This window comes from Paraburkholderia sp. MM5384-R2 (assembly GCF_014201025.1).
GTDB classification, from domain to species: Bacteria; Pseudomonadota; Gammaproteobacteria; order Burkholderiales; family Burkholderiaceae; genus Paraburkholderia; species Paraburkholderia tuberum.
Window position 1 is genome coordinate 1 of the sequence record NZ_JACHDI010000024.1, and the last position, 57,671, is coordinate 57,671.

A 57,671-nucleotide genomic window follows, 5' to 3' on the forward strand; every position below is an offset into this window, starting at 1 on the left:
AGCCTGTTCCACTACCGCAACCAGGGCGCGGACTACAGCTCGATTCTGGTCGGCATTCAGGTGCCCGGGAGCGACCACGCGGCGTTCGAGCGCTTCATCGAAACGCTCGGCTATCCGTGCTGGGAAGAGACGAAAAACCCGGTCTATCGTCTCTTCCTCGCCTGATCTCTTCGAACCGGAACGCAACGATGGCGCTTTCGCTCGTCGACAAACTGGTGGTCGCAATCTCGTCGCGCGCACTGTTCGACTTCGAGGAAGAGAACCGTGTCTACGAGGCCGGCGACCTGAAGGCTTACGAAGCGTTGCAGCGCGAGCGTCTGAACGTGCCCGCGAAACCGGGCGTGGCGTTTCCGCTGATCCGCAAGCTGCTTGCGCTGAACGCCGGCGGTCATCGCGTCGAAGTGGTGATCCTGTCGCGCAGCGATCCGATCAGCGGTCTGCGCGCGTTTCATTCCTGCCGCGAACACGGGCTCGCGATCGAGCGCGGCGTGTTCACGCGCGGCCGCGCGCCGTTCGGTTATCTGAAACCGCTGAACGCTTCGCTGTTTTTGTCGGCGAATCAGCACGACGTGCGCGATGCGCTCGCCGCGGGCTTCCCAGCCGCACGCGTGTTGCCGGAATCGGCGAAAATGGCGAGCAAGTACCCGGACGAAATCCGCATTGCGTTCGACGGCGACGCGGTCTTGTTTTCCGACGAAGCGGAACGCATCTTTCAGAATGACGGCCTGCGCGCGTTCGTCGGTCACGAGATCGACAACAAGCATCTGCCGCTCGCGGACGGTCCGCTCAAGCCGCTGCTCGAAGCACTGCACCGGTTGCAAATACTTGCAGACGCGGCCGCGCCGATGCGCATTCGCACGGCGCTGGTGACGGCGCGCTCGGCGCCCGCGCATGAGCGCGCAATCCGCACACTGATGGCATGGAACATCGAAATCGACGAAGCGATGTTCCTCGGCGGCCTCGACAAAAGCGCATTTCTGCGCGAGTTCGAGCCCGACTTTTTCTTCGACGACCAGATCGGCCACTGCGAATCGGCCCGCGTCGTAACGGCGACGGGGCACGTGCTGAGTGGCATCGTGAACGCATCATGACACCCGAACAATCCCCGCTCGGCAAGTCCTCGACTTACACCGAACAATACGATCCGACGCTGCTATTTCCGATTGCGCGCAGCCATGCGCGCGAGGCGATCGGCATTACCGCGCGACTGCCGTTTTTCGGCACCGACATCTGGAACGCCTACGAGCTGTCGTGGCTGAATGCGCGCGGCAAGCCGCAGATCGCCGTCGCGACGTTCTTCGTGCCGGCCGACTCGCCGAACATCGTCGAATCGAAATCGTTCAAGCTGTATCTGGGCTCGTTCGCGCAGACTGCGTTCGACTCAGCCGAGAGCGTGCGCGACACGATCAGGCGCGACGTGTCCGCGTCGTGCGGCGCGACCGTGTCGGTACATCTGAGCACACCGCACGAATTCGGCAAGCTGAAAATGGAAGAATTCGCCGGTCTGTCGCTCGACCGGCTCGAACTCGAGGCGAGCGTCTATCAGCCGGACGCGTCACTTTTGAGCGCGGCGCGCGACGAAGCGCCGGTCGAGGAAACGCTGTTCTCGAACCTGCTGAAGTCGAACTGCCCGGTGACCGGTCAGCCGGACTGGGGCAGCGTGCAGATCCACTACGCCGGCCCGCAGATCGATCACGCGGGCCTCTTGCGATACATCATCTCGTACCGCAATCACACCGGGTTTCATGAGCAATGCGTCGAGCGAATCTTCGTCGACATCATGAAGATGTGCAAACCGCTGAAGCTCGCCGTGTATGCGCGCTACACGCGCCGCGGCGGGCTCGACATCAACCCGTTCCGCACCAACTACAACCTGCCGATGCCGGACAACATGCGGCTCGCGCGGCAGTAACTCCAACACAAAAAACAGCGGTAAACGCGACGAGGGCGCCGCAGGCCATCACGACCTGCGGCGCCCTCGTCACATGAAAGCCATCAAAGCGATCAGGCCGCGGGCTTCTTATAAGCGACGCAATCCACCTCGACCTTGCAGTCGATCACCATCGACGACACCACGCACGCGCGCGCCGGCGGATTCTCGCCAAAATACTCGCGAAACACCTTGTTGAACGACGCGAAGTCGCGCGGATCGTCGAGCCACACGCCGCAACGCACGACGTGCTCGGCGCCATAGCCCGCTTCCTTCAGGATCGCGAACACATTCTGGATCGCCTTGTGCGATTGCTCGACGATGCCGCCGTTGATCACTTCGCCGTTTTCCATCGGCGTCTGGCCCGACACGAACAGCCAGCCGTCCGCCTCGACCGCGCGCGCGAACGGCATCACCTGACCGCCCGTTCCCTTTCCGCCTTCCACGCCATATCGCTTCATCGTCACACTCCTTAAAAAGTCGGGCACGCGCGGCGCCCTCGCCGCGCGTGCCGCCATCAATCGATAAAAATCAGAACGCGCCCTGCGCATCGCCCTTCGACGGCGCGCCGCGCGTGACGAACCGGCCAGCCCGCTCGCCCGTCACCGCGCCATCGCGATACGACAGCACGCCGTTGACCCACACCGCGTCGATGCCGGCAGCGGGCTGCTGGGGCTTGTCGAACGTCGCCACGTCATGCACTTTCGCCGGATCGAACAGCACGAGGTCGGCGTGATAGCCGATATGCACTTCGCCGCGTTGCGCGAGTCCGAAGCGGCGCGCGGACAGGCTCGTCATCTTGCGCACCGCTTCCTCGAGCGGCAGCAAAGCGGCATCGCGCGCATAGTGACCGAGCACGCGCGGAAACGCGCCCCACAGCCGCGGATGCGGCAGCGGATCGTTCGGCAGGCCGTCGGAACCAACCATCGTCGCCGGATGCGACAGGATGCGCCGCACGTCGTCTTCGGACATGTTGTGATAGACCGCGCCGGCCGGCTGCAGGCGCTTGCCCGCCTCCTGCTGCGAGACGCCCCATTCGGCCGCGACTTCCTTGATCAGCTTGCCCGCCATTTCCGGATGCGGTTCGGACCACGTGATCGTGATGTCGATGTCGCCTGTCACCTGCTTCAGATCGAGCGTCGACGAGCTGCGGTTGTACGGATAGCAGTCGCAACCGACCGGCTGCCCGCCGCGCGCGCCTTCGAGCGACTTCAGCACCTCGACGCTGCGCCCCCAGTTCGACGGCCCCGCGCACTTCAGATGCGAGATCACGACCGGCACACGCGCATGACGACCGACGCGGTAGGCCTCGTCCATCGCATCGAGAATCGCGTCGAACTCGGTGCGCATATGGGTCGTGTACAGCGCGCCCGCGGCCGCGAGCGGCTCGGCGAGCGCCATCACTTCCTCGGTCGGCGCGGCGAACGCCGAACCGTATGCGAGCCCCGAGCTGAGACCGAGCGCGCCGTGCGCGAGCGCTTCCTCGAGCTGCGCGCACATGCGCTCGATTTCCTCGGCAGTCGCCGCGCGATCGAGCCGGTCCATCTGGTTGTTGCGCAACGCCGTGTGGCCGATCAGCGCGCCGACGTTCACCGCCGGCCGCGCGGCGTTCACCGCGTTCACATAGTCGGCGAAGGTCGGGTACTGGAACGCGTCGCGCTCGCCGAGCAGGTTCATCGGATCGGGCGGATCGCCCTTCAGCGATACCGGCGACGCGCTGATCCCGCAATTGCCGACGATCACCGTCGTCACGCCCTGGGTGATCTTCGGCAGCATCTGCGGCGAGCGGATCACATGCGTGTCGTCGTGCGTGTGTACGTCGATGAAGCCCGGCGCGAGCGCGCGCCCCTCGGCCTCGATCACCTCTTCGGCGAGCCAGTTCGACAGATTGCCGATCGCGACGATGCGCCCGTCGCGGATCGCCACGTCGCGCTCGACGGGCGGCGCGCCCGTGCCGTCGTACAGTTGCGCGCCGACGATCAGCGTGTCGGCGGCTTCGGGATGCGAATGCATGGATCAGTCTCCTAACGGTTGTCGATCGCCGCCGCCGCGGTGCGCGTCGAGCGCGTGCTTCATGCGGCGCAGCAATTCGCGGCTTTCGTCGCCCTGACTGACGGCAAGTTCGGTGACGAGCACATCGAGCGCCATCATCATGGCGTAACGGGACGACGACGGCTTGTAAATGAAATCGGTTTCGAACGCGACGATCGGGATCAGCCAGTTGGCGAGCCTCGCCAGCGGCGACGCGGGCGCCGTCAGCGCGACCACCGTCGCACCGTAGCTGCGCGCGATCTTGCAGTTCTCGACCATCTCGGGCACGCGCCCCGTGGTGGACAGCGCGATCACGACGCACTCGCGCGACACCGTGCTCGCCACCATGCGCTGCAACAGCCCGTCCTGATAGGTCGCGACCGGGCGGCCGAGGCGCACGAGCCTGAAACGCATTTCGTCAGCGAGCGCGGTCGAGCCGCCGCCCATGCCGAACACGTAGATCATGCGCGCATCGCGCAGCGCGGCCGCCGCTTCGGCGAGCGGCGCCTGGCGCAGCAGTTGATGATTGTGCGCGAGCGCCGTTTGCAGCTCGTCGAAGACGCGCGTGGCGATCGGCTCGGGTGCGTCGCTTGCTGTGTCGCGCTCGAGAAACCGCTGACCGACCGCGGCCGCCTGCGCGAGCCGCAGCTTGAGTTCGCGCACGTCGCGGCAGCCGACCGCCTTCGCGAAGCGCGTGACGGTCGCGATGCTGACCTCGGCCTGCTGTGCCAGCGCGCCGATGCTCGCGCGCGACGCGCCGGTCAGATCGTCGAGGATCAGCGCGGCGACCTTGCGTTCGGCCGAGCGCAACTCCGGCGCGCACTCGGCAATGCGCGCGACGATGTCGAAAGCGAGCGGTTCGGCGCTACGGTTCATGGCAGGCGGTGGGGTTCGCGGCACGGCTTTCGCGGCCCTTTCCGGCGGCCTTCGAAACCCATGGTACTAAATAACATTCTTTCAGACATCGTACTTTCGGTACCATGGTAAAGTCAAATCCAACTCAATTTACCCGGACGATGGAGCACGGAGAAATGAAAGTTACAAACTATCAGGGCGCGACGATTGATCCTTATAGCAAGGGCTTGGGCATGGTTCCGGGCACGAGCGTCCAGCTGAAGGACGCCGCGCGCCTCGAGTGGAACCTGCTCGCCGAGGACGTCAGCCTGCCGGCTGCCGTACTGTACGAGGATCGCGTCGAGCACAACCTGAAATGGATGCAGGCGTTCGTTGCCAAATACGGCGTCAAGCTCGCGCCTCACGGCAAGACCACGATGGCGCCACAACTGTTTCGCCGTCAGCTCGAAACCGGTGCGTGGGGCATCACGCTCGCCACCGCTCATCAGGTGCGCGCTGCGTACCACGGCGGCGTCTCGCGCATCCTGATGGCGAATCAGCTGGTCGGCCGTCACAACATGATGATGATCGCCGAATTGCTCAGCGATCCGGATTTCGAATTCTTCTGCCTCGTCGATTCGGCTGAAGGCGTCGAGCAACTCGGCGAATTCTTCACCTCGGTGAAGAAGCCGCTGCAGGTGCTGCTCGAACTCGGCGTGCCGGGTGGACGCACCGGCGTGCGCGACGAAGCGCAGCGCAACGCGGTGCTCGACGCGATCGCGCGCTATCCGGAGGTGCTGAAGCTCGCGGGGGTCGAACTGTATGAAGGCGTGCTGAAGGAAGAACCCGAAGTGCGCGCGTTCCTGCAAGGCGCGGTTGCGGTCACTCGCGAACTTGTCGAGCAGGGGCGTTTCGCGCGCTCGCCGGCGGTGCTATCGGGCGCGGGATCGGCGTGGTACGACGTGGTCGCCGAAGAGTTCGCGCAGGCGACGCAATCCGGCAAGGTCGAGGTCGTGCTGCGTCCCGGCTGCTATCTGACGCATGACGTCGGCATCTATCGCAAGGCGCAGACCGACATCTTCAAGCGCAATCCTGTCGCGAAGAAAATGGGCGAAGGCTTGCTGCCGGCGCTGCAATTGTGGGCCTACGTGCAGTCCATTCCCGAGCCGGATCGCGCGATCATCGGCCTCGGCAAACGCGACTCCGCGTTCGACGCAGGCATGCCGGAGCCGGCGCGCCACTATCGCCCGGGCCAGCAAGCGCCGCGCGACATCGCCGCGAGCGAGGGCTGGGAGATCTTCGGCCTGATGGATCAGCACGCTTATCTGCGGATTCCCGCCGGCGCCGATCTGAAAGTGGGCGACATGATCGCGTTCGACATCTCGCATCCGTGCCTGACATTCGACAAGTGGAAGCAGGTGCTGGTCGTCGATCCGCAGTATCGCGTGAAGGAAGTGATCGAGACGTTCTTCTGATCGGACCACGCCGCGCTGACTGAAGCGCGATCTGTTCCGCTCAAGAAAAAGGCTGTGCGCCCTTGGGCTCACAGCCTTTTTTATCGCCACGCGCGGACTAATAATTACATGCGCTGCGCCGCCTCGTCGCCAGCGGTCTCCTGCGGCGCGGCGGCCACGGTCGCGGCGCCGGCGTTGGCCGTCACCTCGCCGATGCGCGTCTCCAACATTTTCAGCGCGCTCGACAACGCCGCGAGCGCCTCATCCGGCAACCCGGCCATCGTGTCGTGCAAGAACGCGTTGCGACGCGGCAGGCTCGCTTCGGTCGCGGCGTGGCCCGCTTCGGTCAGGCGCACGTTGGTCACGCGGTTATCGCGCGTATCCATGCTGCGCGCGATCCAGCCCAACCCTTCGAGCGCCTTCAGCTGTCGCGTGAGCGCGCCAGGATCGACGCGCAACCGCTCGACGAGCCGCTTCTGCGACGACTCGCCGGCCTGCTCGCGCAGCGCGAGCAGAATGCGCCAGCGTGGCAACGGATGCCCCACCTGCGCCTCGAATGCCGACATGAACGCCCGATACGTGCGACCAAATTGCTGCATGACGCCGACGCGGTCCTGTTCTTCCATAGTCTGCCTGTCCAACACCAAGTTCAAAAATCAGTCTGCGTGAATCACCGGCTCGAGCTTGCGCTGCAGCTTGATCGGCGGCACGCGGCGGGTTTGCCACACCGACACGACGGCGATCACCGCGGCCATCGCGAGACCCAGATGAATCGCCCCGACCAGCGCCTCGCGCGCACTTTCGAGCAACATCGCGCCGTTGTGGCCAGCGTGGGTCAACTGGTCGACGAGCGTGGTCTGCGCATCGCGGTTGATCAGGATCTGCGGATCGCCGAGATCGGCGAACCAGTGCGACGCGCCCGCGCCTTCGAGCGCATTGCGCACGCCGCTCTTGTACATGTGGGTCACGAGCGTGCCGGTCAGCGCCGTGCCGATCATGCCACCGATCATCCGCAGCGACTGCAGCAGCGCGGTCGCGATGCCGAGGTGTTCGCGGCCCGCGGTCTGCTGCGCGAAGATCGTCAGGTTCGGCATCACGAAGCCGAGCCCGAGGCCGCCGACGACCATGAACGACATCAGCACCCATTGCTGCATCGAACGGGTCGCGACGACGATGCCAAGGCATGACAGCGCGACCATCGCAAAGCCGATGTACAGCATCAGGTTCGGATTCTTCACCCGCGACACGACGCGCCCGTTCGCGATACTGCCGATCGTGATGAACACGACGAGCGGCGTGATCACGAGGCCCGCCTCTTTCGGCGACATGCCGAAGCCGCCCTGGAACAGCAGCGGTGCGTAGAACAGCAGCGAGAACATCGTGAAGCCGCCGAGCACGGCCAGCGTGAACAGCGCGGCCAGACTGCGGTTGCGGAACATGTCGACGGGCAGGATCGCGGTCGGGCAGCGCTGTTCCCATTTCCACAGCGTGACGGCCGACGCGACGGCGAGCCCGAGCAGCGCGAACGCGCTCAGCGTGATGCCGTGCTTCGGCAGCAATTCGACGGACAGCTGCAGTGAGCCGAGCGCGATCGCGATCAGCAGCGCGCCGGGCCAGTCGAGCCGCATTTTGCCGGTATGTTCGACGTGCCGCAGATGCGGCAGGAAACGCCAGACGAAAAACAGCGACAGTAGCCCGACCGGCAAATTCACATAGAACACCGAGCGCCAGCCGTAGTACTGCGTGAGAAAACCGCCGAGCGACGGGCCGACCGCATTGGCGATGCCGAACGCCGAGCTCATCAGCACCTGCCAGCGCAGCCGCACGACGGAATCGGGGAACAGATCGGGAATGCATGCGAACGCGGTGCCGACGAGCATGCCGCCGCCAATGCCCTGCAACCCGCGCGCGAGCACGAGAAACAGCATGCTGTTGGCCGCGCCGCACAGCACCGAGGCGCCGGTAAACACGACGATCGACGCAATCACGAACGGCTTGCGCCCGTAATAATCGCCAAGCCGCCCGAAAATCGGCACGGTGATCACCGAGGTCAGCAGATACGAGGTTGCGACCCATGCGTACAACTCGAAGCCTCGGAGTTCGGACACGATGGTGGGCAGCGCGGTGCCGACCACGGTCTGGTCGAGCGCGACCAGCATCGTGACGAACGAGATGCCGAGCATGGCCAGCAGGGATTCGCGGAACGGTAAGACTTGCCCACTCGAATGGTGGGCGGCGGTATGGACAGCCATTTTTGATGGAGCAAAAGTTGACGTGTCAAAAGATTGGGGATCATACCATGGTGCGACGCTTCAAGCGGGACGGAACGCGTCTTGCAACGCGGTAGACTGACTCCAAGTAGCCAAGACACGACATGCCAGGGAGGCCCATGCAGCCGAGTTCGCTCGCAGCACCATCCTTATCGGAGCAGGATCTCGCCGCGCTGCGGCGCGCGAAACACCAGCTCGAAAGCCCCGCGCTCACGATGAAGCTCGCGAGCGTCGTCGGCGCGCCGATCGAGAAGCTGCTATCGCGCATCCCGGCATTCGCCAACCAAAAAGTGTCCGATGCGACGCAGGCCGCGTTGCGCAAATGTCTGTCGATCGCGTTACGCACGCTCGGCCGGCGCGACGACGCCAGGCTTCTCGCGCCCGACAAGCCGAACAACCTGCTGCACAAGTTCGCGGTCGCGACCACCGGCGCGGCCGGCGGGGCGTTTGGATTGATCGCGCTGCCAGTCGAGCTGCCGGTCACGACTACGCTGATGTTCCGCTCGATCTGCGACATCGCGCGCAGCGAGGGCGAGGACCTGACCTCGGTCGACACACAGCTGCAATGCCTGACCGTGCTCGGCATGGGCGGTACATCGAGCGAGGACGACGACGCCAACCTCGGCTACTTCTTCATGCGCGGCGCGCTAGCGCAGGCGGTGTCGAAGGCGTCGTCCGAGGTGGCCAGCAAGGGCTTCACGACCCACGGCTCGGCGGCGCTGCTGCGGCTGCTCAACGCGATCGCCGCGCGCTTTTCGGTGCAGGTCAGCGAACAGATCGCTGCCAAATCGATTCCCGCGATCGGCGCGGTGCTCGGCGCGATGGTCAACACCGTGTTTATCGATCACTTCCAGCAGGTCGCGCACGGGCACTTCACCGTGCGGCGGCTCGAGCGGCAATACGGCCAGCAAACGATCGAAGCCGTCTATCGGACGCTCGACGTCACGCTCGACGCCTGAGCCCTGTTCGCGGCGCGGCTCGTCGCGCGTCGCACGAACGCGGCCGCGCGATCGAGCGCGCGGTTCGCCTCCGGCATGAACGGCGCGAACATCGGCCACACGTGCGGCAGGTTTTTCCACACCTCGCATTCGCAATCGACTCCTGCCGCGTGCGCGTTGTCGGCGACGCGGCGCGCGTCGTCGAGCAGCACCTCGGTGCTGCCCGCCTGCAAGAACAGCGGCGGCAAACCGCGCAGGTCCGCGTAGACCGGCGACGCGTACGGATGCGTGGCCGGCGCGTCGCCGAGATAGACCTTGGCCGCGCGCTCGATCGAGGCGCCACAGAACATCGGATCGACGCTGTCGTTGGTGCGCAGGCTCGCGCCGGTCGTCGCCAGATCGGTCCACGGCGAGAACAGCAGGCCGCCGGCGGGCATCGGTGCGCCGGCGTCGCGCAGCGCGACCAGCGTCGCGAGCGCGAGGCCGCCGCCGGCCGAGTCGCCGGCGACCACGATCGAGCTCGGTGCGATGCCCATCGCGAGCAGCTGTCGATAGGCGGCGGTGGCGTCGTCAAGCGCGGCCGGAAAGCGATGCTCGGGCGCGAGGCGGTAGTCGAGGGAGAAGAGCCGCGCGTCTGCGCGGGTAGCGAGAGCGAACGTTAGCGACCGATGCGTGCGCGGCGAGCAGAAGTAGTAGCCTCCGCCGTGGCAATACAGCACCGTCGGCTCCGCGCCGCCGGCCGTGCCACCGTCCACGCGTTCCAGCCATTCGCCGACGAGCGGCGCCTCGCCCGCGCCATACGTTTCGCGAAGATGCCAGCCGCGCGGCACGCGTGGCGACCACACCCGCTTCGAGGTCAGCGCGCGCGCCCGCTCGACGTTGATCGACGGTTTGAGGGTTTCGGGCCGGAACTGCTTGCGCAAATACCAGCAAGCGAGCGCGCTTTGCCAGCTCATCGGGACATGCTCCTTCGTTGAAGTCCCGTCATGGTACGGGCGGTGGCGGGGGCGCCGTTGGTTGGCGGGTTCTAACGGTGTGAAGCTGCTTTTGGCCGCGGCACGCGCGCTCGGCCCACGCGAGGCCCACGCCTAGTTCGCCGGCAACACCTGCCCGCGAATTTCGCCCGTCGGATTCTGCACGGTATGAACATTGAAGTACCACTGCCCCGCCATCAGATCCGTGACCTGCTGCTCGGTCAGCTTCGCCGTGCCTTTGATCGGACTCGCGAGGCCATTCTTCCCGATCGGCACCTGGACCTTCGCGTTCTGGCCAACCGGCGCGGGACCGTGGAAATGCGCGGCGGTGACCGGACTGCTCAAGCCTTCGTAAGTAACAGTCCACTGCAGCGATTGGGTGGACGTGTCGAAGGTCGCATTCAGCATGCCGTGCCCGTGACTCACGCGCGGCGGCACTTCGCTCGACGGCTGGAGATTCGCCTTCAGCGCAACCGTATCCGCGAACGCAGCGCCCGACGCAAGCGCCCACACCACCACGGCCAGATTCAATTTTCGCAGCGAAATCATGGTCTTCTCCGGACATTGACGCGCCGCCGCGGCACCCGTGTCGGCCGTGCGGAGCTTCCACATACTAGTGCAAATCATTTGGAGCCGGTAAGGTTGGGATGGTGGCTTGCGCGGGCCGCTTTAATTCGAACCGGACTGTGATTAAAACCGAAGGTCTGATGGGCAAGGTGCGCAATGCGCACAGGCGTTCGTCACGATATGCCTAAAATACCGGCAAAAACGTAGTGCGAAATCGTTTTAATCGATTTAATCGAAAAGTTAATTGCGCGATTTGTAATGAATAAATGACGCTGTTCCTGGTATGCTTCGAATTGCGAGAAGTGACTCCTTCATCGAAGGATGTCTCCAAATCTTTAACGCGGCTTCGGCCGCGTTTTTTTTCGTCCCGATTTTGGTCGCGGCCGTTTGAATCGGCCGCGTATTCGCGCGAGGTCACCGCCCGCCGCCCGCTAGGCGAGCAATGCGGCCTGCTGTTCGATGCTATCGAGCATCGCCTCGCATTGGCGGATTAGCGCATGCCCCTCGTTACGCAACTGCTCGGGCGACTTCGCGACAATGTCGCGACGATAGGCTTCGAGCGCGTGTACGAGTGGCTGATACTGCAGCACGCTGGCCGCCCCCATCACCCGATGCAGCCACTCGGGCACCCGCCCCGTGTCCGCGCGTTCGAGTAACGTCGCAAGCGCGTTGAAGTCTTCGCGCATCGACGAGATGAATGAACCGAGCAACGCCTTGACCGTCGACTCGCTTCCCCATAACTGCGTCATGTGCGTTAGGTCGACGGGCACGTACGGTTCGACACCGACGCGCTGCGTGATCTGCCGCTCGCCGGCCGGCGCCGACGATTCGCGACCGCAGGTTTCTGCCGGCGCGGGGTGCCGAACGGTGTCGGTGCCAAACCAGCGGCTCAGGTAGTCGCGCAACGTGGCGAGCCGAGTCGGCTTGATCAGACTGTCGTCCATGCCGGCTTCGCGGCACAGCCTCAGGTCGTCGGGCGCGGTGTTGGCCGTGATGCCGAGTATCGGCAGACGCTGCGCGCCGCCGCGCAGGGCCTCCGCTTCGCGGATACGGCGCGTCAGTTCGTAACCGGACAGGTTCGGCATGTGACAGTCCGTGATCAGGCAGCCATAGCTCGTGCGCTCGAGCGCGAGAAGCGCTTCGGCGCCGTCGTTCGCGACCTCGCACGCGAACCCCAGCAGGGCGAGTTGATGGCGGATCAACTCCTGATTGACTGGGTGATCTTCCGCGACAAGAATCAGTCGCCCGCTCGCGATCGCGCGTTCACGATCCGGCGGCGGCGCGACGCCATCGGTCGAGAACCGCACGCCTGGCGCTCGCGGTACCATCGGGGACATCGACGACAGGCCCGTCATCGCGGCCGCGCATGCGGCGCCGAGGCCGCGCCACGAAAACGGATTGATGCTCACGCGCACCTTGTCGTCGAGGATGCGGTAACCCGTCGGCATCGGCTTTTCGGTCAGCGTGACGACACGCGCATTTGCGCCGATCTGTACGGGCAACGTGACGTCCTCGCCGACGAACAGCAGATCCGCGCGGCTCAGCAGGTCGCTCTTGCCCTGCGTCGCCGCAGCGGCCGAGAGGCTGCGCAGTTCGAGCCCGAGCGCCTCGCCGAAGTGTGCGAGAGCGCGGCCGATGCGAGGATCTCGCGTGATCACGACGGCGCGTTTGCCGCGCAGACCGTTGATCGAATAACGCTGCTCGACGATCGGCATCGTCAGCCGCACGATCATCCTCGTGCCATGGCCCGGTTCGCTGCGCAGCGCGAGCGTGCCGTTCATCAGGTCGATCAGCTTGCGGCAGATCGTCAGCCCAAGGCCCGTGCCGCCGAAGCGCCGCGTGGTGGACGACTCAGCCTGCACGAACGGCTCGAACAGGCCCGCCTGCACATCCGGCGCGATGCCGATGCCGGTGTCCTCAACGATCAGCTCCAATGTCTGCGAGTCCGCGCGATCCTGGACGACCGCCACGCTCACACCCACCTCGCCCTTCGGCGTGAACTTGATCGCATTGCCAAGCAGATTGAACAGAATCTGGCGCAGACGCACGCTGTCGCCGCGGAGCGTCGCGGCGGCGTCGGTCGCGATGTCGACGCGCACTTTCAGCCCTTTTTCGTGGGCGCGCCCCGCGAGCAGGCCGACCGCGTTATCGACGAGTTCGCGCAGATCGATCGGCTCGGCTTCGAGCGTGAGCCGCCCCGCCTCGATCTTCGAATAATCGAGCAAATCATCGAGAATCTGCAGCAGCGCGCCCGCCGACTCATTGATCATGCCGAGCATTTCGCTCTGATCGGTACTGAGCGGCGTGCGCTCGAGCACTTCGACGAGACCGAGCACACCGTTCATCGGGGTGCGGATTTCGTGGCTCATCATCGCGAAGAAGTCGTCCTTCGCGCGCGAGGCCGCCTCGGCCACATCGCGTGCCCGCGCGAGTTCCTCCGAACGCGCGCGCTCGACGCTCGCATCGATCCAATAGCCGCTCCAAACGACGCTGCCATCGGCTTCTCGCCTCGGCACCAGCTCGGCCCGCACCCACTTTGGTTGACCGGCGTTTTCCAGGCGGAACTCCATATGCACTGGGCAGGCCCAGCTCGCGGAACGCTCGAGCTCGGCGAGAACGCGCGGCCGATCCAGCTCCGACACTCGTTGGAAATCGACTCGTGCCCCCCCCTGCCAATCACCCTCGCCGAGCAGATGCCGCGTGTCGCCGCCGATGTACGGGAAGGAATACGCGCCGGACGGCGAGCGCCGCAACTGGAACACGACGGCGGGCAACGAGCGCGTGACGTCGAACAGGCGCCGTTCGGTTTCGCTCGCGCGCATTTCAGCGCGCCGGATGTCGGTGATGTCGACCATCGTGCCAAGCACGTACGCCGGCTGTCCATCGCTGGCCTCGCAGACGCTCGTCCAGAAAATCCCATGCCGCGTCTCGCCAGCGCCGTCCTCGAACTGGAGTTCGACTTTCGCGATGCCGCCGCCGCGCAGGATCTCGCCCGTGATGTCGTCGAGCACGCGGCTGTTTGCGTCGCCCCATGTGCCGACCTCGGTCGTCGTGCGCCCGAGCACGTCCTTGCGCTCCAGCCCGCACGCTTTCTCATAGGCCTCGTTGATCGCGATGTACCGTCCGTCCAGGCCTTTCGCGATGAGCGGATACGGCACCGTCTTCATCATCGTTTCCTGGAAGTTCAATTGCAGTGCGAGTTCGCGCTCGGTCTGCTTGCGTAGCCGGACTTCGCGTTGCAGCAGCACGTACGCGCGCAACGTGACCAGCAGCACGACGCCGATGCCGATCAGCACCGGCAGCAGCCGCACCGCAGTTACGCTCCATACGGCGTTGTCAGGCGCGGCGGGACTCACCCACTTGCGCCGGATGCGCTGCTTTTCGGCTGCCGGCATCGCCTGCAACGCGCGATCGATCAGCTTGACGAGCGGGCTCAGATCCTCGCGCACAGCAAAATACAACGAGTCGGATTCGCCGAGCGAGTCGAGCACCCTGAGCGCGCCGACGTAGTGCTGCCGCAGTTGCACGTTGATCGCGGCCGCGTTGCCGACCAGCACGTCGGCCTCGCCGCTCGCGACCATGCGCATCGCCTCGCCCAGGCTCGCCGCGACGACGATGTGATCGACCGGCACCGCTTCCAACGCGAGCGGCACCGAGCCGGCCACATGCGGCGACATCACGACGCGGCACGACGTGATGTCGTCGAACGAGCACGGGAGCGGCGCGCCGCTCCGCCCGACGATCACCAGCGGATCGCTCTCGTACACCCGGCTATGGTCGGCGCCTACCAGAAGCGCGGCGCGGCTCGATGTGGAGGACAGCATCGCGAGGTCGCCACGCTGGAACGCCTCGACGGCGGCGGCCCAGTCGGCCATGCGCGCGCGGTTGAACACGACACCGAGCGTGCTGCTCAGGTACGTGAGGTAATCGGCGGTCAGACCGACGGGGCGGCCTGCGGAATCAACATAGCTGAACGGCGCCCAGTCGTTGTCGAAGCCGACCTGCAACGGCGGCAGCGAACGCAGCCAGTTCTTCTCTTCCGGCGTCAACGTGAAGCGCGGTGTATGCGGCGCGGGCGCCGCGTTGAAGTTGCCGGACAGCCAGCGCGCGCGTATCGCGGCGGCCTCGGCGGGATTCATCGACACGAGCGCGCGGTTCAGCTGATCGCGCAAAGCAGGCTGGCGAGGCGATACAGCAAAGCGCAGGTCGAGCGCTTTGCCGCCTTGCTCGAACGCTACGCGCAGATTGCGATACGCGTCGGTCGCCAGTTCGTATTGCACGACCGGCGTGAAGCCGAAGTAGACGTCTGCATCGCCATGCAGTAGCGCACTCAGCGCTTCGTGCGTGCTCGCGAACGAGACGATACTCGCGCGAGGAAAACCTGCGCGCAACAAACGCTCACGCGCAAAACCGCGCTCGATCGCGATACGCGCGCCAGCGAGGTCGGTGGGGTTCACATGCCGGGCGTCGTCGCGACGCACGACGGCCGAGGCGAACGAGTGGAAGTAAGGAGCCGTAAAGCTGAGGCACCGCTCGCGCTCCGGCGTGCGCGCTATGCTCGTCAGCAGGTCGACCTCGCCGGCGCAAGCCGCGGCGACCAGCTTGGCCATGTCGGGAAAGCTCTTCGTCTCGATGACGACGTTCGGCCCCACGAGCGCGCGCAACAGGTCGCCGCTGACGCCGGCGAGCCGGCCGCCCAGCGGGATGTCGAACGGCGCCCAGCCTCCTTCGAGAATGCCGACCGCCAATCTGGCAGGAAATGCAATGGATGACGACGCGGAAGAACCCGCTCCCACTGCGGAAATTACGGGTGGCTGTGACGCAGCGCCGGCAGGTCCGGCCATGCAGACCGCATCCGTAACCGCCAGCAGAAAAAACGCGAGCCAATGCGTCATCGAGTGGCGCGGCGAGCGCGGCCAAAGACACCGCAACAAACGCCGCAGCCCCAATGTCAGCACCGCATCGACCGGAAGTGGTGAGTACCGTCCCTCGCTCACGAAACGTCACCCTGCCCGTCCACCAACGACACCGAAGACGAATCGGCTCCGCCGTCCAGAAACGAAAACAGCACGCCAGCCGCGATTGCTCCGGCCAACGGCGCGGCCCAGAACAGCCACAACTGATCCAGCGCCCAGTTGCCGACGAACAGCGCCTGCGCGGTCGAGCGTGCGGGATTGACCGCTCCATTGGTGATCGGAATGGACACCAGGTAGACGAGCATCAGACATGCGCCGGTGATGAATGGCGCAATCGTTGCCACCTCTTTTCGAACGACGACCAGCAGGCATGCTCCGACAAACACGAACGACAGCACGCATTCCACGACGAGCGCCGCATGCAATGGATAGTCGGCGGGCGAATGAGCGCCGAAGCCGTTCGCCGCGAATTCACTCGCGGAGAGTTCGAAACCTGGCCGGCCGCTGGCGAGGTAGGCGAGCAGCGCCGCGGCGACTATTGCGCCCCAGATTTGCGCAGCGATATAGGGCAAGACATCACGCACGGGAAAGCGCTGCGCGATCGTCAGGCCGATGGTGACGGCAGGATTGAAATGCGCGCCGGAAATCTTGCCGAAGGCATAGCGGCCGGTAGCAAGCGCAAGACCGAACGCCAACGACATTTGCAACGCGCCGGTGCCCTGCAGCACGCCTGTGGTGTCCAGCACCGTACTGCCGCAGCCGACGAACACGAGCCAAGCCGTACCCAGACCCTCGCTCCACAATCGCTTGCCTAGCGCAACCATCTCTATCCCGTCCATCAAGTATGAGGCACAGACGCCAAACGATCGCGCGAAGAGGTCTGCACCGGATTCCCCTGATCCATTGGTAATCGGATCACGAACCAGCCGCTTGGCAGTTGCGGCGCAAGGCGCGCAATGACAGGCGGCCAAGATTATTGGGTGCCCCCCACGCCACGGCAATCAGATAAGTCTGATAAGGGCTACCTCAAATCCATCGAGAACAAGAATTTGTGGCCGTTGCTGCGCCTCATATCAGCCCAATCTGAGTGGCGTAGTTGATCAGGTCGGCTTCTGTTTCCAGTCCGAGCTTGCGCATCGCGCTGCGTTTTTGCGTGCTGATGGTTTTGTCGCTACGTCGCAGACGTGTGGCGATCTCGTGCACCGCGAGGCCTCGCACATAGAGTTGAAACACCTCCCACTCGCGTGCGCTCATCACACCGCCGCGCCGGGGCGGCGCAGGCTCCGCGGTCGCGAGTGCGGCCCGAACCTGTTCCGATAGATGGGTGCCCCCGGCGGCAACGGCTTCGATTGCGTCGATCAATGCGTCCACCGCGTCGCGCTTGTCGACGATTCCAGTCACGCCGATATTGCGCAAGCCGGCCAACACATGCGCGCGCCCAATCATGGTCAGCACGACCACGTGGGGATGCGGCGTGCGCCGTAGCAGCCGGCGCAATAGCGGCACCGCGCTGGTGTCTCCGTCGAGTCCCGGCATGCCGATGTCCGACACGACGACGTCGCATGCGCAGGCATCGAGCAGCTTCGCGAGACCACGGGTGTCGGCAGCTTCGCCGACAATTTCGATATTCGGCTTGTCGCGCAGCAGAGACCGGACGCCCGCGCGAATGGAGTCGTGATCGTCCGCCACGACGACGTGAATCTTGTTTGGCATTCTTTTCCGTGACTTTTTTATGGTGTCGATCGGGCATACCGCACGAAATGTGTCCCTCGGTTATGCCGATATATTCGCCGCGCGCCTGCGCAGTGTGTTGCCGCCCGCTTAACGGCTTTGACCAAGCCCTTCTGGCACTACGCCATACTCGACTGCGAAGCGAAACAGTTCGGCGTTGCTATTCAGCGACAGCTTGCGCATGGCCATGCACTTCTGCGCGCTGATCGTCTTCACACTACGTCCCAGCCGCGTGGCGATTTCCGTGACGCCGAGTCCTGACGCGTACTGCGTAAAAACCTCGAACTCTCGGCGAGACAGGGTGGCGCGCACGAAGTCCAGACGTTTCGTCAGCGTGACATCGGCCAGCATGGCGCGCACCGCCGGACCGACAAAACATTCGCGCGCCAGCGCCATGACCACCGCCACATGGATCAGATCGATACGATCACGTTTGCTCAGCAGCCCATCCACGCCGAGCGACATCACTTTGCGCAGCGTCGCCGCCTCCGTTTCCATTGTCAGAATGACGAGCGCCACGTTGGGATAGCGCGCCTTCAACTGCCTGACGACGTCGAACCGGTTGTCGTTGTGCCCTCCTGGCATGTAAAGGTCCATCAGCACGATATCGCAAGGACTGCGATCGACTTCGATGAACAGTTCGGCGACATCCGCCGCACGGCCAACCACCTTCAGATCCGGATAGTTGCCAATCAGATTTTCTATAGCCAGCAGAACCAGCGGATGATCATCCGCAATGATCGTTCGAACAGGCGAGCCTGATGCAGCCATGAGGTTCATCGTCTGGCGCTCCTCGATACTTTCATTTCTCGACACCTTGTTATGTGTGACCGGCGCTCACGCAATGGTCGAGCATTTCTATTGCGACAAACATCAGAGCGCTCTGAAATGGAACGAACAACTGTATGCCTGATGCTTAGTCTTCCGATTCGAGGAGGACCGTGCCGCAGGCGCGCACACAGGAAAAAAGCGCGGGGTCGTCGTTGACGCCAAGCCGCGCCATCGCTTCGCGCTTGTGCCGGCTCACCGTGCGGCGATGGCAGCCGAGCGCCGCCGCGATCTGCACGATGGACTCGCCGCTCACGAGCCTGCGCAGGATGTCGGTCTGCCGCTTCGACAGCAGCAGGGCCGACACGAACCGACCGTTGTCCGGCTGCAAACGCGCGAGCGTTTCGACTACCGAGCGGCCCAGGTAGCGCGCGCCGCGCGCACTGTCGCAGACCGCTTGCGGCAGTTCCTCGAGCGAATCGGCTTTGCCGATCACACTGACCGCGGCATCGGCGACGACGACACGCAACATCGCGGCATTCGTCTGCCCGGTCACGACGACGACGCGCAATGACGGCCACTCGCCACGAATGCGCCGGATCAGGCCGAGTCCGTCGCCAATCTCGCCGGCGGGCTCCGGCATGGAAAGATCGACGACGAGCACGTCGCACGGTGTGTGTTGCAGCAATGCGATCAACGCAGTGGGCATCTGCGCCTGACCGACGACGGACAGACCTTCGTGCGCCTCCAGTGTCGATTTCAGGCCAAGCAGGACGAACGGGTGATCGTCCGCCAGAATGATTCGAAGATTTGTCACGATTAGTCTCGCTCGTTATAAGAATGGTCGAAATGCGCGCGGCAGCGGCTGTGCAGGCGGCAGGCGTCGACCTGCGTCGCGGCACTCAAGCGACGTGCCGGAAAAGCCATCTGATCACCCTCGCAAATTCACGACAATCGGAGCGTTCCTAATCCAGATCAATAATCGGGATAATTTATAGTTCGACCAGGCAATATGCGCACCGTGATTCGAATCGAATCAAAATCAATTCGGCAACGCAAAGCGCGCTGTTCGCCCCATGTCTCACGCCGCATCGCAAGCACGCGTCGCGCGCATCGCACGCGTCGACGCGGCGCGCGGAAACACCGGCAATGCGAGCAACGCGCAAGCGCTCGCCACCGTCCACACCAGCGGCCATGCTCCGACAGACAGCAGCGCCGGAATCGCGAGCGGCGTCACGAACAGCGTGAGGAACACGCAGGTGTTGCCCATCGCGAGCGCGGTGCCCGCGCGGCGAGTACCGGCGAGCGTCGCGAGTTCGGTGAACGCGACGCCGTGCCACGCCGACGCGCTAACTCCGCCGAGTACGATCATCAGCGCGAACGGCGCGACCGCCCCGGCGCGACGCAGCCCGATGAGCCCGGTCGCGAGCGCGAGCAGCACGAACAGCACGGCGGTCACCAGACTGCATGCCCGCATATACGCGCGGCGGTTGCCGCGCCGGTCGGTCCACGCGCCGCTCCAGACCCGCGCGATCGCGGCGCCAGTCTGCACCGCGGCCATCGTCGCGCTGATCGCGAACACGCCGGCACGCCCGAAGTCGTGCAGGAACACCGTGCCGAATGTGATCACGGCAATCTGCGGCATGCACAGCGCGCCCGCGCCGAGCGCGACGCGCCAGATCGCGATGTCGCGCAATGGGGAGATCATCGGCGGCGGTGCGCTGACGTTCGAGGAGTCCAACCTCCGACCGTTGGCCGCCGCAGCACGGGCCGTCGCAGCCGCGCGCGCCCCTTTGGGCGCCGGCGTATCGTCCGCGTGTGCGGGCTCGTGCAGCCAGCGCCACGCGAACCATGCGGTGATCGCGCACGCCAAGGCCAGCACCGCATAGGCGCTCGCAAAACCAAAGTGCGAGGCGAGCACCGGCAGGACCACTGCGCCGAGTCCACCGCCCGCCGGCACGGCGGTTTGGCGGATGCTCATCGCGAGGCCGCGCTCGCCTTCGCGAAACCACGCCATCACCGCCCGGCCGCTCGATCCGTTGACGCTGCCGCCCAGCAGTCCGACCAACAGCAGCCCGAGCGCGAGCGGGACGATGCCGGGCACATGCGCGCCGCCCGGCGACACGAACAGCGCGAGACCGGCGAGCGCGACCGCGGTCGACAGCAAGCCGAGCAGCAGCACCCGGCGATCGCCCCAGCGGTCGGTCAGCAGCCCCCACGGCAACTCGCTGACCGCAATGCCCAGGCCGAGCATGCCGAGCACGAGGCCGAGCCCGTGGTTGCCCAGGTGATAGTCCGAGCGCAGGAACACCGCTGTCGTCGGAATCCCCGAAAATGCCGACGAAAAGCTCGCATTCGCGGCAAAACCAACGCCCAGCACCTTCCAGCGATGCCGCGCGCCGCGCTCGCCGGTGCCGCCCGACGCTGTCATCGATCCGTTTTCCATCACACCCTCCGTGTCTCATTCGAGGGTATGCTACGGCTTGGCATTCCATCGGCAAAGCCGGAAATTTAGATCGCCACCATCGGAAAAACCGAATCATGAGCCAGCGTGGTTTCGACCTTGCGCAGTTGCGGACCTTTGTCGCCGTCGCCGAATCGGGCGGGGTGTCGGCAGGCGCGCAGCGCGTGTTCCTGTCGCAGTCGTCGGTAAGCGAGCAGTTGAAGAAGCTCGAGGAGCGCGCCGGCCAGCCGCTCCTCGTGCGCAGCCGGCAGGGTGTGAGTCCGACGTCCGCGGGCGAGCGCCTGCTCGAGCATGCGCGCCGCATCATCGCGATGAGCGAAGCGGCCTTCGACGACCTGCAAGGACGCTCGCTCGACGGCGAGCTGCGCATCGCGATCACCGATTACTACCGGCCGCACGATATCGCGCGCATCCTCAAGACGTTTTCGGAACAGCATCCGCGGCTGAAGCTGCACGTGACGGTGCTGCCGAGCGCGGTGATCGACAGCGGCGCGGACGATCACGCGTCGTTCGACATCGGTTTGTCGGCGCGGCTCGTCACAGTCCAGCTGCGTGCACGCGGTGCCGGTGCCGGTGCCGGTGCCGCGAGCATCGTCGTGCGGCGCGAAAGGCTGCTATGGGCCAGTTGCGCCGATGCCGCCACCCGCCCCATCGCGCCGTATCAACTGGTGCTGCTGCCGTCGACGTGTCAGTTGCAGCGCTTCGTCGTCAAGCTGCTCGACCAACACAAGGTACCGTATGTGGTGTCGCATTCGGCGTCGGGCGTCGCGGGCCTGCAGCTCGCCTTGAAGGCGGGGCTCGGGATTTCCTGTCTGAACGAGTCGTCGCTCGGCGGCGGCGTGGTGGCGTGTGCCGCGAACTTCGGCTTGCCACCGCTGCCCGCCATCGAGTTTCATCTGCTGCCGCGGCGTCCGGGCGAAAGCGAGTTAGTCAGCAATGCACGTGATGCGCTCGTGCGGCTCTTCGCATGACTCACAAATGAAATTCGCAGCAAAATTTATCGATCGATATCAGCTAATCACATTTACCTGATGCATTGCGATCGATAAGCCGCGGCGCCACAAAGTCCGGCGCGCTGGGGCCTGCATCCATGCTGGTCCGCGATTATCGGAACACCTGTTTTCCTTTGTGTTCTCAATTGACGCGTCCGATAAATTGTTGCACGCTGCTGCTGGCTACCGGGCGTTTTTAGCGCCTCACGCGTCGCTCTTTGCAGCCAGAATGCCGCCGTCCCAGGCGCATCCAGCGCGAATCATTGTCGCAGATCAAGATTTTGGCCGGACAATTGCATCATCATTGCGCTTCCGTATTTCGCGGTCCCGAACAAGCCCGTTCCGAATAGCGGTTAATAGCAACTCAATTAAAAGCAGCTACAACGAGGCCCGGTGTGTATCACAAAACTATCGGCTCTGCGGTCCTGTTCGTGCTGTGCGCGCTTCACGCGCTATGGAGCGGCGCGGCGTTCGCGGCCGCCGACGCGGCCGGCGCGATGCCCCCGTCGATGGACCAGCGCATACGCGCCTGCACGTCGTGTCACGGCGAGCAGGGCCAAGGCCGCAAAAACGACTACTTCCCGCGCATCGCCGGCAAACCGGCCGAGTACCTGTTCAACCAGCTGATCGCATTTCGCGACGGCGGCCGCACCTATCCGCCGATGGGCTATCTGCTCGCGTTCCTGCCCGACGACTACCTGCGTCAGATCAGCGAGTATTTCGCGGCCTTGCAGCCGCCCTATCCCGAATCCGACCACGCTGCCCTGCCGCCGAAGCTGCTCGCCGCCGGCGAAAAGCTCGTGATGCATGGCGACCCGGCGCGCGGCATACCGGCGTGCATCGCCTGTCATGGCGCGCGCATGACCGGCACGCAGCCGGGCATTCCGGGTCTGCTCGGCTTGCACGCGAGCTATATCGCCGGACAGATGGGCACCTGGCGCTCAGGCACCCGCCACGCGCTCGCGCCGGACTGCATGCACACGATCGCGCTCAAGCTGAACGACAACGACATCACCGCGGTATCGAACTGGCTCGCGCGCCAGCCGCGTCCCGCTGATCCCCGGCCCGCACCGGCATCCGCCGAGCGACTGCCCCTCGCTTGCGGGAGCCAACCGCAATGAAGCCGACACTTCGCCCGCCCGGTTGGCTGCGCCCGGCAAGCATGGCTAGCGTCCTTGCGATCGGCAGCCTGGCGCTCGCGTTGCTGGTCTACGCACCGCTCGCGACGACGGCGCATGCCGCGACCACCGCCGCACCTCAAGGGGCGGAAGCGACCGCCACGGCAGCCACCGCTGGAGCCAGCCCCGACACCCGCCCAGAGATCGTCAGACGTGGCGAATACCTTGCCCGCGCCGGCGACTGCATCGCGTGTCACACCGCGCCGCGCGGCCGGCTGTTCGCCGGCGGCCTCGCGATGGAAACGCCGTTCGGCACGCTGTACTCGCCGAACATCACGCCAGACCCGCAGTACGGCATCGGCACGTGGAGCGAGGAAGCGTTCTTCAAGATGATGCGCACCGGCCGCAAGCCGGATGGCGCGCCGATCTATCCGGCGATGCCGATCGCCCAGTACACGAAGGTCACGCGCGACGACTCGAATGCGATCTTCGCGTTCCTGAAGACGGTCGAGCCGGTGCGTCAGCCGAATCGCCCGCACACGCTGCGCTTCCCGTTCAATCAGCGCGATCTGCTGTACGGCTGGCGCACGCTGTATTTCCACGAGGGTGAGTTCCAGCCCGACCCGACCAAATCGGTCGAATGGAATCGCGGCGCGTATCTGGTCGAAGGGCTCGGGCACTGCACGATGTGCCACACGCGCATCAATATGCTCGGCGGCTCGTCGCCGCGCGAGCAGTTCGCGGGCGGACTGATTCCGGTGCAGAACTGGTACGCGCCGTCGCTGACCTCCGACAAGGACGGCGGCCTCGGCGACTGGAGCATCAAGGACATCGTCGATCTGCTGCAGACGGGCATCTCCGCACGCGGCGCCGTCTACGGTCCGATGGCCGAGGTCACCTATCACAGCCTGCAGCACCTGAGCGACGAAGACATCCGCGCGATGGCCGTCTATCTGAAGTCGCTGCCCGACCAGGGCGGCCGCAAGACCGGGCCCAGCGCGACGCCGGACCCGACGGTGTTCGCGCTCGGCAAGCGGATTTACGCTGAGAAATGCGCGATCTGCCACGGCGACAATGGCGAAGGGCAGGTGCCGCATTACCCGCCGCTCGCGGGCAACCAGTCGATCGAAATGGACTCGAACGTCAATCCGATCCGCATCGTGCTGAACGGCGGCTTCCCGCCCGGCACCAAACAGAATCCGCAGCCGTTCGGCATGCCGCCGTTCGGCCAGGAGCTGAACGACACCGAGGCGGCCGCCGTCGTCACCTTCATCCGCACGGCGTGGGGCAATCACGGCCTGCCGGTCACGGCCCACGAGGTCAACGAGTTGCGCAAGGCGCCGCTGCACTGAGGCGCCGCACCGAAGGGCCGTACCGAAGCGCCGCATAGGAGAACCATCGACATGAAAGCGAACGACCCGCCCAGCGCCGCCCCGCCGACCGACGACGAAGTCGATCGCGTCGTCGCGGCCGGTCCGCGCGGCGCGATCGCGCTGGCCGGCATCGCCACGGTCATCGTGATGGCGATCTGGTTTGCCTTCTACTTTTTCGCGTTTCTGCCGCGCGGCATCATCCACTGACCATGTCGACCGACTCTTCTCATCAACCCGGTAGCGGCCACGCGGTCGCATTGCGCGCCGAGCGGCGCTGGGCCATCTTCGCGGTCGCGCTGATCGTGCTGATGCTCGCCGTGATCGTGTTCTCCGGCGTGCATTGGGCGATGATGCCGCCGTCGCGCGTCGAGACGATCGATGCGTCGCGCCTGCAGTTGTCCGGCGAATTCGTCGAGGACAATCTCGGCAGCGCGGTGCAGCCGGACGGCTCGGTGATCGTGCGCTTCGTCGCGCAGCAGTATTCGTTCACGCCGCAGTGTCTGCTCGTGCCCGCCGATACGCCGATCACGATCCGTACCACCAGCGCCGACGTCGTGCACGGGCTGCTCGTCACCGACACCAACATCAACACGATGGTCGTGCCCGGCTACGTCGCGACGCTGAACACGCAGTTCGACCATCCCGCCGATCACGCGATGCCGTGCCACGAATTCTGCGGCTTCGGCCATCAGACCATGTGGGCGCACGTGAAGGTGATCGACAAAGCCGCTTTCTTCGAACAGGCCCGACAATCACGGAGACTGAGCTGTGTTCCACGCTAAGCGACTCGTACTCGCGCATTTCTGGCTCGCCTTCATCATGTTCGCGATCGCGTTGTGCCTCGGCGCGTGGCAGATGCTGGTGCGCAGTCCCCTGTTGCCGTGGATCGGCGATCCTGAGCTGTACTATCGTTCGGTGACCGCGCACGGCACCGTGATGGCCTACGTGATGCCGACGCTCGTCTCGATGGGGTTCGGCTACGCGATCGTCGAGCTCGCGCTCGCGCAGCGCCTCGTCGGTCTCAAATGGGCGTGGGCCGCGCTCGTCACGCTGCTGGTCGGCGCCGTGATGGCGATGGTGCCGGTCGCGCTCGGCAAGGCGTCGGTGCTCTACACGTTCTATCCGCCGATGATCGGCAGTCCGTTTTACTACCTCGGCATCGTGCTCGTGGTGGTCGGCTCGTGGATCTGGGTCGCGCTGATGCACGTGAACCTGCGCATCTGGAAGCGCGCGAACCCCGGCAAGCCGGTGCCGCTCGCGATGTTCGCGAACGTCGCGGGCGCCTACCTGTGGGCGTGGACCGCGGTCGGCGCGGCGCTCGAAATCCTGTTCCAGATCCTGCCCGTCGCGCTCGGTTTCGCCCATACGATCGACGCCGGCCTCGCGCGCGTGCTGTTCTCATGGACGCTGCACGCGATCGTCTACTTCTGGCTGATTCCGGCGTACATCGCGTACTACACCCTGGTGCCGCGCGCGATCGGCGGACGGCTCTACAGCGATTCGATGGCGCGCGTATCGTTCATCCTGTTTCTCGTGTTCGCGATGCCGATCGGCATCCATCACCTGTTCGTCGATCCGCAGGTCGGCGCCGGCTTCAAGTTCGTGCACGCGGTATTTACCGGCATGGTGTCGGTGCCGACGCTGCTGACCGTGTTTACGATTTGCGCGTCGGTGGAAATCGCCGGCCGGCTGCACGGCGGCAAGGGCGCGCTCGGCTGGCTCACCGCGCTGCCGTGGCGCAATCCGATGATGCTGGTCGTCGCGTTCTCGTTCGTGATGCTCGGCTTCGGCGGCGCGGGCGGCCTCATCAACATGAGCTATCAGCTGAACTCGACCGTGCACAACACGCAGTGGGTGACCGGCCACTTCCACCTGATTTTCGGCGGCGCGATCGTCATCATGTACTTCGCGATCGCGTACGAACTGTGGCCGCAGCTGACCGGCCGCGCGATCGTGTCGGCGAAACTGGTGCGCACGCAATTGTGGCTGTGGTTCATCGGCATGATGGTGGTCACGATTCCGTGGCATTACGTCGGCCTGCTCGGCGCACCGCGCCGCATGGCCTATTACGACTACGCGATGGCGGGCGTGCAGGGTCAGGGTGTGTGGGTCGTCATGTCCGCGGTGGGCGGGCTGATCCTGACGGTGTCCGGCCTGCTGTTCGTCTATATCCTCGCGAAGTCGCAATTCGGCCCCGTGGTGGAGCCGCAGACGTTCCGCTTCGCGAGCGCCGCGCACCCTGTCGAGCGCGTGCCCGTCGCGCTCAATAGCTTCGGCCTGTGGGTCGCGCTGATGATCGGGCTCACGGTCGTCAACTACAGCGTGCCGATCGTCCAGTTGCTCAGACTGCCGCAGACCTCCGTGCCGGCAGTCGTCATCGGAGCGCCGCGATGAACGAAGAACGCCTGTTCACCCTGCGCAACCCGTGGTTCGTGTGGAGCGTCGGCAGCACGCTCGCGGTTGCGATCGTCGCGATCCTGATCGGCTTCGTATGGCTGCCGTCGGCGAGCAGCGCGTTCGGCAACCTCAGCCTGTGGGCGAGGATTTGCGGCGCCGCCGGCGTGCCGTCGAGCTGGTACAGCGGCAACGAGACCAGCCACGTGCCGAGCGACGTCGTCGTCTTGCCGCCTTCGGGCACGAATCACGCGATGGCCGACGCGATCGGCCGCGGCGCGACGATCGCGACGCAGCACTGCTCGATGTGCCACGGCGTACTCGGCACCGTGCAGGTCACCGCGCCGGCGCTCGCCGGACAGTTCGCCGACGTGACCTACAAGGAATTGCGCGACTTCCAGAGCGGCCAGCGGCAAAGCGCGGTCATGCAGGCAATCATCGCGGGACGCAGCGACCAGGATCTGCACGATCTGGCGGTGTACTACGCGTCGCTCCCGCTCCCCGCGGCGGCCGAGAAGACCCGCGCCGGCGAAGGACCCGATGCGACCGCAACCAGGCTCGTGATGCAGGGCGACCCGCAACGCAATATCGCACCGTGCGCCGCGTGTCATGGCCAACTCGATCGCAAGGGCGCGGCGCCGTGGCTCGGCGGACAGTCGGCGGCCTATCTGGCCGCGCAGTTGCAGGCGTTCGCTTCGGGCGTGCGGCGCAACGACATCAACGAGCAGATGCGCAATGTCGCGCGGCAGATGACGCCCGCGGAAATCGATGCGGTGGCGAGGTATTACGCGGCCATGCAGTAGTGGGACGGTGAGAGGTCGCGGGTTGACGCAGCACAACGGCTCGCGTTACGCCGCGACAAACTCGCTGTCCAGTCTCCGCTCGCCGGCAACACCGGCCAGCTTCGCGCCGGGCGCCGGAGCACGGCTGCGCGATTCGCTGCCGGTCCGGAACACCGCCACCGCCGTCGACAGGCGCCGCGCCTGATCTTCCAGCGAACTCGCCGCCGCGGCCGCCTGCTCGACGAGCGCCGCGTTCTGCTGCGTGACCTCGTCCATCTGACCGACCGCGCGATTGACCTGATCGATGCCGGTGCTCTGTTCGAGCGCCGCCGCCGCGATCTCGTTCATGATGGAACTGACGCGCGCGATTGCGCCGACGATGTCGTTCATCGTCGTGCCCGAGCGCTCGACGAGCTGCGAGCCCTGCTCCACGCGGGTGGTCGACGCGTCGATCAAGCCCTTGATCTCCTTGGCCGCCGCCGCGCTGCGCTGCGCGAGCGAGCGCACTTCGCTCGCGACGACCGCGAAGCCGCGTCCCTGCTCGCCCGCTCGCGCCGCCTCGACCGCGGCGTTCAGCGCGAGGATGTTGGTCTGGAACGCGATGCCCTCGATTACGCCAACGATATCGGCAATCCGCCGCGAATCGTCGACGATGCCGTGCATCGTGCCGACCACCTGCTCGGTCAGCTCACCGCCCTGCGCGGCCAGCGTCGAGGCGCCCTGCGCGAGCGAGCTCGCCTCTTTCGCGTTGTCGGCCGTCTGCTTGACCGTCGTGGTCAGCTCTTCGATGCTCGCGGCCGTTTCCTCGAGCGCCGCCGCCTGCTCCTCGGTGCGTTGCGACAGATCGGCGTTGCCGGCCGCGATCTCGCTGACGCCGGTATCGATCGAATCGGTACCTTGACGAACCGCGTTGACCGTCGCGATCAGCGACTCCTGCATCTTGCGCAGCGCGGCCGCGAGACGGCCCATCTCGTTGTCGCTGTGCACCTCGATGCGGCCGCTCAGGTCGCCGTTGGCGATCCGCTGGAACTGCGCGATCGTCGCATCGACCGGCGTGACGATCGCGCGCACGAGCACGAAGCGGGCGAGCAAGCCGCCGACCAGCGACAGCGCAATGCCGATCGCCACCGCCGTGCTGATCGCGTAGAACAGGTCCTGCGCATCCTTGTAGCGCTGTGCGCCGTGATCGAGCTGCAACTGCTCGAGCGCGAGCATGGCCTTCTCGTACGCGCTGTACAGCGACGGCAGTTTATGCGCCTGCAATTGCTGGAAGGCGTTGGTGTCGCTCGACTTCAGCGCGGCGAGCGTCGGGTCGACGCCGTCGTGCAGGAACGCGTCGCGCTTCTGCTGCATGTCGGCGATCAGACGCTGCTCATCGGCATCCGTGCCCGCATGGCTCAAATAGTGGGCAAGCCGCTCGTCAGAGGCTTTGCGGTACTGATCGAAGCGCTTGAGCACGGCGCTCGCGCCGTCCTGATCGTTCAGCGCGACGAGCGACGCGTACGTCGCGAGCGCGAGCCGCAGGCGCAGCAGTTGGCCGGAGCTGCCTTCGAGGTCGGCGACGGCGGGCGTGTCGATCGTGTACATCTGTTGCAGCGACGCGTTCGACGAGCGCAGCGACAACAATCCCGCGGCCGCGCCGAGCAGCAGCACGATGCCGAAGAACACGATCATCAGGGTAAGGCTGGTGCGAATCGACAGCTTTTTCAACATCGGACTGGTCTCCTTGGGCTGCCCGGCCGATGATTCCGTATCGTTGACGATAGCTGCATGGCCACGCAGGCTGCGCCCACGCCGTTCGGCCCGGTCCGCAACTTGTCTCAAAATTAAGCAAACAGCACATTCGGGACAACGGCGTATCGGCCGAAAACTTTATGGTTGATCGCTCGCCCGGCTTGCGTTACATCAATAGAGTCTCGAAGCCCGTTTGCTGAAGCCCTTCTGTCGAAGCCCCTTCCTGCCCGGAGCGCGCCCATGTCGGAAATCGGTTCGGCCGTACTCGTGTTCGCGCTGCTGCTGATCGCCACCGGCCTCGGCGTCGGGGTGCGGCCGCTGCTGCCGGAAGAGCACAAGGCACACGAGACCGTACAGCTCGTGCAGCTCGTGATCGGCATGCTGGTCACGTTCGCCGCGCTGGTGCTGGGTTTGATGACGGCATCGGCGAAAGCGAGCTTCGACACCGCGTCGAACGATATGCGCAGCTATGCGGCCGAACTGATCGAATTCGACTCGACGCTGCGCGAGCTCGGCAGCGCGGCCGACGAATCGCGGCGCCTGTTGCGCCAGTACACGGCGGCGGCGATCGCTTCGACATGGCCGCGCGAGCCCGCGCCGAGCGGCGACTATCCGCGCGATCTCGGGCCGCCGGGCAATCCGCAGCAACTGGAAAACGTGCATCTGGGCGACATGCTGACCACGGTGGGGCGGCAATTGCGACAGCTGCGCACGCAGGATGCGTTGCAGCAACGTGCACTCGATGACGCGTTGACGCAGTACCGGCGCGTCATCGATGCGCGCTGGAAAATCATCGAGGAAGCGCACAGCTCGATTTCGCAGCCGTTCTTCAAGACGCTGACGTTCTGGCTAGGCGTGATCTTTCTGAGCTTCGGGTTGATCGCGCCGCGCAATGCGTTGGCGCTGGTGACGATATCGCTGGGAGCGGTGTCGATTGCTTCGGCGGTTTATGTGATCGTCGATCTCGACACGCCGTTCACCGGGCCGATCGTGATTTCGAGTCTGCCGTTGCGGGATACGTTGGAGCATTTGAGTCGGTGAGTTTCTGACGGAATGCCCCGTCCGCGCGCGTGACGTAAAAAATGCCGGCAAACAGAAGGCAGAAAGGCCCGCTTTCCTGGCAGAAAGCGGGCCTCTGTTTTTGTGTCGATCAGCGGGACGCTGGTCGGCTCGGCATCGAGCCGCAACGATCAGAACGGAATATCGTCGTCCATCTCGTCGAAGCCGCCGCCAGCCGGCGCGCTCGGACGGCTCGCACCGCCACCGCCGCTACCGCCACGCGAACCGCCGCCCGACGACATCGCGCGACCACCACCGCCGCCGCTGCGCTCCGACGGCTCGCCACGGCTATAACCGCCTTCATCGCCCCCACCCATCGACGCGCCGCCGCGGCCGCCGAGCATCTGCATCTGCTCCGCGACGATCTCGGTCGAATAGCGATCGGTGCCGTCCTGCGCCTGCCACTTGCGCGTGCGGATGCGCCCTTCGAGGTACACCGACGAGCCCTTCTTCAGATATTCCGCCACGATTTCCGCGAGGCGGCCGAAGAACGCGACGCGGTGCCACTCGGTGGCTTCCTTCATCTCTCCCGACGCCTTGTCCTTGTAGCGGTCCGTCGTCGCAAGGCGGATGTTCGCCACTGCGTCGCCGCTCGGAAGATAGCGGACTTCCGGATCGGCGCCGAGGTTGCCGACCAGAATGACCTTGTTCACGGATGCCATGAATTTCTCCTGTTGATTCCTGTTGCAGGCGGCGCGGCACTACGCGGTTCGCGTCTCATGGCCGGCAGGCCCGAGACCAGAAGAGCGCCTATGCCCGCCGCCGGGTGAGTTCTGGATGATTCGGGAGGTGCCCCGAGTACGCTGTGTTATGCCTTGCGCGGCGGCTGTTTCATCTTTGCGGCGATTATAAGCCAGCAAAATACCAGCCCGGAGCAGGCGAAGAATACCGCGCTCTGGCCGTTCACCTTCAGCAGCCAGCCGCCGACCATTCCGCCCAGCGCAAGACCGATCGACTGCGTGGTGTTGTACACGCCGGCCGCGGCTCCCTTGCGGGTACCGGGCGCGAGCTTCGACACCAGCGAAGGCTGCGAGGCCTCGAGAATATTGAAGCCGAGAAAGTACACGAACAGGATCGCCGCCACACTCAGAATCGTATGCGGAGCAACGCCCAATAACAACTGGCCGATCAGGATAAGAGCGATCGCCGACAGCAGCACGATCTTCATCTTGCCGCGCTTCTCGGCGGCGATGATCGCCGGCACCATCATCACGAACGACAGCCCCATCACCGGCAGATACACCTTCCAGTGTGAAGCGACCGGCAGCCCGCCCGCTTCGAGAATGCGCGGCACGACGAGGAACAGCGCGGTTTGCGTGGCGTGCAGCACGAGCACGCCGAAATTCAAACGCAGCAACTCGACGTTGTGCAGCACTTCGGCGAACGGCGCGCGCACATGCACCGGCTTCGGCGCATCGGGCACGACCCATATCACGACGCCGATCGCGAGAATCGAGAACACGCCGACCAGCGTGAAGAGCCCGCTCATGCCGAGCCAGTGGAACACGATCGGCGCGCCGACGATCGCGACCGCGAACGACACGCCGATGCTGCCGCCGACCATCGCCATCGCCTTCGTGCGATGTTCCTCCGAGGTCAGATCGGCGATGAACGCGATCACCGCCGACGACACCGCCCCCATCCCCTGAATCACCCGGCCGACGATGATCCACGTCATGTCGTGCGCGGCCGCCGCGACGAAGCTGCCGATCGCGAAGATCAGCAGGCCCGTCGCGATCACCGGCTTGCGGCCGACCTTGTCGGAGATCCAGCCATAGAAGATGTAGAGCATCGACTGCGTGACGCCGTACGCGCCGAGCGCGATGCCGACGAGCAGCACGTTTTCGCCGCCGGGAATGGTCTTCGCGTAGATCGAGAACACCGGCATGATCATGAAGAGACCCAGCATGCGCAGCGCGAAGATGGCGGCAAGCGACACGGTCGCGCGCAATTCGGGCGCGCTCATGCGTGTGGAGATGGCGGACGGATTGGACATCGAAGCGTTGTTTGAATGAACCGGGCGGCGAGCCCGTGGGGACAGCCTTGGCCGCCGGCACAGTGGAGCAGAACGAACAGGCAGGCGGCTAGCCCCGGCATATCGGCGGGTCCGCGCCGACGAGACGCGCAAAGCCCGTGCCCCATCGCCCCCGCTCGCCCCTCGCGGCATCTTGTACTCACGGAAAACGGCCCCAGCTATGCCTTTTTCCCGCTGTCAGCACACCGTAACGGCGGTCTGGAAAAGTCGTTATAGTAGCAGGTTTGGCCTCTTTCCCTTTCCGCAGTTCATGGAATAAATCCGTGGAACAAATCCGTATTCGTGGGGCTCGCACCCACAACCTGAAGAACGTCAATCTCGACCTACCGCGTCACAAGCTCGTCGTTATCACGGGGCTTTCGGGCTCCGGCAAATCGTCGCTGGCGTTCGATACGCTGTATGCGGAAGGACAGCGGCGCTACGTCGAAAGTCTGTCCGCCTATGCGCGGCAGTTCCTGCAACTGATGGAAAAGCCGGACGTCGACCTGATCGAAGGCTTGTCGCCGGCTATCTCGATCGAACAGAAGGCGACCTCGCACAATCCGCGCTCGACGGTCGGCACCGTCACCGAAATCCACGATTATCTGCGTCTGCTGTTCGCGCGCGTCGGCACGCCCTACTGCCCCGATCACGAGATTCCGCTCGAAGCGCAAAGCGTGTCGCAGATGGTCGACGCGGCGCTCGCGCTGCCCGAGGAAACGCGCGTGATGATCCTCGCGCCCGTCGTCAGCGATCGCAAGGGCGAGCACACGGATCTGTTCGAGGACATGCAGGCGCAAGGCTTCGTGCGCTTTCGCGTGCGCTCGGGCGGCGGCACCGCCAACGAAGGCACCGCGAAAATCTATGAAGTCGACTCTCTGCCGAAGCTGAAGAAAAACGACAAGCACACGATCGACGTCGTGATCGATCGTCTGCGCGTGCGCCCCGACGTGAAGCAGCGCCTTGCCGAATCGTTCGAAACGGCGCTGCGTCTCGCCGACGGCCGCGCGATCGCGCTCGAAATGGATACGGACAAGGAGCACCTGTTCAGCTCGAAGTTCGCCTGCCCGATCTGCTCCTATTCGCTCCAGGAACTCGAGCCGCGCCTGTTCTCGTTCAACAACCCGATGGGCGCGTGCCCCGAATGCGACGGCCTCGGCCAGATTACGTTCTTCGATCCGAAGCGGGTGGTCGCGCATCCGTCGCTGTCGCTCGCGGCGGGCGCGGTGAAGGGCTGGGACCGGCGCAACCAGTTCTACTTCCAGATGCTGCAGAGCCTCGCGGCGTTCTACGACTTCGACATCGACACCGCGCTCGAGGACCTGCCGGAAAAAGTCCGCAAGATCCTGCTGTACGGTTCGGGCAAGCAGGAAATTCCGTTCTCGTACATCAACGAGCGCGGCCGCACGTCGGTGCGCGAGCACGTGTTCGAAGGGATCATCCCGAATCTGGAGCGGCGCTACCGCGAAACCGATTCGTCCGCGGTGCGCGAAGAGCTCGCCAAATACCAGAATAACCAGCCATGCCCGGCGTGCGCGGGCACGCGGCTGCGTCGCGAGGCGCGCTTCGTGCGCATCGGCGCGGACAGCGACGCGCGCGGCATCTTCGAAATCAGCGGCTGGCCGTTGCGCGACGCGCTCGGCTACTTTCAGACCCTGCGTCTCGAAGGCTCGAAGCGCGAGATCGCCGACAAGGTCGTCAAGGAAATCGTCGCGCGTCTGATGTTCCTGAACAACGTCGGGCTCGATTACCTGTCGCTCGAACGCAGCGCCGAAACGCTGTCGGGCGGCGAAGCGCAGCGCATTCGCCTCGCTTCGCAGATCGGCTCGGGGCTGACCGGCGTGATGTACGTGCTCGACGAACCGTCGATCGGCCTGCATCAGCGCGACAACGACCGGCTGATCTCGACGCTCAAGCATCTGCGCGATCTCGGCAACTCGGTGATCGTCGTCGAGCACGACGAGGACATGATCCGCATGGCCGACTATGTGGTCGACATGGGCCCGGGCGCCGGCGAGCACGGCGGCATGGTGATCGCCGAGGGCACGCCGAAAGAGGTGCAGAAGAACGCGGCGTCGCTGACGGGCCAATACATGTCCGGCGCGCGCACGATCGAATACCCCGACGAGCGCAAGGATCCCGACGAGCGGCGCCTGCGCATCGTCGAAGCGTACGGCAACAATCTGCACAACGTGACGCTCGATCTGCCGGTGGGTCTTTTGACCTGCGTGACCGGCGTGTCCGGCTCGGGCAAGTCGACGCTGATCAACGACACGCTGTATCACGCGGTCGCGCATCATCTGTACGGCTCGGCCACGGAGCCGGCGCCGTACGAGTCGATCGAGGGCCTCGAGCACTTCGACAAGGTGATCAACGTCGACCAGTCGCCGATCGGCCGCACGCCGCGCTCGAATCCGGCCACCTACACGGGCCTTTTCACGCCGATCCGCGAGCTGTTCGCGGGCGTGCCGGCCGCCAAGGAGCGCGGCTACGATCCGGGGCGCTTCTCGTTCAACGTGAAGGGCGGGCGCTGTGAATCGTGCCAGGGCGACGGCGTGCTGAAGGTCGAAATGCACTTCCTGCCCGACGTGTACGTGCCGTGCGACGTCTGCCACGGCAAGCGCTACAACCGCGAAACGCTCGATATCCAGTACAAAGGCAGCAACATCAGCGAAGTGCTCGACATGACGGTCGAACACGCGTACGAGTTCTTCAAGGCCGTGCCGGTCGTCGCGCGCAAGCTGAAAACCCTGCTGGACGTGGGTCTAGGCTATATTCGCCTGGGTCAGTCGGCCACCACGCTGTCGGGCGGCGAGGCGCAGCGTGTGAAACTGTCGCTGGAACTGAGCAAGCGTGATACCGGTCGCACGCTATACATCCTTGACGAACCGACTACCGGCCTGCACTTTCACGATATCGCGCAGTTGCTGGAAGTCATACACCGGTTGCGTGACCAGGGTAATACCGTCGTGATCATCGAACATAATCTCGATGTAATCAAAACTGCGGACTGGGTCATCGATCTCGGCCCCGAAGGCGGCGCCGGCGGCGGGCAGATCATCGCCCAGGGCGCGCCCGAGCAGGTCGCGAAGTCGAAGGCCAGTTTTACCGGCAAATATCTGGCGCCGCTGCTCAAGCGCGCCGCCACCACAAAGTAACGCTGCACTACCGAGGTTGGAGACGGGATAAGCCATGACCAAGCGTAATCAGGCGCGCGAAGAAGATCGGGTGCAGGACCTGCGCCCGCGCCCGGTCAGGCTGACCAGCGACATGAGTCTGCCGAAGCTGTCGGCGGTCGAGATCGGCAGCTACGTGGTGATGCTGTTCGGCATGTGGGCGGTGATCGAACTGAACCTGCTCGGCGCGCTGCTCGCCGGGCTGCTGGTGTTTCAGCTCGTGCATACGATCGCGCCGCGCATCGAGCGTCACATGTCGAGCAAGCGGGCGCGCTGGCTCGCGGTGGTGATTCTGTCGACGCTGATCGTCGGCGCGCTGACGGGACTCACGCTCGGCATCATCTCGCATTTCGAGAACGACGTGCCGAGCGTGCAGGCTCTGCTCGATCAGGCCATGCAACTGATCGACCAGGCGCGCGGCAGGATTCCCCAATTCGTCGCGAACTATCTGCCGGTCGACACCGAGCAGATGAAGGCGAAGGCCGCCGAACTGATGCACACGCACGCGAACATGCTGCAGCAAAGCGGCACGACCGTGGCGCGCGCGTTCACGCACGTGCTGCTCGGCATGATCATCGGCGCGATCATCGCGGTCGGCGCGCAGAAGCATATCCAGCGGCTGCCGCTGTCCACCGCGTTCGTCACGCGCGTCACGCGTTTTGCCGACGCGTTTCGCCGCATCGTATTCGCGCAGGTGAAGATCTCCGCGCTGAACACGGTATTCACCGCGATCTTCCTGCTCGTGATCCTGCCGGTTTTCCACGACCGGCTGCCGCTGTCGAAGACGCTCGTGCTCGTCACGTTCATCGTGGGTCTGCTGCCGGTGATCGGCAATCTGATCTCGAACACGATCATCGTCGCGGTCGCGCTGTCGGTGAGTTTTCCGGCGGCCATCATGTCACTTGTGTTCCTGATCCTGATTCACAAGCTCGAGTACTTCCTGAACGCGCGGATCGTCGGCGGGCAGATCGAGGCGCGCGCGTGGGAGCTGCTGATCGCGATGCTGGTGATGGAAGCGGCGTTCGGTATCGCCGGGGTCGTCGCGGCGCCGATTTTTTATGCGTACATCAAGCGGGAGCTCATTTATTTGCGGTTGGTGTGAGTTGGGCTGGGTCGAGTAGCAAAAGTCGGCACTCACTAGCGCTCTGCAGCACACGCGGCAGTCCACGCAGCCGACAAAAGCGCAAGCGGCACTTCGGTGCCGCTTTTTTTTGCTTCCCGCGACCCTGCATCGTCGCCTCTTGCTGACAGAAAACTTGCAGCCGACCGCGTCGACCCCTAAGATGCGAACAATTCCTATTTACACCCAGTCCGCATCGTGACGTTTCACCTGATCTCCCACCCGCGTCTCCGCCTGGGTCCCTGTTGTGCATTGCCGGCTCGCGCATGAGACGCCAGCTTGTCCGCCTGCACCGCTGGTTCGGCGTCGCGACCGCACTGTTTCTGTTCGTCGCGGGCCTTACGGGCGCGATCATCGCGTGGGACCACGAACTCGATGCCGCGCTGAACCCGTCGTTTTACCAGGCTCGCACGGCCGGGCCGACGCTGTCCGGCCTCGAACTGGCGAATCGCGTCGAAGCCGCCGATCCGCGTCTTCGGGTGACCTATCTGCCGCTCGCGGTCGAACCGGGCCAGACGCTGCAGATGATGGTGCTGCCGCGCACCGATCCGGCGACGAAGCAGCCCTATCCGCTCGATTTCAATCAGATCGCCGTCGATCCCGTCACCGGCGAGATCCAGGGACGCCGCGAGTGGGGCGCCGTGTCGCTCGCGCGACTCAACCTGATTCCGTTCATCTACAAGCTGCACTACACGCTGCAGTTGCCGTTTACCGGCGGTGTCGACCTTGGCACCTGGCTGATGGGGATCGTCGGCATCGTGTGGCTCTTTGACTGCGTGATTGCGCTGTGCCTGTCGTTTCCGAGCCTGAAGGCCTGGCGCAAGTCGTTCACGTTCCGCCTGAAACGCGGCGGCTATGCGTTGACGTTCGATCTGCACCGCTCCGGCGGCGTATGGATCTGGGGCCTGCTGGCGATCGTCGCGCTGACGTCGATTTCGATGAATCTGTCGTCCCGGGTGGTGCGGCCGATCGTGTCACGACTGTCGACGCTGACACCCGATCCGTTCAGCAACCCCGAAATCCTGCGGGCGCCGCAACCCGGCGATCAGGTGGTGAGCCGCGAGCGCATCGTCGAACTCGCCGGGCAGGCCGGCGAGGAAATGCATGTCGCCGCGCCGCCGGGCGGGCTCTACTACGCCGAATTCATGCACGCGTATGGCGTCGGCTTCTACACGTCCGGCAACGACCACGGCGACACCGGCCTCGGCAACCCGTGGATGTATTGGGACGCCGCCACCGGCAAGCGGCTCGCCGCGCGGATTCCCGGCCGAGGCACGGCCGGCGACATCTTCCTGCAGGTGCAGTTTCCGCTGCACTCGGGGCGCATCCTCGGTCTCGGGGGGCGGATCCTGATCAGCGCGATGGGGATGGCGGTGGCCGTGCTGAGCGTCACGGGCCTGCTGATCTGGCTGAAGAAGCTGAACGCGCGCCATCGTTCCGCGCAAAACGCGAATCTCGCGAGAAGCACGGGCGGCGCGGCAGCGCGTTCGTAACACGAGCAGGTAAAGGGCCGCGCCAACCTCGACCGGCGCAGTGTTACTGGCGCGGCTCCTAGCGGAACACCACCGTCTTGCTGCCGTTCAGCACGACGCGATGCTCCACGTGCCACTTCACCGCGCGCGCGAGCGTCACACACTCGACGTCGCGGCCGATCGCCGTCAGTTGTTCCGGCGTCATGCTGTGGTCCACGCGCTCGACTTCCTGCTCGATGATCGGACCTTCGTCGAGATCGGTCGTCACATAGTGGGCGGTTGCGCCGATCAGCTTCACGCCGCGGTCGAACGCCTGGTAGTACGGCTTCGCGCCCTTGAAGCTCGGCAGGAACGAGTGGTGGATGTTGATCGCGCGGCCGGCGAGCGCCTCGCACAGGTTCGGCGACAGGATCTGCATGTAGCGCGCGAGCACCACGAGGTCGGCCTGATGCTCGTTGATCACTTCGAGCACGCGCGCTTCCTGCGCGGTTTTCGCTTGGGGCGTGCCGCCGAGCAGCGGGAAATGATGGAACGGGATGTCGTAGCTCGCGGCGAGCTGGTAGAACTCCTTGTGGTTCGAGATGATCGCCGGGATTTCGATGTTCAACTGACCGGTGCGGTAGCGGAACAGCAGATCGTTCAGGCAGTGGCCGATCTTCGACACCATGATCACGACGCGCGGCTTCACGTTCGCGTCGTGCAATTCCCAGCTCATGCCGAACTGCTCGGCGAGTGTCACGAACGACGCGCGCAGCGCGTCAAGCCCCGGATCGCCGCCCACCTGCTGAAAATGCACGCGCATGAAGAACTCGCCGGTGCGGCTGTCGCCGAACTGCGCGGAGTCGAGAATATTGCTGCCCCGCTCGAACAGAAAGCCCGACACGGCGTGAACGATGCCGGGCCGGTCGGCGCACGACAGTTTGAGGATAAAGCTGTGATCGGTCGACATGACCTCGGTGACTCCCTTCTTCAATGCGTGGTTTGTTTCAGTGGGTACTGGCTGCACGGGTTGAGCTCGACTGATGAGCCTGAGCTAGGCCAGCGCCGGCGGCGCGAACAGCGCGTCGATGCCCTCGCACGCGTCCTCGTCGATCCAGCGGCGGCGCAGCAGGCAATCGAGCGTCGCGAGGCTGGCATCGACGGTCAGCGCGCCTTCCTCGATCCAGCGCGCGACTTCGTCGATGCGCGCGAGCCGGTGTTCGCCCACTTCGCCGTCCTGGTTGCGCGGCGCGAAGTCGGCGGGCAGCGCGAGGTCGTAGATGAAAATCTGCTCGGCCTGCGTGCCTTCCGGCAGCGATTGCAGCACGTGCGCGGTGCGGCCCGCGACCGCGCTCGCCGCGATCTGCGCCGGAATGCCCGCTTCTTCCCAGCATTCCTTGACGATCGTCTCGGCGATGCCGAAGCCCCAGCCGATCCCGCCTGCGACGACGTTGTCGAGCATGCCGGGGTCGGTCGCCTTGGTGTCGCTGCGGCGCGCGATCCACAATTGCGGTGCGCCACGCGGCGCTCCGCCAAAGCGCGCCCCGCCAAAGGGCGCCCCGCCATCCGCATATTCTACGACGCCGTTCAGATGCACCGCGTAGGTCATCGTGCCGAAGAAGCGCGACGCCGCGCGCTCGATATACGCGAGCGGCGGCGCGTCGAACGCATTGCGGATCGCGTACGTCTCGTTGCGCCAGCCGGGGATACGGCCATCGGCTGCGAGCGCGCCGATCACGGAAGCGAGCGCCGCGCTGCGCAGATCGACGGTATCGAACGTGGCGCAGAGCGTCACGCCGTCGTTCGCCATCTCGAACACGTCGGGCCAGCGCGCGAGCAGCGGCACGTCGCGCTCGCGAATCCACCCGACCTGTTCGGCGCCGATCAGAAACGGCCGATGCGCGTTCGCGTCGAAGCGGCGCGCGGCGGTGATGCAGGGCAAAGTCATCGGAAAACTCCAAACTGTCCGCCGTGGTGGCGAACCGGGGCAAAGCAGAAGCGGGCGGATGGCGTGACGAGCCTCAGTCGCGCAAGGCGACGCGAATCCCGATCGCGATGAAGGTCGCGCCGGCCACGCGATCGAGCCACAGGCCCACGCGCGGCCGCCGTCTGAGCCAGCCGCCGATGATCCCCGCGCACACGCCGAATAGCGAAAACACCACGACGGTCTGCAGCATGAACAGCGCGCCGAGCTCCAGCATCTGCACAGTGACGCTCTGCGCGCCGTCCGGCTGCACGAACTGCGGCAGAAACACGACGAAGAACAGCGTGACCTTCGGATTCATCAGATTGCCGAGCACGCTCTGGCGAAACACCGTCGAAAGCGGCTGCGGCGCACGCTCGTGCGCGGTCGCGAGGCCATGGCTGCGCAGCGCCTTGATGCCGATCCACACCAGATACGCGGCGCCGGCGAGCTTGATCGCTTCGAACGCGAGCGGCGACGAGCGCAGCAGCGCGGCGACGCCGAGCGCCGCGAGTGTCGTATGAAACGTGATGCCGGCGGCAAAGCCGAGCGCGGCGACCAGGCCGGCCGCGCGGCCCTGCGAGATGCCGCGCGCGAGCACCTGCAGATTGTCCGGGCCGGGCGCCACGGTGATCGCGATCGAGGTGGCAAGAAACAGCAGGAAGTTGGGCATCGTGGTGGCCTTCTGGTTGGGCGACTGGTGAACCATGATGGGTGAGCCATATCGTTGAGCCCGGTTGGTTTTGCCCGCCCAACGGGGCTCGTGCGGCTCATGCGACTTTAGCCGCTGGTACGGCGGGAAACGCTACCGCGCGTCACGGCACGCGCCGTGACTACCTCCCCGGTTCAATGACCGTCGAAACTCGTCACGGTATAGAGCGCAAGACCGCCCTCGCCCAGCAGCTTCGAGCCGCCCAGCTCCGGCAGATCGACGATCGCCGCGCCTTCCACGACGACCGCGCCGAGCCGCTCGAGCAGCAGTTTGCCGGCCATCATCGTGCCGCCGGTCGCGATCAGATCGTCGATGATCACGACGCGGTCGCCCGGCTCGCACGCATCGTCGTGAATCTCGACGGTCGCGGTACCGTATTCCAGCTCATACGATTGCGAGATCCGCTTGTACGGCAGCTTGCCCGCCTTGCGAATCGGGATGAAGCCAACGCTCAACTCATGCGCGACGATCGGCCCGATGAGGAAGCCGCGCGCATCGAGCCCGGCAATGTAGTCGAGCTTCGCGTCGATATAGCGCTGCACGAACAGGTCGATCAGCACACGCAGCGACTTCGGCTCGCGCAGCAGCGGCGTGATGTCGCGGAACTGCACGCCCGGCTGCGGCCAGTCGGGCACCGTGCGAATGTGACTTCTGATGTAGTCGGCCGCATCGAGCGGCGCGCTCGCGAGCGCCTTGGACATGATGTCTCCGGATGGACCTCGACAGGTCCGGTGAAAGGCTTGAATCAGGGTCGCCCGCCAAAACGGGCCAGGCTCACGAGTTCAGGCCGCAGCGGCGCGGCGATGCTTCGACAGCCGCTCCTCGGCTTGCGCCAGTTGTTCGGGCAGACCGCGCAGCACCACGATGTCGCTCGCGCGCAGTTTCGTCGACGGGTCCGGTTCAACGCCGCGGATGCCGTGCCGGCGAATCGCGGTCACTTCGACACCGAGTTCATACAGGCCCACCTCGGCGAGCGTACGGCCCACCGCGTCGGCGCTCTCGTCGACCGGCACCGATTGTAGCCGCACCTGCTCGTGGCCGTCGTCGTCGTCGATGTCGTCGGCGCCGTGGAAATAGCCGCGCAGCAGCGAATAGCGTTCGTCGCGCATCTCCTCGACGCGCCGCACCACGCGCCGCATCGGCACACCCATCACGACGAGCGTATGCGACGCGAGCATCAGGCTGCCCTCGACGATCTCCGGAATCACCTCCGTCGCGCCGGCGGCGAGCAGTTTCTCCAGATCGGCATCGTCGACGGTGCGCACGATGACCGGCAGCGTCGGCTCCATCTCGTGAATGTTGTGCAGCACGCGCAGTGCCGACGGCGTGTTCGCGTAGGTGATCGCGATCGCGGCCGCGCGATGCAGGCCGGCGGCCAGCAGCGACTCGCGCCGCCCCGCGTCGCCGAACACGACCGATTCGCCGGCTGCCGCGGCCGCCGCGACACGGTCGGGATCGAGATCGAGCGCGACATACGAGAGCCCTTCATGCTCGAGCATGCGTGCGAGGTTCTGCCCGGCGCGGCCGTAGCCGCAGATGATTACGTGGCCGCTCTGCTTCAGGCTTTGCGTGGCGATGCGCGTCATCTGCAACGACTGCATCATCCATTCGGTCGACGACAGCCGCAGCACGACACGGTCCGCGTTCTGGATCATGAACGGCGCGGCGAGCATCGACAGCAGCATCGCGGCGAGAATCGCCTGCAACAGCGTCGCGTCGACGAGATGTCGGTCGAGGATCAGGTTCAGCAGCACGAAGCCGAACTCGCCCGCCTGCGCGAGACCGATACCGGTACGCATCGCGACGCCCGGCGTCGCGCCGAAGAGCCGCGCAAGGCCGGTGATCATGACCAATTTCAGCAGCACCGGGCCGAGGAAAAAGGCCAGCACGACGAGCGGATGCTCCCAGATCACGCGCGGATTGAGCAGCATGCCGGTGGTCACGAAGAAGAGCCCGAGCAGCACGTCGCGAAACGGCTTGATGTCCTCTTCGACCTGATGCCGATACGGCGTCTCGGCGATCAGCATGCCGGCGATGAACGCGCCGAGCGCGAGCGACAGCCCGAATTTGTCGGTGATGAACGCGGCGCCGAGCGTCACCAGCAGCAGATTGAGGACGAACAGCTCCTGCGAGCGGCGCCGCGCGACCACGTTGAACCAGCGCGTCATGAAGCGTTGCCCGACGATCAGCAGCAGCGCGAGGGCCACGACGATCTTGATCGCTGCGACGCCGAGCGCGCTGACCAGATTCTCCGAGCGGCCGCCGAGCGCCGAAATGATGATCAACAGCGGCACCACCGCGAGATCCTGAAACAGCAGCACGCCGAAGATATTGCGGCCGTGCTCGGTTTCGATTTCGAGCCGCTCCGCGAGCATCTTGCTGACGATCGCCGTCGACGACATCGCCAGCGCGCCGCCCAGCGCGACGCTCGCCTGCCACGTGATATGCACCCAACGCTCGAGCAGGAAGCCGAGCGACACGGCCACCGCGACCGTGCCGATCACCTGCAGCAAGCCGAGTCCGAACACGAGCCGGCGCATCGTGCGCAGCTTGGCGAGCGAAAACTCGAGCCCGATCGAGAACATCAGGAACACGACGCCGAATTCCGCGAGATTCTGCGCCCCCGCCGAATCGGGAATCAGCCCGAACGCATGCGGCCCGACGACGATGCCCACCGTCAGGTAGCCGAGCATCGGCGGCAGATTCAGGAAGCGAAAGATCACCACGCCCGCCACCGATGCCAGCAGCAGAAACAGCGTCATTTCGAGCGGGGAAATCATCGGCAAAAACGCATGGGTAAAGCGTCCTCGTTCGTCAGCGGAACCGCGCACGAGAACGCCGTGCGAGATGATTGATTGGGCCGGCAAAAAAGCTGCAAAAAGGCGGCAAAGCAGCTGAAAAAGGGGATTGTCGACAGGCCGATGCAGACAGCGGCTCGGCACAGCAGGCCCGGCGCGGCGAACAGGCGCCTTTGCTATACTCCGCGAATGATAGCGAAAATCAATGGCGACAGGGCACTCACGCTTGCTCGCGACGTACTCGACATCGAAGCGGACGCCGTGCGCGCGCTTCGCGACCAGCTCGACGGCAGTTTCGTCGGCGCGGTCGATTTCATCCTGGGTTGCCGTGGACGCGTGGTCGTCTCCGGCATCGGTAAATCCGGCCACGTGGCCCGCAAACTCGCGGCCACGCTGGCAAGCACCGGCACACCCGCGTTCTTCGTGCATCCGGCGGAAGCAAGCCACGGCGACCTCGGCATGGTGACCGCCGACGACGTATTTCTCGCGCTGTCCAATTCGGGCGAAACCGAGGAGCTGATGGCGATCCTGCCGCTCATCAAGCGGATCGGCGCGAAGCTGATCGCGATGACGGGCCGTCCTGGCTCAAGCCTCGCGCAACTCGCGGATGTGCATCTGAATTCCGGCGTCGCGAAGGAAGCCTGTCCGATGAATCTCGCGCCCACCGCCAGCACCACCGCCGCGCTCGCGCTCGGCGATGCGCTCGCGGTCGCGGTGCTCGACGCGCGCGGCTTCGGCCGCGACGACTTCGCGCGCTCGCATCCGGGCGGCGCGCTCGGCCGACGCCTGCTCACCTACGTGCGCGACGTCATGCGCACCGGCGACCAGTTGCCGCAGGTCACCCCTGAGGCAACCGTCAGCGATGCCCTCTTCCAACTGACCGCGAAGCGCATGGGCATGACCTCGGTCGTCGACCGCGAGGGCCGTGTGAAGGGCATCTTCACCGATGGCGACCTGCGCCGCGTGCTCGAACGCGACGGCGATTTCCGCCAGCTGCCGATCGCCTCGGTGATGACCGCGGGCCCGCGCACGATCGGGCCGGATCATCTCGCGGTCGAAGCCGTGGAACTGATGGAGCGCTATCGTATCAATCAGATGCTGGTCGTCGACGAAACGGGCAAGCTGCTCGGCGCGCTCAACATGCACGACCTGTTTTCGAAGAAGGTGATCTGATGGCCGTTGCTCCCCCTACCGCTACCGAACGCGCAAGCCGCGTGAAGCTGATGATTTTCGACGTCGACGGCGTACTGACCGACGGCGGCCTGCTGTTCACGGCGGAAGGCGACACGATGAAAGGCTTCAACTCGATGGACGGCCACGGCATGAAGCTGCTGCGCCAGGCCGGCATCGAAACGGCGCTCATCACCGGGCGCAAGTCCGGCATCGTGGCCGCGCGGGCGAAAGAAATGAACATCGCGCATGTCTACCAGGGCGTGCAGGACAAGCCACAGGCGTTCGCCGACCTGCTGCGGCAAACCGGCCTCACCGCCGAGGACTGCGGCTACATGGGCGACGACTGGGTCGATCTCGCGGTGATGCTGCGCGTCGGCTTCGCGGCCGCGCCGGCCAATTCGCATCCCGAAGTGATCGCGCGCGCCCACTGGGTCAGCGAGGCGCGCGGCGGTTACGGCGCGGCGCGCGAAGTGTGCGACACGCTGCTGCGTGCCCAGCACAAATATGAGGCACTGCTCGCGGCAGCGTGCAGCGGCGAGCAACGGGGCCTCGTGGGATGAATCAGTTTCGCCTGACTTCGCTGATCCCGCTCATCGCGATGGCGGCGCTCGCCGGCATCACGTGGTGGCTGCTGCAAGCCACGTTGCCGCGCAAGACCGACGACGAGGTGCGCCCGAAGGAACACACGCCGGACTACTTCGCCGACAACTTTTCGGTGTCCGAGCTCGACCAGTCGGGCGCGACGCAGTACCGGCTGACCGCGCAGTCGCTGGTCCATTACGAGGACGACGAAATGAGCGACCTCGTCAAGCCGGCGATGCGTGCGTTCCAGCCCGGCAAGCCGATCGTCACCGCGACCGGCGACACGGGCACGGTCAACGCGGACGCGTCGATCGTCAATCTGTACCAGAACGCGCGCATCCTGCGCGCGCCCGGCGGCGGCGATCCGCAGATGCAGGCCGATTCCGAGCATTTCAGGGTCCTCGTCAACGACGATGTGATCGAGACTGAAAAGCCAGTTAAACTTCAGCGCGGCATGTCCGTGATGACTGCCAGTGGCATGAAATACAACAATGTCACCCGGTTTATGCAACTGTTCGGCAATGTAAAAGGCGCAATCGCCGCGTCCGATTCCGGCCACTAAGCCAACGCATACCGGGTAATCCATTCCAGGCGTGACTGCATGAACGAATCGCACCCCCGTTTTGATACCGGCCGTTCGCGCGCGCTGTCCGCGTGCCGCGCCGCACTCGCTGCGCTCGTCGTCGCGCTGCCGCTTGTCGGCTTCGCGCCGCTTGCGCACGCGGACCGCGCCGACAAAGACAAGCCGCTGAACATCGAAGCGGACAACATGACTTACGACGACCTGCGGCAGGTCAGCATCTTCACCGGCCACGTGGTGGCCACCAAAGGGACGATCCTGATCAAGGCCGATCGCGTCGAAGTGTCGCAAGACCCGCAGGGCTACCAATTCGCGACCGGCACCTCGAGCGGCGGCAATCTGTCGTATTTCCGCCAGAAGCGCGAAGGGCTCGACGAATACATCGAGGGTACGGCCGTCCGTATCGACTACGACGGCAAGCAGGATCTGACCACGCTGACCACCAACGCGACGGTGCGCCGCCTGCAGAGCATGACGACGCTGCTCGACCAGGTGCACGGTAGCGTGATCACCTACGACGGCCAGAACGACTTCTACACCGCGAAGTCAGGCAAGGACGTCGCCGGTCCGGGCAACCCGAGCGGCCGCGTGCGCGCGATGCTGTCGCCGCGCAACGCCGGCGCCGCGCCGCTGACCGGCGCGTCGGCCACGCTCACGCCGTCCAACTCGATCCAGGGAGCGCCGAACCAGTGAGCACCATGAGCAGCACCATCGCGCCCCTCCCCCATCGGAAGCCGGCCGGCACCAGCAGTTCGCTGGTCGTGCGCAATCTGAAGAAGCGCTATGGCTCGCGCACGGTCGTCAAGGACGTGTCGCTCGACGTGAAGAGCGGCGAAGTGGTCGGCCTGCTCGGCCCGAACGGCGCCGGCAAGACCACGTCGTTCTACATGATCGTCGGCCTCGTGCCGCTCGACGCCGGCGAAATCGATCTGGACGGCAAGTCGATCAGCCTGCTGCCCATTCACAAACGCGCATCGCTCGGCCTGTCATACCTGCCGCAGGAAGCGTCGGTGTTCCGTAAGTTGAGCGTCGAGCAGAATATTCGCGCGGTGCTGGAATTGCAGCACGACGAAAACGGCAAGCGCCTCGACAAAGACGTGATCACGTCACGCACCGAAGCGCTGCTCGACGAGCTTCAGATCGCGCATCTGCGTGAAAATCCGGCGCTGTCGCTGTCGGGCGGCGAGCGTCGTCGGGTTGAAATTGCGCGCGCGCTGGCAACCAATCCGAGCTTCATTCTGCTCGACGAACCGTTCGCCGGCGTCGACCCGATCGCGGTGCTGGAAATCCAGAAAATCGTCAAGTTCTTGAAGCAGCGCAATATCGGCGTCCTGATCACCGACCACAACGTGCGCGAAACGCTAGGTATCTGCGATCACGCGTACATCATCAGCGACGGCAGCGTGCTGGCCGCCGGCGCGCCTAGCGACATCATCGAAAACGAAAGCGTGCGGCGCGTCTATCTGGGCGAGCACTTCCGCATGTAAGCACGTACGGCGTCCCCGGCCAAGCGAGCGCGCGCGGCCGGCCGCGGCGCCATTTTTGCGGCACCCGCACATTCGTTGTCAGGCGGCGCAGGGTGGCGCCGCGCGGCGCGCCAAATTGGGCGTACCCAAAAATTGCGAGTGCCGCAAGGTATCGCGGTCGTGGCAAACTCTCTACAATGAATCTCAACTTGCCATGAAAGCCAGCCTCCAACTCCGCCTATCGCAGCATCTTGCGCTCACGCCGCAACTGCAACAGTCCATCCGGCTGCTTCAGTTGTCGACGCTCGAACTGCAGCAGGAAGTCGCCATGGCGATCTCGCAGAATCCTCTCCTCGAAAACGAAGACGAGTGGATCGCGAGCCCGTTGCGGGTGGCATCCGACGGTTCCGTGATCGCCCAGACACCGGGCTCCTCGGCGCCGGCCGATCCGATGGCCGGCAACGGTTCGGCATCGTCCGAGGGCAACGGCGAGCGAGCCGAAAGCGGCGAGCCGCAGGGTGTCGACGAATACAGTGGCCTTTCGGGCGACGGCGGCGGCGATACCTCGCAGTGGAACCTGGACGACTACGGCCGCTCCGGCAACGCGTCGGACGACGACGACCTGCCCCCGCTGCAAATCCACGAATCGAGCACGTCGCTGCGCGACCACCTGATGGCGCAACTGCGCGTCACCCAGGCGAGCCAGCGCGACCGCGCGCTCATCACGTTCCTGATCGAATCGCTGGACGACGACGGCTATCTCGCCGCCACGCTCGAAGAAGTGCTGGCTGACCTGCCCGAAGAACTCGAAATCGACGTCGACGAACTGAACGCCGCGCTTGCGCTGCTGCATAGCTTCGACCCATCAGGTGTCGGCGCGCGCTCCGCGTCAGAATGTCTAAAGCTGCAGTTGCTGCGGCTCGAGCCATCGCCCACGCGCACGCTTGCGCTAGACATTGTCAGCCATTACCTGGAACTGCTCGCCGCGCGCGATTTCACGCGGCTGCGCAAGCACCTTAAGGCCAGCGACGACGATCTGCGCGACGCGCATGTGCTGATCCGCTCGCTCGAACCATTTCCGGGCGCGGCCTACGGCAAGGCCGAAGCGGACTACGTGGTGCCCGACATCATGGTGCGCAAAACGGCACAGGGCTGGCTGGCGGAGCTGAATCCCGAGGTAGTGCCGAAGCTGCGGATTAACCATCTATACGCGAATATTCTGCGCAATAACCGCGGCGATCCGGGCAGTGGTTCGTTGCGCCAGCAACTGCAGGAAGCACGCTGGCTGATCAAAAATATCCAGCAGCGTTTCGAGACGATCCTGCGGGTTGCGCAGGCAATTGTCGAGCGTCAAAAGAGCTTTTTTGTGCACGGCGAAATTGCCATGCGCCCCTTGGTTTTGCGGGAAATAGCTGATACGCTGGGCCTACACGAGTCGACTGTCTCGCGTGTGACAACCGGCAAATACATGCTGACCCCATTCGGGACGCTGGAATTCAAGTACTTTTTCGGCTCACACGTTTCGACGGACACCGGCGGCGCGGCCTCCTCCACGGCCATTCGCGCGCTGATCAAACAACTGATAGGAGCGGAAAACCCGAAATCGCCACTTTCAGACAGTCGCATAGCCGAACTGCTGGCGGAACAGGGCTTCGTGGTCGCACGGCGTACCGTTGCGAAATACCGTGAGGCGCTCAAAATCCCGGCAGTCAACCTGCGCAAGTCTCTGTAGCCCGCCGCGTTTTGCAGCGGGCATTTACCGGCCGCTCCGCACCTGGCGGACAGGCCGGCCGCTGCGACCTGCCAGATGTCCGTCACCGGGGGGCGACACAGGCAAGCCGTCAGATCGACCGGACCTTTGTCATTGTGCGGACCAAGCGGCCATTAGCTTGGAGAAGCACTATGAATCTCAAGATCAGTGGACACCACCTCGAAGTAACGCCTGCGTTGCGCGAATACGTGATCACCAAACTGGACAGGGTGCTAAGACATTTCGATCAGGTCATCGACGGCAGTGTGGTCCTCTCGGTCGACAACCATAAGGAAAAGGACAAGCGTCAAAAGGTGGAAATCAACCTCCATCTAAAGGGTAAGGATATCTTCGTCGAGAGTTGTGACAGCGATTTGTACGCTGCAATCGATCTGATGATCGACAAGCTCGACAGGCAGGTGATACGCCACAAGGATCGTCTGCAAGGCCATCAGCACGAAGCGATCAAGTATCAGCCGGCGCCGCAACTGGACGTGCCGCCGCAATAGGAGAAATTAGAGGAAATTCCTCAATTCCCTTGAACTCTCGTCGAGCCGCCCGCGACCGGGCGGTTTTTCGTTTCAGCGCCCCGGTTCCCGCTCACCGCCGGTGCGTCTCGCCGAGGCCGACCCCAACCATTCCCGCAGAGGTTTGCGCAGCGCCACACGTGCCGCGGCGTAAGCGCTGAAAAACCTGATATGCATAGATGGCGCGCCGCACCATCGGCCGTCACCCTGTTCTATAATGTTCCAGTTACCATCGGGGTCAAGCCAGCTCTGATGAAGTACGGACGATCGAAATATAACGCTTTCCCGATCGACTCTGAGCGTCCGTCTTCGCTAGCATCGAACGAATGGAACGTCACTCAACCGCCCCGGTGGGGAGAACTCAGGCCACGTTTTCGCCTGTCAAAATGAATCGTTTAGCCAAATTTCTTCCCCTCGAGAACGTCGTCATCGGACTATCGGTCACCAGCAAGAAACGCGTGTTCGAGCAAGCGGGCCTGATCTTCGAGAACCAGAACGGCATCGCCCGCAGTACCGTCACAGACAATCTTTTTGCGCGAGAACGACTCGGCTCGACCGGGCTCGGCGAAGGCGTCGCGATCCCGCATGGGCGGATCAAGGGCCTCAAGCAGCCGCTTGCCGCATTCGTCAGACTCTCCGAACCGATCCCCTTCGAAGCGCCGGACGGCCAGCCGGTCTCGCTGCTGATCTTCCTGCTCGTCCCCGAACAGGCCACTCAACAGCACCTCGAAATTCTCTCCGAGATCGCGCAATTGCTGTCCGATCGCGACGCCCGCGAGCGGCTGCACACTGAAGAAGAACGCGAATCGTTGCATCGCCTGCTTACTCAATGGCAACCTTGATGCAACGGCGGCGGTAGTTCATACGCGCTCGCACACGCAGCAAAGGCCCGGCAAGCGGCTCACACTGGAGTCACTGACTCATGGATACGTCCAGCATCAACGCCCAAAGCATTTTCGACGACAACGCCGCCATGCTGAAGCTCAGCTGGCTCACGGGGCATGAAGGCTGGGAGCGCGGCTTTTCTTCGGAATCGGTGGCCAATGCCACGTCGAGCGCCGACCTCGTCGGCCACCTGAACCTGATCCACCCCAACCGGATCCAGGTGCTCGGCGACGCTGAAATCGACTACTACAAACGTCAGACCGACGAAGACCGCTCGCGCCACATGGCCGAGTTGATCGCGCTGGAGCCGCCGTTTCTCGTCGTCGCGGGCGGAGTCGCGGCGCCGCCGGAGCTGGTGCTGCGCTGCACGCGCTCGTCGACGCCGCTGTTCACGACGCCGACCTCGGCGGCCGCGGTGATCGATAGTCTGCGTCTTTACATGTCGCGCATTCTCGCGCCGCGCGCGACGCTGCACGGCGTGTTTCTCGACATCCTCGGCATGGGCGTGTTGCTGACCGGCGACTCTGGCCTCGGCAAGAGCGAGCTCGGCCTCGAACTGATCAGCCGAGGCCACGGTCTCGTCGCCGACGACGCTGTCGACTTCGTGCGCCTCGGCCCGGACTTCGTCGAAGGACGCTGTCCGCCGCTGCTGCAGAACCTGCTCGAAGTTCGCGGCCTCGGTCTGCTCGACATCAAGACGATCTTCGGCGAAACGGCGGTGCGCCGCAAAATGAAACTGAAGCTGATCGTGCAACTGGTGCGCCGCCCCGACGGCGAATTCCAGCGGCTGCCGCTGGAAAGCCAGACCGTCGACGTGCTCGGCCTACCGATCAGCAAGGTGACGATCCAGGTTGCCGCCGGCCGCAACCTCGCGGTGCTGGTCGAAGCGGCCGTGCGCAACACGATTCTGCAGCTACGCGGTATCGACACGCTGCGCGATTTCATGGATCGGCAACGTCTCGCCATGCAGGATCCCGATAGCCAGTTTCCCGGCAAGCTGATCTGAAGCCCGCCACAGCGCCATGAAGCGCCCGCAGAAGGCAGGCCGCGGGCACGCGCATGGAGGCCAGATGCTATGATGAAATCTACGCTTTCGACGACTCCATGCGCATAATCCTGATCACCGGTATCTCCGGCTCCGGCAAATCCGTTGCCCTGAACGCGCTCGAAGACGCGGGTTATTACTGCGTCGATAATCTGCCGCCGCGTTTCCTGCAGCAACTCGCCACCTACCTCGCCGAGGACGGCCAGGATCGTCTCGCGGTCGCGATCGACGCGCGCTCCGGTTCGTCGCTCGACGAAATGCCCGCGATGATCCGCGACCTCAAGCGCTCGCACGACGTGCGCGTGTTGTTCCTGAGCGCGAGCACGCAGTCGCTGATTCAACGCTTTTCCGAAACGCGTCGCCGCCATCCGCTGTCCGGCTCGCCCGCGCACGACGCGGACGTTGGCCTGCTCACGTCGCTCGCCGAAGCGATCGAACGCGAGCGCGAACTGGTCGCGGGACTTGCCGAATTCGGCCATCAGATCGACACGAGCAATCTGCGCGCGAACGTGCTGCGCGCATGGGTCAAGCGCTTCATCGAACAGGAGGACGCGGGGCTCGTGCTGATGTTCGAGTCGTTCGGCTTCAAGCGCGGCGTACCGCTCGACGCGGATTTCGTATTCGACGTACGCACGCTGCCGAACCCATACTACGATCATGAATTGAGGCCGCTCACCGGCCTCGACAAACCGGTCATGGATTTTCTCGATGCGCAGCCGGTCGTCCACGAGATGATCGACGACATCGAGAAGTATCTGTCCAAGTGGCTGCCGCATTTCCGCGACGACAATCGCAGCTACCTGACCGTTGCAATCGGTTGCACGGGCGGCCAGCACCGCTCGGTATTTATCGCGGAGACGCTTGCCGCGCGTCTCGCAACATCGGCGAATGTGATTGTGCGGCACCGCGATGCGCCGGTCGACGTCGGCGAATCATCGAAGCTGGTGGCTTAACCGGCCGCATCGCGCGGCCTTAACCCGAAGCGTTGCGCCATGTCCTCTACGCCTACTGTGTACGCCGATTTGCCGCTGTTTCCGCTGCATACGGTGCTATTTCCCGATGGCTTGCTGCCGCTCAAAATCTTCGAAGCGCGCTACCTCGACATGGCGCGCGACTGTCTGCGCGAAAAAACACCATTCGGCGTTTGCATGCTGAAAAGCGGCGCGGAAGTCGCGCGCGAGGAAGAACCTTCGGTACCCGAAACGATCGGCTGTCTCGCCGAAATCGACGAGTGCGACGTCGAAGCATTCGGCATGCTGCTGATTCGCGCGCGCGGCACGAAGCGCTTTCGTCTGTTATCGCATCGCGTCGAAGCGAGCGGTCTGCTGGTCGGCATGGCCGAGCCGCTCGCCGATGATCTCCCGCTCGAGGGCAATGAGCTATTGGCCAAATTCGGCGCGTGCGCGGAAGTGCTCGAGCGGATCATCGCAACGATCCGCGAACGCGATCCGGACAGCCTACCGTTCGCCGAGCCGTTCCGGCTCGACGATCCGTCGTGGGTATCGAACCGTCTCGCCGAGGTGCTGCCAATCGCGTTGCGCGCACGGCAAAAGCTGATGGAATTAACCGATGCCGGAGCGCGCATCGACGTCGTGCATCACTACATGCAACAGCATCAGTTGCTGTGAAATCCTGAAGTCGTGAAGGCGGCCGCGCCGGACCCAAGTCGCCCGCTCAGCACCTCCGATCCATTCCGCTAGAGCAACGAACCATGCAGACTGGCGAGCAGCTTGCGCACCGGCGCCGGCACGCCGAACGAATCCAGCTCGCTGAGCGCAACCCATGCGGTGTCCGCATCGTTGAGCGCGGCCAGGGCGCCGACACCGCGATCGAACTCCGCAAGCCGCGGTTCGATATCGAGCTTGAAATGCGTGAATACGTGTGAGAACGACGCGAGCGCGGACACTTCGCCGTCGCCGCCGAACGCGCGCGCCCGCTCGGCCAGCGATGCTTCGTCGGCAGCTTCGGGCAGACTCCACAGACCACCCCAGATGCCCGACGGTGGACGCCGCTCGAGCATCACCGCATTGCCGTCGCGCAGCAGCAGCATCCACGTACGGCGTGTCGGCACCGCTTTCTTCGGGCGCGCGGTCGGCAATTCACGTTGACGCCCGGTGACGTTGGCAACGCAGTCCGGCGCGAACGGACAGCGCGAGCAATGGGGTTTGCCGCGCACGCACAATGTCGCGCCGAGATCCATCAAGCCCTGCGTGTACCCGCTGACCTCCGCGTTCGACGCATTCGACGGCAGCAGTGACTCCGCGAGCGTCCACATTGCGTTCTCGACTTTCTTCTCGCCCGGAAAGCCTTCGACGCCGAATACGCGCGCGAGCACGCGCTTCACGTTGCCGTCGAGAATCGTCGCGCGCGCGCCGAACGCGAACGACGCGATCGCCGCGGCCGTCGAGCGACCAATGCCGGGCAACTCGGCGAGCTCATCGACCGACGCGGGAAACGCGCCGCCATGCTGCTCGACGACGACCTGCGCGCAGCGATGCAGATTGCGCGCGCGCGTGTAGTAGCCAAGACCGGCCCATAGCGCCATCACGTCATCGGACGGCGCGGCGGCGAGCGCGGCGACATTCGGGAAACGCGCGAGAAATTTCGCGTAGTACGGAATCACCGTCGACACCTGGGTCTGCTGCAGCATGATTTCGGACAGCCAGATGCGATACGGATCGCGCGTGTTCTGCCACGGCAGATCGTGGCGGCCGTGCTGGCGCTGCCACGCGATCAGCCGCGCGGAAAACTCGGGCATCGGCGCAAACGCGGGGGTGGTGTCGGACGCGCTGGAGCGCGCGCCGGTCGTTGGGCTCAGGCGGGAAGGCATCGAGAATCTAGCGCTGGCAAGTGGGACAGAAGTACGTGGAGCGTTGCCCCTGCACGATCTGTTTGATTGGCGTTCCACACACGCGGCATGGCAGGCCCGCGCGATCATAGACGAAGTAGTCGAGCTGAAAATAGCCGCTTTCGCCGTCGCTGCCGACGAAATCGCGCAGCGTGCTGCCGCCCTTGTCGATCGCGGCGGCGAGCGTCACGCGCACGGCATCGGCCAGCAGTTCATAACGCACGAGCGACACGCGGCCCGCCGCGGTGGTCGGCCGGATGCCCGCGCGAAACAGACTCTCCGACGCGTAGATATTGCCCACGCCGACCACGATGTCCCCCGCCAGCAGCGCCTGCTTCACCGACACCTTGCGCCCGCGCGTCACCCGATGCATCAGCGCGCCCGAAAAAGCCGGCGAGAAAGGCTCGACGCCAAGGCTCGCGAGCAGCGGATGTTCGAGGATGTCGCCTGCTTCGCGCGGATGCCACAGCACCGCGCCGAAGCGACGGGGATCACGATAGCGCAGGATAAAGTCGTCGAAGATCCAGTCGACATGATCGTGCTTCGCCGCGGCGGGCGGATGCGGCACATGACGCAGAACGCGCAACGTGCCCGTCATGCCGAGGTGGACGATGAACCACCCGGCGTCGATTTCGAACAGCAAATACTTGCCGCGTCGCTCGACTTTGCGCACCACGTGGCCGCGCAAGGTTTTCGCAAGGTCGGCCGGAATTGGCCAGCGCAGCGCGGCCGTCCGCACGTCGACGCGCTCAACCTTGCGCCCGGACACATACGGTTCGATCCCCCGTCGGGTAACCTCGACTTCTGGCAACTCTGGCATGGCTGATTGGTCTGCTACTTGCGTGAGTGGTTGTGCGCGTATTGTAGCGAGCGCGTTACAATCGACTGAAACATTGAACGGATTTCCATGAACGTGTCCTTCGTGAAGCTGCTATCAAAGCGCCGCGCGCGCGTGTCCAAGGTGCCGCTCGCCGTGTCCGCTCGCCGGATGCTCGGTGCGGCCGCGCTCGGATTGTGGGCGCTGGCCGCCGTGCCCGCGCATGCGCAGGACCCGTCGCCGGATTCCGACGAGACGTCGGTCACGATGCCGGACCCGCTGGGTCCGGCAACACCTGAAGACGAAAAGTCGCTGCCCGGCGTACCGCTGTCGAGCCAGATCGTCTTCCAGGTGCTGGCCGCCGAGATCGCGCTGCAGCGCGACCAGCCGGCACCGGCCTATCAGACCTACCTCGCGCTCGCGCGCGACACTCACGACCCGCGCATGGCGCAACGCGCCACCGAAATAGCGCTGGCGGCGCAGAGCCCGTCGGACGCGCTCGCCGCCGCGCAACTGTGGCAACAGTACGCGCCGAGTTCGGAACGCGCCGCCCAGCTCGACGCGTCGCTGCTCGTGCTGTCTGGCAAGCCCGACGATGCGTCGCAGATCCTGTCGCAAGAACTGGCGAAGGTACCCGAGGAAAATCGCGGCAGCGCGATCCTCGCGCTGCAACTGCTGTTGTCGCGCGGCCCGAACCGCGTCGGTGGCCTGCACGTGTTGCAGGAACTGCTGAAGAACGACATGAACCGGCCGGAGGCGCAACTGGCCCTCGCGCGTCAGCAGCTGCTGGCCGACGACGCGCCGGGCGCGCACAAGTCGCTCGAGCAGGCGCTCACGATCAAGCCCGACTATCTGCCGGCGGCGTTGATGCTGTCGCAAATGGGTCCTGAGGAGCGCAAGGAAGGCATCGCGTCGCTCGAAAAGTACGTGCAGCAGAATCCGAAATCGCATGACGCACGGCTCGCGCTGGCGCAGATGTATCTTGCCAGTGACCGTCTCGACGACGCGCAGAAGCAGTTCGAGCTCATGCGCAAGGCAAACCCCAACGACTTGACACCGTTGATGGCGCTCGCGCTGATCAAGATCCAGCAGAAGAATCTCCCCGAAGCGCAGACGTATCTGGTGCAGTATGCGCAGCAGGCCGAGAAGACGCCGGGTGCCGATGCGGGCCAGGCCTACATCTATCTCGCGCAGCTGGCACTCGAACAGAAGAATGAGGCGGCCGCGAGCGACTGGCTGAACAAGATCTCGCCAGCGAGTCAACAATACCTGGCCGCGCAGATTACCGGCGCGCAACTGCTCGCGAAACAGGGCAAGACCGAGCAGGCGCGCCAGTTGCTCTCCAACTTGCAGACCTCCGATCCGCGTGATGTGGCGCTGATCGCGCGCACCGATGCGGCGATCCTGTTCGACGCGAAGCGCTACCCGGAGGCCGAAGCACGTCTGCAGCAAGCCACGGCGAACTTTCCCGACGACCCCGACCTCACCTACGACTACGCGATGGCCGCCGAGAAAACCGGCCATTACGACATCATGGAAGCGCAACTGCGCAAGCTGATCCAGACGCAGCCGGACAATCCGCAGGCGTATAACGCGCTCGGCTATTCGCTCGCAGATCGCAACCAGCGTCTGCCAGAGGCGGACAAGCTGGTCGAGAAGGCCTCGGCGCTCGCACCGAACGATGCGTTCATCATGGACAGCGTCGGCTGGGTCAAGTACCGGATGGGTAACACGGCCGATGCGATCAAGCTGCTGCGCAAGGCATACAGCCTCCAGCCGAACGCGGAAATCGGCGCGCACCTGGGCGAAGTGCTGTGGAAGGCCGGCGAGCAGGAACAGGCGCGCGCCGCGTTTCGCGAGGCTCGCAAGCTCGAACCCGACAACGAGACTCTCGTCAAAACGTTGCAACGTCTTCAGGTAAACAATCTTTGATGCGTCTTTCCCGTTTGATTTCTTTTTCCAGGGCGCCTCGCGGCATGGCGGTTGGTTTCGCGGCGGCGGCGGTTGTCGCGCTGGCCGGCTGCGCGTCGGTGAAGCCGCAGGGGCCATCCACGTCGAACGCCGCCACCGAAGTCACCGCGCAGACGAGCCGCTCGTATCAGGGCCGCTTCGCGATCCAATACAACGATCAGAACGGCCAGCAGCGCAACGCTTACGGCAATTTCTCATGGCAGGAAACGGGCGACACCGTCACGCTGCAGTTGCGCAATCCGCTTGGCCAGACGCTGGCCATCGTGACTTCGTCGCCGGCTTCGGCCACGCTCGAATTGCCGAACCGCCAGCCGCTCACCGCCGATAACGTGTCGACGCTGATGGAGAACGCGCTCGGCTTCACGCTGCCGGTCGAAGGGTTGCGCTACTGGCTGCAACCGTCGCCGGCGCCGACTTCGCGCGCGAAGACCGAGAAGGATCCCGAGCAACCGTCGCGCCTGAAG

General features: G+C 64.7%; 51 protein-coding genes and 1 pseudogene (1 of these 52 running past the window's edge). 29 read left to right on the forward strand and 23 right to left on the reverse strand.

Annotation, left to right across the window (positions count from 1 at the left end):
- The 3 genes and pseudogenes from HDG37_RS29555 to queF form a co-directional block, all read left to right on the forward strand.
- Positions 1-165, forward strand: a pseudogene (locus tag HDG37_RS29555) (threonine ammonia-lyase, biosynthetic); the annotation flags it as partial.
- A gap of 23 nt (positions 166-188) precedes the next feature.
- Complete coding sequence (locus HDG37_RS29560; RefSeq protein WP_184053832.1) at positions 189-1,091, forward strand: 5'-nucleotidase; 903 nt, start codon at positions 189-191, stop codon at positions 1,089-1,091.
- On the forward strand, positions 1,088-1,912 hold the full coding sequence (gene queF, locus HDG37_RS29565) for an NADPH-dependent 7-cyano-7-deazaguanine reductase QueF (protein ID WP_184053835.1): 825 nt from the start codon (positions 1,088-1,090) through the stop codon (positions 1,910-1,912). The genes HDG37_RS29560 and queF overlap by 4 nt, the downstream gene beginning before the upstream one ends.
- 92 nt (positions 1,913-2,004) lie before the next feature.
- Here the strand turns inward: queF and HDG37_RS29570 are convergent, their stop codons facing one another.
- The 3 genes from HDG37_RS29570 to HDG37_RS29580 all read right to left on the reverse strand — a co-directional run bounded on the left by HDG37_RS29570 (position 2,005) and on the right by HDG37_RS29580 (position 4,837).
- The gene (locus HDG37_RS29570; protein WP_008923846.1) at positions 2,005-2,391 is read right to left on the reverse strand and encodes a RidA family protein; all 387 of its coding nucleotides are present in this window, start codon (positions 2,389-2,391) and stop codon (positions 2,005-2,007) included.
- Positions 2,392-2,461: 70 nt separating this feature from the next.
- Positions 2,462-3,943, reverse strand: a complete 1,482-nt coding sequence (locus HDG37_RS29575) for an amidohydrolase family protein (protein WP_184053838.1) — start codon at positions 3,941-3,943, stop codon at positions 2,462-2,464.
- A gap of 3 nt (positions 3,944-3,946) precedes the next feature.
- Complete coding sequence (locus HDG37_RS29580; RefSeq protein WP_184053841.1) at positions 3,947-4,837, reverse strand: MurR/RpiR family transcriptional regulator; 891 nt, start codon at positions 4,835-4,837, stop codon at positions 3,947-3,949.
- Positions 4,838-4,992: 155 nt separating this feature from the next.
- Here HDG37_RS29580 and HDG37_RS29585 point away from each other — a divergent pair, with 155 nt between their 5' ends.
- Positions 4,993-6,270 carry an amino acid deaminase gene (locus HDG37_RS29585; RefSeq protein ID WP_184053844.1) on the forward strand — a complete coding sequence of 426 codons (1,278 nt, stop codon included), beginning with the start codon at positions 4,993-4,995 and terminating at the stop codon, positions 6,268-6,270.
- Between the two features lie 104 nt (positions 6,271-6,374).
- Here the strand turns inward: HDG37_RS29585 and HDG37_RS29590 are convergent, their stop codons facing one another.
- Positions 6,375-6,875 carry a MarR family winged helix-turn-helix transcriptional regulator gene (locus HDG37_RS29590; RefSeq protein ID WP_184053847.1) on the reverse strand — a complete coding sequence of 167 codons (501 nt, stop codon included), beginning with the start codon at positions 6,873-6,875 and terminating at the stop codon, positions 6,375-6,377.
- Between the two features lie 30 nt (positions 6,876-6,905).
- The gene (locus HDG37_RS29595) at positions 6,906-8,501 is read right to left on the reverse strand and encodes an MDR family MFS transporter (RefSeq protein ID WP_184053850.1); all 1,596 of its coding nucleotides are present in this window, start codon (positions 8,499-8,501) and stop codon (positions 6,906-6,908) included.
- A 137-nt stretch (positions 8,502-8,638) separates the two neighbouring features.
- Here HDG37_RS29595 and HDG37_RS29600 point away from each other — a divergent pair, with 137 nt between their 5' ends.
- Positions 8,639-9,478, forward strand: a complete 840-nt coding sequence (locus HDG37_RS29600; RefSeq protein ID WP_184053853.1) for an EcsC family protein — start codon at positions 8,639-8,641, stop codon at positions 9,476-9,478.
- Here the strand turns inward: HDG37_RS29600 and HDG37_RS29605 are convergent.
- The 8 genes from HDG37_RS29605 to HDG37_RS29640 form a co-directional block, all read right to left on the reverse strand.
- Positions 9,445-10,413, reverse strand: coding sequence for an alpha/beta hydrolase (locus HDG37_RS29605; protein ID WP_184053856.1), 969 nt, complete (start codon positions 10,411-10,413; stop codon positions 9,445-9,447). The genes HDG37_RS29600 and HDG37_RS29605 overlap by 34 nt on opposite strands.
- 132 nt (positions 10,414-10,545) lie before the next feature.
- Entirely contained in the window at positions 10,546-10,980 is a 435-nt protein-coding gene (locus HDG37_RS29610; protein ID WP_184053858.1) for a CHRD domain-containing protein, read from the reverse strand.
- 449 nt (positions 10,981-11,429) lie between these two features.
- The gene (locus HDG37_RS29615; RefSeq protein WP_260335129.1) at positions 11,430-15,842 is read right to left on the reverse strand and encodes an ATP-binding protein; all 4,413 of its coding nucleotides are present in this window, start codon (positions 15,840-15,842) and stop codon (positions 11,430-11,432) included.
- A 149-nt stretch (positions 15,843-15,991) separates the two neighbouring features.
- Positions 15,992-16,738 carry an aquaporin Z gene (gene aqpZ / locus HDG37_RS29620; RefSeq protein WP_184053861.1) on the reverse strand — a complete coding sequence of 249 codons (747 nt, stop codon included), beginning with the start codon at positions 16,736-16,738 and terminating at the stop codon, positions 15,992-15,994.
- A gap of 244 nt (positions 16,739-16,982) precedes the next feature.
- A complete protein-coding gene (locus HDG37_RS29625) occupies positions 16,983-17,627 on the reverse strand; it encodes a response regulator transcription factor (RefSeq protein WP_184053864.1) in 645 nt (214 codons plus the stop codon).
- 108 nt (positions 17,628-17,735) lie between these two features.
- The gene (locus HDG37_RS29630) at positions 17,736-18,425 is read right to left on the reverse strand and encodes a response regulator transcription factor (RefSeq protein ID WP_184053867.1); all 690 of its coding nucleotides are present in this window, start codon (positions 18,423-18,425) and stop codon (positions 17,736-17,738) included.
- 136 nt (positions 18,426-18,561) lie between these two features.
- The gene (locus HDG37_RS29635) at positions 18,562-19,230 is read right to left on the reverse strand and encodes a response regulator transcription factor (RefSeq protein WP_184053870.1); all 669 of its coding nucleotides are present in this window, start codon (positions 19,228-19,230) and stop codon (positions 18,562-18,564) included.
- A 264-nt stretch (positions 19,231-19,494) separates the two neighbouring features.
- Positions 19,495-20,859 (reverse strand): MFS transporter, encoded by a 1,365-nt coding sequence (locus tag HDG37_RS29640; RefSeq protein ID WP_184053874.1) that lies wholly within the window; start codon positions 20,857-20,859, stop codon positions 19,495-19,497.
- Between the two features lie 95 nt (positions 20,860-20,954).
- Here HDG37_RS29640 and HDG37_RS29645 point away from each other — a divergent pair, with 95 nt between their 5' ends.
- The 7 genes from HDG37_RS29645 to HDG37_RS29675 all read left to right on the forward strand — a co-directional run bounded on the left by HDG37_RS29645 (position 20,955) and on the right by HDG37_RS29675 (position 27,557).
- Positions 20,955-21,848, forward strand: a complete 894-nt coding sequence (locus HDG37_RS29645; RefSeq protein ID WP_184053877.1) for a LysR family transcriptional regulator — start codon at positions 20,955-20,957, stop codon at positions 21,846-21,848.
- 416 nt (positions 21,849-22,264) lie between these two features.
- Positions 22,265-22,990, forward strand: coding sequence for a c-type cytochrome (locus HDG37_RS29650; RefSeq protein ID WP_184053880.1), 726 nt, complete (start codon positions 22,265-22,267; stop codon positions 22,988-22,990).
- On the forward strand, positions 22,987-24,339 hold the full coding sequence (locus HDG37_RS29655) for a cytochrome c (RefSeq protein ID WP_184053882.1): 1,353 nt from the start codon (positions 22,987-22,989) through the stop codon (positions 24,337-24,339). The genes HDG37_RS29650 and HDG37_RS29655 overlap by 4 nt, the downstream gene beginning before the upstream one ends.
- Positions 24,340-24,390: 51 nt before the next feature.
- Positions 24,391-24,567, forward strand: coding sequence for a hypothetical protein (locus HDG37_RS29660; protein WP_184053885.1), 177 nt, complete (start codon positions 24,391-24,393; stop codon positions 24,565-24,567).
- 2 nt (positions 24,568-24,569) lie between these two features.
- Positions 24,570-25,142 carry a cytochrome C oxidase subunit II gene (locus HDG37_RS29665; protein WP_184053888.1) on the forward strand — a complete coding sequence of 191 codons (573 nt, stop codon included), beginning with the start codon at positions 24,570-24,572 and terminating at the stop codon, positions 25,140-25,142.
- Entirely contained in the window at positions 25,129-26,754 is a 1,626-nt protein-coding gene (locus HDG37_RS29670; protein WP_184053891.1) for a b(o/a)3-type cytochrome-c oxidase subunit 1, read from the forward strand. Before HDG37_RS29665 ends, HDG37_RS29670 begins: the two co-directional genes overlap by 14 nt.
- Entirely contained in the window at positions 26,751-27,557 is an 807-nt protein-coding gene (locus HDG37_RS29675; protein ID WP_184053894.1) for a c-type cytochrome, read from the forward strand. The genes HDG37_RS29670 and HDG37_RS29675 overlap by 4 nt, the downstream gene beginning before the upstream one ends.
- 45 nt (positions 27,558-27,602) lie before the next feature.
- Here HDG37_RS29675 and HDG37_RS29680 read toward each other — a convergent pair whose 3' ends face one another.
- Positions 27,603-29,249 (reverse strand): methyl-accepting chemotaxis protein, encoded by a 1,647-nt coding sequence (locus tag HDG37_RS29680; RefSeq protein WP_184053897.1) that lies wholly within the window; start codon positions 29,247-29,249, stop codon positions 27,603-27,605.
- A 261-nt stretch (positions 29,250-29,510) separates the two neighbouring features.
- On the opposite strand from HDG37_RS29680, the gene HDG37_RS29685 reads away from it, so the two are divergent.
- A complete protein-coding gene (locus HDG37_RS29685) occupies positions 29,511-30,311 on the forward strand; it encodes a DUF4239 domain-containing protein (RefSeq protein WP_090802965.1) in 801 nt (266 codons plus the stop codon).
- A gap of 149 nt (positions 30,312-30,460) precedes the next feature.
- On the opposite strand, the gene HDG37_RS29690 is transcribed toward HDG37_RS29685, so the two are convergent.
- Positions 30,461-30,991 carry a single-stranded DNA-binding protein gene (locus tag HDG37_RS29690; protein WP_090802962.1) on the reverse strand — a complete coding sequence of 177 codons (531 nt, stop codon included), beginning with the start codon at positions 30,989-30,991 and terminating at the stop codon, positions 30,461-30,463.
- Positions 30,992-31,137: 146 nt separating this feature from the next.
- On the reverse strand, positions 31,138-32,325 hold the full coding sequence (locus HDG37_RS29695) for an MFS transporter (protein WP_184027022.1): 1,188 nt from the start codon (positions 32,323-32,325) through the stop codon (positions 31,138-31,140).
- Positions 32,326-32,627: 302 nt separating this feature from the next.
- Between HDG37_RS29695 and uvrA the strand changes: the two genes are divergently transcribed.
- The 3 genes from uvrA to HDG37_RS29710 all read left to right on the forward strand — a co-directional run bounded on the left by uvrA (position 32,628) and on the right by HDG37_RS29710 (position 38,132).
- Positions 32,628-35,501 carry an excinuclease ABC subunit UvrA gene (gene uvrA / locus HDG37_RS29700; protein WP_184053900.1) on the forward strand — a complete coding sequence of 958 codons (2,874 nt, stop codon included), beginning with the start codon at positions 32,628-32,630 and terminating at the stop codon, positions 35,499-35,501.
- A 34-nt stretch (positions 35,502-35,535) separates the two neighbouring features.
- On the forward strand, positions 35,536-36,621 hold the full coding sequence (locus HDG37_RS29705) for an AI-2E family transporter (RefSeq protein WP_184053903.1): 1,086 nt from the start codon (positions 35,536-35,538) through the stop codon (positions 36,619-36,621).
- 284 nt (positions 36,622-36,905) lie between these two features.
- Entirely contained in the window at positions 36,906-38,132 is a 1,227-nt protein-coding gene (locus HDG37_RS29710) for a PepSY domain-containing protein (RefSeq protein WP_184053906.1), read from the forward strand.
- A 58-nt stretch (positions 38,133-38,190) separates the two neighbouring features.
- On the opposite strand, the gene purU is transcribed toward HDG37_RS29710, so the two are convergent.
- From purU to HDG37_RS29735, 5 genes are all read right to left on the reverse strand, one after another.
- Positions 38,191-39,060, reverse strand: coding sequence for a formyltetrahydrofolate deformylase (gene purU / locus HDG37_RS29715; RefSeq protein WP_184053909.1), 870 nt, complete (start codon positions 39,058-39,060; stop codon positions 38,191-38,193).
- An 84-nt stretch (positions 39,061-39,144) separates the two neighbouring features.
- Positions 39,145-40,038: a DUF4743 domain-containing protein gene (locus tag HDG37_RS29720; RefSeq protein ID WP_184053912.1), complete on the reverse strand. Its 894-nt coding sequence runs from the start codon at positions 40,036-40,038 to the stop codon at positions 39,145-39,147.
- A 73-nt stretch (positions 40,039-40,111) separates the two neighbouring features.
- Positions 40,112-40,726: a LysE family translocator gene (locus HDG37_RS29725; RefSeq protein ID WP_184054046.1), complete on the reverse strand. Its 615-nt coding sequence runs from the start codon at positions 40,724-40,726 to the stop codon at positions 40,112-40,114.
- Between the two features lie 173 nt (positions 40,727-40,899).
- Entirely contained in the window at positions 40,900-41,466 is a 567-nt protein-coding gene (locus HDG37_RS29730) for an adenine phosphoribosyltransferase (RefSeq protein ID WP_184053915.1), read from the reverse strand.
- Between the two features lie 81 nt (positions 41,467-41,547).
- A complete protein-coding gene (locus HDG37_RS29735) occupies positions 41,548-43,545 on the reverse strand; it encodes a cation:proton antiporter (RefSeq protein ID WP_184054048.1) in 1,998 nt (665 codons plus the stop codon).
- Between the two features lie 207 nt (positions 43,546-43,752).
- Between HDG37_RS29735 and kdsD the strand changes: the two genes are divergently transcribed.
- From kdsD to HDG37_RS29790, 11 genes are all read left to right on the forward strand, one after another.
- The gene (kdsD, locus tag HDG37_RS29740) at positions 43,753-44,736 is read left to right on the forward strand and encodes an arabinose 5-phosphate isomerase KdsD (protein ID WP_184053918.1); all 984 of its coding nucleotides are present in this window, start codon (positions 43,753-43,755) and stop codon (positions 44,734-44,736) included.
- Positions 44,736-45,296: an HAD family hydrolase gene (locus tag HDG37_RS29745; protein WP_184026959.1), complete on the forward strand. Its 561-nt coding sequence runs from the start codon at positions 44,736-44,738 to the stop codon at positions 45,294-45,296. Before kdsD ends, HDG37_RS29745 begins: the two co-directional genes overlap by 1 nt.
- Complete coding sequence (gene lptC / locus HDG37_RS29750; RefSeq protein WP_184053921.1) at positions 45,293-45,880, forward strand: LPS export ABC transporter periplasmic protein LptC; 588 nt, start codon at positions 45,293-45,295, stop codon at positions 45,878-45,880. The genes HDG37_RS29745 and lptC overlap by 4 nt, the downstream gene beginning before the upstream one ends.
- Positions 45,881-45,919: 39 nt before the next feature.
- Positions 45,920-46,591 (forward strand): lipopolysaccharide transport periplasmic protein LptA, encoded by a 672-nt coding sequence (lptA, locus tag HDG37_RS29755; RefSeq protein ID WP_184053924.1) that lies wholly within the window; start codon positions 45,920-45,922, stop codon positions 46,589-46,591.
- A 17-nt stretch (positions 46,592-46,608) separates the two neighbouring features.
- Positions 46,609-47,385, forward strand: a complete 777-nt coding sequence (gene lptB / locus HDG37_RS29760; protein ID WP_184054050.1) for an LPS export ABC transporter ATP-binding protein — start codon at positions 46,609-46,611, stop codon at positions 47,383-47,385.
- A gap of 193 nt (positions 47,386-47,578) precedes the next feature.
- Entirely contained in the window at positions 47,579-49,096 is a 1,518-nt protein-coding gene (locus HDG37_RS29765; RefSeq protein WP_184054052.1) for an RNA polymerase factor sigma-54, read from the forward strand.
- 170 nt (positions 49,097-49,266) lie between these two features.
- Complete coding sequence (gene hpf / locus HDG37_RS29770; protein WP_027199628.1) at positions 49,267-49,623, forward strand: ribosome hibernation-promoting factor, HPF/YfiA family; 357 nt, start codon at positions 49,267-49,269, stop codon at positions 49,621-49,623.
- Between the two features lie 344 nt (positions 49,624-49,967).
- Positions 49,968-50,483, forward strand: a complete 516-nt coding sequence (locus HDG37_RS29775; RefSeq protein ID WP_184053927.1) for a PTS sugar transporter subunit IIA — start codon at positions 49,968-49,970, stop codon at positions 50,481-50,483.
- 80 nt (positions 50,484-50,563) lie between these two features.
- A complete protein-coding gene (hprK, locus tag HDG37_RS29780) occupies positions 50,564-51,532 on the forward strand; it encodes an HPr(Ser) kinase/phosphatase (RefSeq protein ID WP_008921706.1) in 969 nt (322 codons plus the stop codon).
- Between the two features lie 98 nt (positions 51,533-51,630).
- The gene (gene rapZ, locus HDG37_RS29785; RefSeq protein ID WP_026225590.1) at positions 51,631-52,524 is read left to right on the forward strand and encodes an RNase adapter RapZ; all 894 of its coding nucleotides are present in this window, start codon (positions 51,631-51,633) and stop codon (positions 52,522-52,524) included.
- 39 nt (positions 52,525-52,563) lie between these two features.
- Complete coding sequence (locus tag HDG37_RS29790; protein WP_013088324.1) at positions 52,564-53,199, forward strand: LON peptidase substrate-binding domain-containing protein; 636 nt, start codon at positions 52,564-52,566, stop codon at positions 53,197-53,199.
- A 68-nt stretch (positions 53,200-53,267) separates the two neighbouring features.
- Here the strand turns inward: HDG37_RS29790 and mutY are convergent, their stop codons facing one another.
- Together mutY and mutM are read right to left on the reverse strand one after the other, a co-directional pair.
- Positions 53,268-54,401: an A/G-specific adenine glycosylase gene (gene mutY, locus HDG37_RS29795; RefSeq protein WP_184053930.1), complete on the reverse strand. Its 1,134-nt coding sequence runs from the start codon at positions 54,399-54,401 to the stop codon at positions 53,268-53,270.
- A gap of 7 nt (positions 54,402-54,408) precedes the next feature.
- Positions 54,409-55,239 carry a bifunctional DNA-formamidopyrimidine glycosylase/DNA-(apurinic or apyrimidinic site) lyase gene (gene mutM, locus HDG37_RS29800; RefSeq protein ID WP_184053933.1) on the reverse strand — a complete coding sequence of 277 codons (831 nt, stop codon included), beginning with the start codon at positions 55,237-55,239 and terminating at the stop codon, positions 54,409-54,411.
- Between the two features lie 87 nt (positions 55,240-55,326).
- On the opposite strand from mutM, the gene HDG37_RS29805 reads away from it, so the two are divergent.
- Positions 55,327-57,168 carry a tetratricopeptide repeat protein gene (locus tag HDG37_RS29805; RefSeq protein ID WP_184053936.1) on the forward strand — a complete coding sequence of 614 codons (1,842 nt, stop codon included), beginning with the start codon at positions 55,327-55,329 and terminating at the stop codon, positions 57,166-57,168.
- Positions 57,168-57,671 carry the 5' portion of a lipoprotein insertase outer membrane protein LolB gene (gene lolB / locus HDG37_RS29810; protein ID WP_184053939.1) on the forward strand. Its footprint extends 129 nt past the window's final position, so the window shows 504 of its 633 coding nt (coding positions 1-504); it begins with the start codon at positions 57,168-57,170; its stop codon lies off the right edge, out of view. The genes HDG37_RS29805 and lolB overlap by 1 nt, the downstream gene beginning before the upstream one ends.

Coding starts and splice junctions, on each gene's coding strand:
- HDG37_RS29560 (WP_184053832.1), top strand. CDS start 189: ATGGCGCTTTCGCTCGTCGACAAACTGGTGGTCGCAATCTCGTCGCGC.
- queF (WP_184053835.1), top strand. CDS start 1,088: ATGACACCCGAACAATCCCCGCTCGGCAAGTCCTCGACTTACACCGAA.
- HDG37_RS29570 (WP_008923846.1), bottom strand. CDS start 2,391: ATGAAGCGATATGGCGTGGAAGGCGGAAAGGGAACGGGCGGTCAGGTG.
- HDG37_RS29575 (WP_184053838.1), bottom strand. CDS start 3,943: ATGCATTCGCATCCCGAAGCCGCCGACACGCTGATCGTCGGCGCGCAA.
- HDG37_RS29580 (WP_184053841.1), bottom strand. CDS start 4,837: ATGAACCGTAGCGCCGAACCGCTCGCTTTCGACATCGTCGCGCGCATT.
- HDG37_RS29585 (WP_184053844.1), top strand. CDS start 4,993: ATGAAAGTTACAAACTATCAGGGCGCGACGATTGATCCTTATAGCAAG.
- HDG37_RS29590 (WP_184053847.1), bottom strand. CDS start 6,875: ATGGAAGAACAGGACCGCGTCGGCGTCATGCAGCAATTTGGTCGCACG.
- HDG37_RS29595 (WP_184053850.1), bottom strand. CDS start 8,501: ATGGCTGTCCATACCGCCGCCCACCATTCGAGTGGGCAAGTCTTACCG.
- HDG37_RS29600 (WP_184053853.1), top strand. CDS start 8,639: ATGCAGCCGAGTTCGCTCGCAGCACCATCCTTATCGGAGCAGGATCTC.
- HDG37_RS29605 (WP_184053856.1), bottom strand. CDS start 10,413: ATGAGCTGGCAAAGCGCGCTCGCTTGCTGGTATTTGCGCAAGCAGTTC.
- HDG37_RS29610 (WP_184053858.1), bottom strand. CDS start 10,980: ATGATTTCGCTGCGAAAATTGAATCTGGCCGTGGTGGTGTGGGCGCTT.
- HDG37_RS29615 (WP_260335129.1), bottom strand. CDS start 15,842: ATGGCCGGACCTGCCGGCGCTGCGTCACAGCCACCCGTAATTTCCGCA.
- aqpZ (WP_184053861.1), bottom strand. CDS start 16,738: ATGGTTGCGCTAGGCAAGCGATTGTGGAGCGAGGGTCTGGGTACGGCT.
- HDG37_RS29625 (WP_184053864.1), bottom strand. CDS start 17,627: ATGCCAAACAAGATTCACGTCGTCGTGGCGGACGATCACGACTCCATT.
- HDG37_RS29630 (WP_184053867.1), bottom strand. CDS start 18,425: ATGAACCTCATGGCTGCATCAGGCTCGCCTGTTCGAACGATCATTGCG.
- HDG37_RS29640 (WP_184053874.1), bottom strand. CDS start 20,859: ATGGAAAACGGATCGATGACAGCGTCGGGCGGCACCGGCGAGCGCGGC.
- HDG37_RS29645 (WP_184053877.1), top strand. CDS start 20,955: ATGAGCCAGCGTGGTTTCGACCTTGCGCAGTTGCGGACCTTTGTCGCC.
- HDG37_RS29655 (WP_184053882.1), top strand. CDS start 22,987: ATGAAGCCGACACTTCGCCCGCCCGGTTGGCTGCGCCCGGCAAGCATG.
- HDG37_RS29660 (WP_184053885.1), top strand. CDS start 24,391: ATGAAAGCGAACGACCCGCCCAGCGCCGCCCCGCCGACCGACGACGAA.
- HDG37_RS29665 (WP_184053888.1), top strand. CDS start 24,570: ATGTCGACCGACTCTTCTCATCAACCCGGTAGCGGCCACGCGGTCGCA.
- HDG37_RS29675 (WP_184053894.1), top strand. CDS start 26,751: ATGAACGAAGAACGCCTGTTCACCCTGCGCAACCCGTGGTTCGTGTGG.
- HDG37_RS29680 (WP_184053897.1), bottom strand. CDS start 29,249: ATGTTGAAAAAGCTGTCGATTCGCACCAGCCTTACCCTGATGATCGTG.
- HDG37_RS29685 (WP_090802965.1), top strand. CDS start 29,511: ATGTCGGAAATCGGTTCGGCCGTACTCGTGTTCGCGCTGCTGCTGATC.
- HDG37_RS29690 (WP_090802962.1), bottom strand. CDS start 30,991: ATGGCATCCGTGAACAAGGTCATTCTGGTCGGCAACCTCGGCGCCGAT.
- HDG37_RS29695 (WP_184027022.1), bottom strand. CDS start 32,325: ATGTCCAATCCGTCCGCCATCTCCACACGCATGAGCGCGCCCGAATTG.
- HDG37_RS29705 (WP_184053903.1), top strand. CDS start 35,536: ATGACCAAGCGTAATCAGGCGCGCGAAGAAGATCGGGTGCAGGACCTG.
- HDG37_RS29710 (WP_184053906.1), top strand. CDS start 36,906: ATGAGACGCCAGCTTGTCCGCCTGCACCGCTGGTTCGGCGTCGCGACC.
- purU (WP_184053909.1), bottom strand. CDS start 39,060: ATGTCGACCGATCACAGCTTTATCCTCAAACTGTCGTGCGCCGACCGG.
- HDG37_RS29720 (WP_184053912.1), bottom strand. CDS start 40,038: ATGACTTTGCCCTGCATCACCGCCGCGCGCCGCTTCGACGCGAACGCG.
- HDG37_RS29725 (WP_184054046.1), bottom strand. CDS start 40,726: ATGCCCAACTTCCTGCTGTTTCTTGCCACCTCGATCGCGATCACCGTG.
- HDG37_RS29730 (WP_184053915.1), bottom strand. CDS start 41,466: ATGTCCAAGGCGCTCGCGAGCGCGCCGCTCGATGCGGCCGACTACATC.
- HDG37_RS29735 (WP_184054048.1), bottom strand. CDS start 43,545: ATGATTTCCCCGCTCGAAATGACGCTGTTTCTGCTGCTGGCATCGGTG.
- kdsD (WP_184053918.1), top strand. CDS start 43,753: ATGATAGCGAAAATCAATGGCGACAGGGCACTCACGCTTGCTCGCGAC.
- HDG37_RS29745 (WP_184026959.1), top strand. CDS start 44,736: ATGGCCGTTGCTCCCCCTACCGCTACCGAACGCGCAAGCCGCGTGAAG.
- lptC (WP_184053921.1), top strand. CDS start 45,293: ATGAATCAGTTTCGCCTGACTTCGCTGATCCCGCTCATCGCGATGGCG.
- lptA (WP_184053924.1), top strand. CDS start 45,920: ATGAACGAATCGCACCCCCGTTTTGATACCGGCCGTTCGCGCGCGCTG.
- HDG37_RS29765 (WP_184054052.1), top strand. CDS start 47,579: ATGAAAGCCAGCCTCCAACTCCGCCTATCGCAGCATCTTGCGCTCACG.
- hpf (WP_027199628.1), top strand. CDS start 49,267: ATGAATCTCAAGATCAGTGGACACCACCTCGAAGTAACGCCTGCGTTG.
- HDG37_RS29775 (WP_184053927.1), top strand. CDS start 49,968: ATGGAACGTCACTCAACCGCCCCGGTGGGGAGAACTCAGGCCACGTTT.
- hprK (WP_008921706.1), top strand. CDS start 50,564: ATGGATACGTCCAGCATCAACGCCCAAAGCATTTTCGACGACAACGCC.
- rapZ (WP_026225590.1), top strand. CDS start 51,631: ATGCGCATAATCCTGATCACCGGTATCTCCGGCTCCGGCAAATCCGTT.
- HDG37_RS29790 (WP_013088324.1), top strand. CDS start 52,564: ATGTCCTCTACGCCTACTGTGTACGCCGATTTGCCGCTGTTTCCGCTG.
- mutY (WP_184053930.1), bottom strand. CDS start 54,401: ATGCCTTCCCGCCTGAGCCCAACGACCGGCGCGCGCTCCAGCGCGTCC.
- mutM (WP_184053933.1), bottom strand. CDS start 55,239: ATGCCAGAGTTGCCAGAAGTCGAGGTTACCCGACGGGGGATCGAACCG.
- HDG37_RS29805 (WP_184053936.1), top strand. CDS start 55,327: ATGAACGTGTCCTTCGTGAAGCTGCTATCAAAGCGCCGCGCGCGCGTG.